Below are 57671 nucleotides of genomic sequence, written 5' to 3' on the forward strand. Positions count from 1 at the left end.
GCGCAATCACTTGTTTACCCTGCTGTTTCCAACGGGCACTAAAAAATCCCGTCCCACAGCCGGCATCCAATACCCGTATGCCTGTATTTTCAGCTTGTACCAGCGTCATCAGGTAGTCACCCGTTTGCTGTTGTAATTTTGCCACCGCGTCATATTTAGAAGCCGCACGACCAAAAGCACCGGCAATCGCGTGTTTATCAATGGCATTAACCGCCAACACCATGCAACGCCTCCAGTAATGTATCTATATCGTACCGTGTATGGTTTGCGGTCAGCGTAATGCGCAATCGCGCACTCGCCGTGGGAACCGTTGGCGGAAGGATCGCTTTGACCCACACTTTTTTTTGCCTGAGAACATCAGACAACGCGGTACAACGTGCATTGTCACCAATAATGAGTGGCTGAATGGCGGTTTCTGAATCCATCAAGACAAAAGGGAGATGCTGTGCTTCATGGCGGAAATAACGAATATTGTTTTGCAGCCGTTGGCGCAGTTCATTGCCTGCTCTGATTTGTCGGACAGCTTCGGAAAGGGCGATTGCCTGTGCCGGTGGCATTGCAGTACTGTAAATCAGATGTCTGGCGTATTGGAGCAAGTATTCTGCGGTTTGTTCATCACATAAAACCGCGGCGCCACTCAAGCCAAAGGCTTTACCAAAAGTGATGATCAAAATCTCCGGTTTCACATTTTGCATCCAGCAACTTCCTCGCCCTTCGTCACCGTGAATGCCAATGCCATGAGCATCATCCACCATCAGCCAGCCTGCCGCCGCTTTCGCTTGCTGAGCAATAGCGCCAAGGGGGGCACAATCCCCATCCATACTGAAAACACCTTCCGTCACCACCAGCGTTTTGCCGCCACCTGTTTTTGCCAAATGCCGTTGCAGTGATCCCATATTGTTGTGCCGAAACCGCCGATACTGTGCGGGAGAAAGCATGGCAGCCTCCAGCAACGAAGCATGACTCAGGCGATCAGCAATAATGCGATCTTCTTTTTCCATCAAAGCCGCAATCACCCCTTGATTAGCGGCATAACCCGAAATGAAGAGTAAGGCGCGGGAGTACCCCAGCCATTCTGCCAATTGTTGTTCCAGCACCTGATGCGCAACGGTATAGCCTGTAACATGGCCTGACGCGCCACTCCCCACCCCATGCTGTTCAGCCCCTTGCTGCCAGGCCGCAATGATCCGGGGATGCCGGCTTAATCCAAGATAATCGTTGCTGGAAAAATTCAGATATTGACCATCTGAAGTGAACAGTAACCGCCCATCCGATCCCTGATGGACTTGCCTATTCCGCCACAGCGAAGTGCCCCGACGTTCGGCCAAACGCCGTGAGAGAGAATCTGACCAGTTCATCATAGCGCCGCATTATAGAATTGTTCGTTATCAGTATGATGAATAATGGCTTCAGTCAGATGCTGCTGCTGTTGATTATCACCGAATGCCGTTTTTGTCTGTTGAGGATTGATGCCTAAACGACGGAAGAGTTGCAAATCTTGATCTTCATCCGGGTTGGGGGTCGTCAATAATTTGCAGCCGTAAAAAATGGAGTTGGCACCTGCCATAAAACACATGGCCTGAGTTTGTTCATTCATCTGTTCACGACCCGCAGATAAACGGACATACGATGTTGGCATCATGATCCGTGCGACCGCAATGGTACGGATAAAGTCAAAAGGATCGACATCTTCATTATCTTCCAATGGTGTTCCTTTGACTTTTACCAACATATTGATCGGCACACTTTCCGGCGGTTTAGGTAAATTGGCCAATTGCACCAATAATGCTGCCCGATCACGAATTTGCTCCCCCAAACCAATAATGCCCCCGGAACAGACTTTAATACCGGCATCCCGGACATTATCCAATGTATCCAATCTGTCCTGATAACTGCGTGTAGTGATAATGTTGCCGTAAAATTCTGGCGAAGTGTCTAAGTTATGGTTGTAATAGTCCAGACCCGCTTCAGCCAAACGTTGTGCCTGAGAGGGATTCAACATGCCCAGCGTCATGCAGGTTTCCATACCCAATGCTTTGACTTCACTGACCATTTTTTCCAGATACGGCATATCCCGTTCATGCGGGTTTTTCCAGGCGGCACCCATACAAAAACGGGTTGAACCCGCCTTTTTAGCTTTGCGGGCCGATTCAATGACGGTTTCCACTTCCATCAGCCGCTCTTTTTCCAGACCGGTTTTATAACGGGAACTTTGTGGGCAGTATTTGCAGTCTTCCGGGCAGGCGCCGGTCTTGATGGAAAGCAGGGTACTGACTTGTACTTGTTGTGGGTCAAAATGCTCACGATGTACCTGTTGAGCCTGAAATAATAATTCAAAAAAAGGCTTATCAAACAAGTGCTGTGCCTGTTTGATTGTCCATTGTTGACGCTCGCTCACAATCGTATCTCCCATGAGAAAAAACGTTGTCAGTTTAAATAATGCCGTTATCATGTCAACCAAAAGCAATCAAAAAAGGTTTACAACAAAATGATCATGACACCTTCCGATCTTGAATTTGACCAACGCCATATTTGGCATCCTTATACCTCAATGACCAATCCACTTCCCACTTATCCGGTCGTATCTGCCCGCGGCGTAGAACTGGTGTTATCAGACGGCCGAACATTAATTGATGGCATGTCCTCATGGTGGTCAGCTATCCACGGTTATCATCACCCCGTTCTTAATGAGGCGGCAAAGGCTCAGATCGATAAGATGTCACATGTTATGTTCGGCGGTATCACCCACTCTCCTGCGATTGAGCTGTGTAAACAATTAGTTGCGATGACCCCTGCGGCACTGGAATGTGTTTTTTTAGCTGATTCAGGATCGGTTGCCGTCGAAGTCGCCCTAAAAATGGCACTGCAATATTGGCAGGCTAAAGGGGAAAAACGCCATCGCTTCCTGACATTACGTCATGGTTATCATGGTGACACATTGGGTGCCATGTCTGTCTGCGATCCAGACAACGCCATGCATAACTTGTATACAGGCTACCTTCCCAATCACCTGTTTGCTGATGCACCACAATGTGCGTTTGGTGATGAGTGGCGACCGGAAGATATTGATTCTCTGCATCAGTTGTTACTGCAACACCATGATGAAATTGCCGCCGTGGTTTTAGAGCCGATTGTCCAGGGTGCGGGGGGAATGCGAATTTATCATGCTGAATATCTGCGCCGGGTTCGCCAACTTTGCGATGAATATCAAATTTTGTTGATAACAGACGAAATTGCGACCGGATTTGGACGAACCGGAAAATTGTTTGCCTGTGAGCACGCCCAGATCGAACCAGATATATTGTGCTTAGGCAAGGCATTAACGGGGGGATATATGACATTATCCGCAACGCTGACTACCCGTCATGTTGCTGAAACCATCAGCCAGGGAGAAGCGGGCTGTTTTATGCATGGCCCCACGTTTATGGGTAACCCGTTGGCGTGTGCCGTTGCCAGTGCCAACCTGAAACTGCTCTCTGATAGCCCGTGGCGGCAACGTATTCAAGCAATTGACGCTCAGTTAAGCACGGAGTTACTCCCGCTCAAGCGACATCATGCGGTCAACGATGTTCGGGTTTTAGGGGCAATCGGCGTTGTTGAAATGAAACAACCGGTTGATGTTGCTTCACTACAATCTCAGTTCGTTCAACGCGGTGTCTGGATCCGGCCATTTGGTCGCTTAATTTACTTAATGCCACCTTATATTATTCAACCAAAACCGTTATCAAGACTGACAAATGCCATTGCGGATGTCATAAAGTGAGGAACCCGATATTTTAGTGACAACAAAAAACACCGATAAAATAAATCACCGACCGCATCATGCAACATATGGCTGCCAGAGATAGAAATAGAACTATTAAATGTGGTGAGATCGATTACAAAGAGGTTATTTCCAGTCACATCAATAATGACGTGACTGGAAAATAACATGTTAATCTGATATCACCGTTATTATTACCGTATTAATATTGATATCTTTAAAAAAATTCAGAGGTTATTATATGTAATTAAAAGAACCAGCGCCTGAAAACTCAATAGGAATAAATGCATGAAACTCATGTTGATAGATTGAAGTTAAATCGCCTAAGTAAATATTCCCCTCAAATAAACGCAAAGTAATATTTTCTTCATTAATAAATAATTGTAGATTAAGCGGAACATTGACGACGGTTTGTATATTTTGCAATACCCCACCCAGGTAAATGTTTTCAAAATTGACTTGTGGCATATCGGGCCCTCCCTGAATATATCCGTTAAACATCACTTGTTGTCCATAATTTGGCTGAGGTCCAATTGTGGATAAACTGGATGTCACTTGAATAAAAGGATAACGACCATATTCCCGGTATGTATTAATGTTGAAGTAACCACTAACATATTCTGACATACCATATCCATAACCACACAATGAAATCATTTTGGGATGCTTTACAAATAAATGTGCTAATTCAGGCTTTTCTTTCGAAACAGTTTCATAGTGTGAGGTGATATTTTCATGCAGTTCATTAGATTTTTTAAATGCTTTTTGCATCTCTTCCTGACTTGGAGATGATAATTTTTTATTGTCCATCATTAATTCCTTGTTTATTTTTTGGGTTCATTGATTTTATTAAATCATTTTAACATCACATCATTACACAAGCGTGATCAATCACGTTGATAAAAATTACTTTTGTTTGTTGTTTAAACTAGGGATGATATTTTTTATGGAATCTATCACAAAAAACCGCGCATAGTGATATAAAATATTTATCGGTTGATGACTAATATTTATCAAAATAGCATTTTCAGATTAAAGAAACCGTTGCCGCACCAAAAATAGCGCGGCTCAGGTTTATAATGCCAAAATCGTCACCCACATCGGGCCTTTGCCAACCGGATAACGCGCCAGAAGGGTCAATACCCCCGAGTACTTATCAATGCGTGACACCGAAATGTGATCAGATTTCTGTCCCGACGCAATCAGGAAATGACCACTGCTATCAATCGCAAAACCACGAGGCTGAGTTTCTGTTGGATAATGCCCGACGAATGTCAGATGATAACCCTCTGCTGAAATACGAAAATGGCTAATCAGACTTTCGGAGCGTTCACTGGTATAAAGATGCCGCCCATCCGGGGTAATGTGAATATCTGCCGACCAACGAACGTTGGCAAAATCGTCGGGTAACGAATCAATGGATTGCACAATACGGTATTTTTCCCATTGACGCAGAACATCAACCGTTGAATCCAATTCATTAATGCAATAAATCGCCGGATTTTTCGGATGGAATGCCATATGGCGCGGGCCAGCACCTGCTGTTGTGGTGATTTCATCTGCCCGGCTTTCTGTCAGATATCCTTGCTTATCCAGATTAAAAATACGGATATGATCTTCTTTCAGGCAGGGGATCAGTAATTGATGATTTTCCCGATCAACATTCGCAGAATGTGGCGCTTGCAACCCTTCAACAATTTGGTGTGGCGCTTTGACAATGCCATTTTCATCAATCGGATGGACGCTTAAGTTATTGAAACTATAAGAAGCAGAAAATAAAAAACGCCCTGTTCTGTCAGTCGATAGATGCGTCGGACTGCCCGGCAATGGCGCAATCGCCCGCGGTTCAAGACGCCCATCTTCCCCAATGGCATAAGTCACGATACTGAATTGCGGACGGATCCCCACATATAAATGCTTGCCATCAGGGTGAACGACCATTGGCTGTACTTCACCCGGCACATTCACCGTCTGGAGAAGCAAAAGTTCCCCTGCCATATTGAGCGACCATACGTGAATTTGTCGGCTGTTTGGGCTGGCTGTATAAACCACCTGTTTCATGTTTTCTCCTTAATGCTTCATTGCCATTTCATTGATCTGTCAAGATTCTTATCTGCTAAACTGCTCACATGACGGTTTAACTCTCTCCGACTCATGTATATTATTCTGTTAATATCATAGACAACCCAGAGGCCAACTTATGTCATATCGCGTTATTGCACTGGATCTTGATGGAACATTGCTCGATCCACAAAAACGTATTTTACCGGAATCACTGGCTGCCCTCAGTGAAGCGCGCCAAGCAGGTATCAAGGTGTTAATTGTGACTGGACGCCATCATGTCGCCATCCATCCTTTCTATCAAGCACTCCAACTTAATACACCTGCCATTTGTTGCAATGGGACTTATTCCTATGATTATGCGGAAAAGAGAGTCCTGGAGTCCAATCCACTCTCAATTCAGGAAGCGTCTCAAGCGCTCTCTTATCTGCAAGATACGGAAATTCAAAATTTAATGTATGTGGACGACGCTATTTTATATCAATTTCCTCATACTGTAGTTCGGACTCTAGCATGGTCAGATTCCCTGCCAGAACACCAACGCCCTAATCTTCAGCAAACGGAAAATTTTCAAGATGCGATTCATGATGTGAATTTCATCTGGAAATTCGCCACCAGCTCACCCAATTTAGTTAAGCTACGTGAAATGAGTCAACAAATTGAAGAAAATGTGGGCCTTGAGTGTGAGTGGTCATGGTTTGATCAGGTCGATATAGCGAAAAAAGGCAACAGTAAAGGTATGCGCTTACGGCAATGGGTGGAATCGCAAGGCTTGAGTATGAACGATGTGATTGCTTTTGGTGATAATTATAACGATCTCAGTATGCTGGAAAGCGCCGGGCTGGGCGTTGCTATGGAAAATGGACCTGATGAGGTCAAAGCACGAGCTGATATTGTCACGCGGGATAATACCCAACCCGGCATCGCTGAAGTCCTGCGAAAATACGTACTGTAATTCGCTCAGGGATTAACGGGAGTCCATTACTGTACTCCCTCTATCACTACCGCTGATTGACCTTATTTCCGACGGCTATCATTTCCTGTGTGTTCATCAGTGACGATTCAACGAAATACTCTTTATCTGTGCATACAACCATTGCCCTGCCCGTAAATTAAGTTCTTCCCGCGCCCAGGGGGTCACTCTCGCCCACAGGCTATGTTCACCCAGCGCCAATTTGACGTCAACCTGACCCTCTTCTTCAAAAAACTCAATCACTTTGACTTGCAACGTATTGCGGATGCTACTGACTTTTGGCCGCTCCGGGACTAAGGAAACGTCTGATGCATCAATACGGATATGCAAATCCGTTCCCGGCATGGCGTCAATTTTTGGTAACCAAAGCGCCTTATCAGCTACTGCGACAGCGGTCATGTGATAACGATGATGATGTTCCATCACCGATACATTCAGTATGCTGCTCAGGTTCTCTTTTTGTAGCCACGGGCGCAGGGCACTGCTTGACCAGATATCTTCCAGGCATCCTGTTGCCCTGACTTTTCCCTGATCCATGACAATGACATGATCTGCCAAACGTAAAATTTCATCCAGGCTGTGACTGACATATAGGATCGGAATTTTGACGTTTTCGGACAACGTTTCGAGATAAGGTAACAACTCACGCTTACGGGGTAAATCTAACGATGCCAGGGGTTCATCCATCAGCAAAATCTCAGGGGCGGTCAATAATGCACGGCCAATCGCCACTCGCTGCTTCTCGCCACCCGATAATGTCATGGGAAAACGTGACAATAAATGTTCAATTCCCAGCAAACTGACAATACGGTCAAATTGCGCTTTCATCTCTGGTGCCATGCCGTATTGTAAGTTCCCTTTCACGCGATAATGCGGGAACAGGCGCGCATCCTGGAAAACATAACCAATCCGGCGCTTTTCCGGTGGCAGAAAGATATTTTGTTCTGTATCCACTAAGGGGGTGCCGTTGAAAACAATACGCCCTTTTTTCGGGCGGCTTAATCCCGCAATGGCGTTAATCAGTGACGTTTTTCCTGCCCCTGACAGCCCGAAGATGGCGGTAATACTTTCTGTTGGCAGAGTCGTCTCAACCTGCATGTGCAACGCCCCCAGATGCTGTTCAAAATCCAGTTCTAACATGCAGCCCCCAAACGTTTTTTCCCCCAACGTGTCAGCCATTCAGAAAGCATCAATGAAATCAGTGCCAGCGCAATTGCAATGAGGCATAAACGCGCTGCGGCGGTTTCAGCACCCGGCATTTCTATCAATGTATACATCGCAAGAGGAATCGTGCGAGTCTCCCCCGGAATATTCGAAACAAAGGTAATCGTTGCACCAAATTCCCCCAACGATCGGGCAAAGGCCAATACCGCCCCCACAATGATGCCAGGCAATGACAACGGTAAGGTAATGGTGAAAAAGACTTTCAGTGATCCCGCACCTAATGTACGGGCGGCCTGTTCCAGCCGACGATCGATACTCTCCAGAGACAACCGAATGGCTCTGACCATCAACGGAAACGCCACCACCGCCGAAGCCAACGCCGCGCCTGTCCAATTAAATGCAAAACTGACACCAAACCAGTCATAAAGAAATTCCCCTATGATCCCGCGGCGCCCCAGACTGATAAGTAACAGATATCCCACCACCACCGGCGGTAACACCAAGGGTAAATGAAGGATACTGTCGAGCAAGGATTTTCCAAAAAACTGACAACGAGCCAACATCCATGCCATTAAGATCCCGAATGGCAGACTGAATAACACAGCAATGCCTGAAATTTTTAAGCTCAGTAAGATTGCCTGCCATTCATATTCACTTAATATCTCCAAAAGATCAGTTCCTACAGTGGAGTAAAGCCGTAGCGTTTAAAAATTGCTGCGGCTTCCGGGGTTTTAAGATAATCATAAAAATCACGAACGGCCTGTTTTTCATGGCCTTTGATTATTGCAATCGGATATTCCACCGGTTTATGGCTTGCAGGTGGAAAAATGCCGACAATTTTCACTTTATTGCTGGCAACAGCATCAGAGCCATAGACAATGCCCAGCGGCGCTTCCGCCCGTTCTACCAGTGCCATACCGCTGCGCACGTTGTTAGCCCGTGCCATCAGGGGATTAACGCTATCCCAGGCCTTCAAATATTGCAGCGCTTCCCTGGCATAAATCCCTACCGGCACATGATCCGGATCGCCAACCGCCAAACGCCCTCCCGCCAGCAGGGATTGCCATTTTGTTTCTCGGTTAATATTAACTTCATTTAATTTGCTCTCTTTAGGGGCAATCAGGGCAAGCTGGTTACCCAATAAGATATGACGGGTATTGTCAGCAATGAATTGCTTATCCGCCGCGTAATTCATCCATTGCTGATCGGCAGAAATAAACATATCTGCTGGCGCACCTTGCACGATTTGACGTGCCAATGTCGAAGATGAAGCATAGACAGCAACAATATCGCCCTGTTTCTCTTTTTTGTATTGTGCTGCAATCTCATCCAGCGCGTTCGTTAATGAAGCAGCAGCAAACACAGTCACGTTATCTGTCGCCCAGAGGTTTCCGATAAACGCAAAAGAGGCCACAGCCCCGGTCAACAACCGATAAACGTTCTTTTTCATTTTACACTCACCCAAGATAATCACTATGGTGCGTTATATATAACAAGATATAACGTCAAATGAACACGTTATGCTAAGATTAATCGGCAAGTTGTGAGCCAGTTTTAGCTTTTATATTCATTTAATGTCAAAGTGGATTGATTTTATGGCTGCTAAGCGGCGTGATGCTGAAGGGATTTTTTCTGGCGAGGAAAAGAGACTCGCCAAATGGTGCTAGGGTTTGATACTCCCCTTCGTTTCATGTTTGGAAATACGGTTAAACACGCCCCCAAGCCCATAAATCAACGCCAAAATAGCCGCCATCGCGACGGGAACCATAATCAGTGCAAATCCCATACTTTTCAGCAATTCAAACATGCTAACCTCATCTCTTTGGGTAACGAACCAATTCACTGTGTCGTCTCTGAACCTGACATAACACAAACGTTAATACCGCTATTCTAGTCAATAAAAAAGTAACAGTAACCGACGAAACGTGCGATTCTTAGAACTCTGTTGTAAGAATCGCACAAATATTTGCCTGAAATGAGCCACTATGCAAGCCCAAATAGTATTAACATTAAAATTACAACAACGCTTGTTCGCTGATCCCCGGCGAATTGAGTTACTCAAGCAGATTAACATCACGGGTTCTATCAGTCAGGGGGCAAAACAGGCAAGGATCAGCTACAAAAGTGCCTGGGATGCCATCAATGACATGAATCAGCTCGCAGATGAGCTATTGGTGAAACGCGCTACCGGCGGGAAAGGAGGCGGGGGAGCCAGACTCACACCGTATGGCGAGCGCCTTCTGCAGCTTTATGATTTGCTAGAAAAAATTCAGCAAAAAGTGTTTGATGCTCTGAAAGATGACTCTCTGCCCTTAAACAGCCTGCTCGCGGCAATATCCCGCGTCTCGTTACAAACCAGTGCCCGCAATCAATTTTTTGGTACGATCACTGAACGTCACCACGAAGATATTCAACAGCAGATCCGTATTCTACTGGCAGATGGTAAAACATCACTCTGTGCGGCCTTGACGGAGCAAAGTGCCAATCGACTGAATTTAGAAAAAGGCAAAGAAGTTCTGGTGTTGATTAAAGCGCCGTGGATAACCTTAACTAAAGAGCCAATTTTTCCGGCTGCATTCGATAATGCGCTATCCGGCCATGTTCACCACATGGAAACAGGAACAGAATACAGTGAAATTATTTTGACCCTTGATGGCGGTGAATCGCTTTGCGTCACACTCTCCCATCAGGCATTCACGCGGTTGCAGCTCCAGCTTCACGATCCGGTCACCGCCCTTTTCAATGCCGATAAAGTGATTATTGCCACTCTGTGTTAAATTTCGCGCCCCTGTCAACCTCACTGTCAGGGGGATAGTGCGATGCTTTCAAATATGTTTAATCCTCAATGAATGACAAACAGAGACACATTGACATTGCACATTATTCCGCTTATTTCTGGTGATCTTTTCGTTGATGTTGCTTAAAAAAAGGAAGAAAAATGTCTGAATTGCAAATAACGCAAGGTCGTTTCCGTTTAAGTGACACCCGTACCCTATGGTTACCGTCACTGAACATTATTTCCGGGGAAAGCTGGGCCTTTGTTGGGGCAAATGGCAGTGGAAAATCTTCGTTAGCCTGCGCCTTGTCGGATAAACTCACTCAACTGACGGGTAAACGTCATTGCTCGTTTCATACCCCCATGCATCTGTCTTTCGAACAATTGCAAAAACTGATTGATGAAGAATGGCAACGCAACAATACCGATCTACTCAGTGAAGGAGAGGAGGATACAGGCAGCACAGCCGCAGAGATCATTCAATGGCACCATAAAGACAATGAATTGTGCCTTGAATTAAGCGAGTATTTTGGTATTAAGGATTTGCTTTCACGGCGATTCAAGTATCTCTCAACCGGGGAAATTCGCAAGGTGCTGTTATGTCAGGCATTAATGGCAGACCCTGATTTGCTTATTCTTGATGAACCTTTTGATGGGTTAGATACTTATGCCCGGCATCAACTGACCCTGTTATTGAGCGCTCTCGCAGCAAAAGACATCACTTTAGTGCTGGTTTTAACCCGATTCCACGAAATTCCTGATTTTGTTGAGCAGGTCGGCGTTTTGGCCGATTGCAGCCTGACGTTGGCCGGGAAAAAAGCATCAATTTTGGCAGAATCCCTTGTCGCGCAACTAGCCCACAGTGAAGCGCTGAAAAATATTCGCCTGCCTGAAACCGATGAATATCAGGCAGATGAGCAACTTCCGGCTGATCAACCATTAGTTTCGATGCGCAATGTGATTATTCAATACAATGACAAACCCATTTTGCATGGCTTGAACTGGCAAGTGAATCCTCATGAACACTGGCAAATTATTGGTGAAAATGGCGCTGGCAAATCAACACTGCTCAGTTTGATCACAGGCGATCATCCCCAAGGCTACTGCAATGAATTAATATTGTTTGGGCGTCAACGGGGCAGTGGGGAAACGATCTGGGACATCAAGCGCCACATAGGTTATGTCAGTCACCGTATTCATCTCGAGTATCGCGTCAGCACCAGCGTTAAAAATGTCATTCTTTCGGGTTTCTTCGATTCAATAGGGCTTTATCAGGCTGTTTCAGATCGGCAGCAGCAGTTAGCTGATGAATGGCTGAGCCTATTGGGGTTATCCGAATCAACCGCAACTGGCCCCTTTCATGATTTGTCATGGGGACAACAGCGACTTGTTCTGATTGCCCGCGCCTTAGTGAAACATCCCGCCTTATTGATTCTGGATGAACCTTTACAAGGGCTTGATCCGCTCAATCGCCAGTTAGTCCTGCGCTTCATTGACATCATGATTGCTCATGGTGATACGCAACTTCTGTTTGTTTCTCATCATCAAGAAGACGCACCACAATGCATTACTCATCGTTTACGATTTATTCCTGATCGTGATATTTATCGGTATGAAACCGAGATCACGTCGCCAGAATCGATATAATTCTTTGTTATAATTCAGTATGTTGCTGTAATCCCCCGCTTAACGGAGGGGGATCTTATGCTATCACACTACCCAACGGCTACCTCTCACCTCAGGCAATATTTTTTGCGGTTTTTTTAGGATTTTTTTGGCATTTTTAAACCATTATTATAAAATCCCCGCCCATTTTTTAGATTGTTCAATTAGTTTTTTAGATATTAAGGAATGATATGGCCTGGGCATTACTTGCTGCTTCATTGGCTCTTTTAGAGAGTCGCCAAAAAATTGCTTTTTTCATCGTATTCTTGGCGATTATTGCTGGAATCAACACAAATATACTGACCTACCCAGCGATAATCACACTGACTGTGATAACGCTATTAGGCGCGACATACAGTTACTGCCAAAAAAACCAAAACCAGGTCAGCCTCAGAATCATCATTGAATTATTATTGTTCACAAGCTGCATTTTTCTGTTTATACATTATCTTCCGGGATTTCATAACCTGAAGTATCTGGATAAAGTACAGACAGGTCCGCTCAGCGCACCTTATACAATGTATTTCAACTTTGATAAAGCACTGCTGCCATTCATCCTGATATTCTGTATGCCAACCTTGTTTAGCCGCAAACCGCAAATTGAGGCACCACCTCATGGGTGGGCATTATTGATTGCTGCCGTTCCAGCACTATTATGGCTTGCTACAGTATTGGGCGGATTATCCGTTGAACTCCATTTACCGAGTTGGTTTCCTGCTTTTATCGTGGCGAATCTTCTCTTTGTCTCATTAGCTGAAGAAGTGCTATTCCGTGGCTATATCCAACAAAAGTTAAGTCAGTGGATGAACCCTTATTTAGCCCTCATCGTGACTTCGCTGATCTCAGGATGTGCCCATTTTCTGGGTGGGTGGCTACTGATGATTTTCGCGACGCTGGCAGGATTAATTTATGGTTTGGCCTGGATGTGGAGTGGCCGTGTATGGGTAGCTGTTGCTTTCCATTTTTCACTCAATCTGATGCATCTGCTGTTTTTCACCTATCCCATAAAATTAGTTGCCATACACTAAACTGAATCCCCACTCGATCTGAATTGTTGCCCTCTATTATTGGGCTGCAATTCAGATCACACTAGAACATGTTAAATTTTCCTTAACAAAATCTGTCGATAGCGTAATCTATGCGTCTGATGTGGTTAGCTTGATATCCCGATCGGACTCGTTACCCACGGATACGGTATTTTGAGATGTTTGAAAATGGTTTTTCCATGAATCTCGCGAGAGTAAGGAAGATTTTTCTATATGATTTCCTTTATATACGGAATTTTGCTTGCTGGCAGTATGATTATGGCCATCGGTGCTCAAAATGTTCATGTTATAAAAAGCGGTTTGTCAGGGAGGAATGTTTTTTTTGTCTCCCTCACCTGTTTTTTTTGTGATTTTATTTTGATGTTTTCTGGTGTTTTTCTAGTTGGCTCACTGTCAGATATCAGTCACGGGTTAAACGTTACCGTCTGCGTTCTTTCCATTTTATTTTTGCTTTATTACGCCGCTAACTCATTTAAGAATGCGCTAAATCACGCTAACAAAGAAGGGATTGATTTTAGCTATAGTGGAAAAGCGGAACCGATATATAAATCAATATTGTCAACGTTAGCAGTGACACTATTAAATCCACACGTATACCTTGATACGGTTATTGTGGTGGGGGGTTATGCTTCCTCATTGCTCTTTTCAGAGAAAGTTTACTTTATCTGTGGCGCCTTACTTGCGTCCTTAACGTGGTTCTTTTCTTTGGGGTATTTTTCAATATACCTGAAAAAGATTTTTAATAGCCGGAAAACCTGGATTTTATTCGATGTGTTTGTTGGCATTTTTATGTTAATCATTGCACTGAATATCGTTATTTATTTAATTCGGGTATTAAATAGTTAGATTAATGATAAAAAAAAGTGAATCTGATGATGCTTGTGGCTACTTTCAGTAGCACTTCCATAATAACGCTCCACTTAATACACCATAGATTTATCGGGACAATGGTTAAAACAGCAGAGACGAGACTATTGTTTGCCGTTTTGGTCCATCGCGCCCTATAATGCCCGCAGCGATCTTTTCATGTTGTATTAAAAAGTACTGATAGGAGTTTAAGCTATGGCTGTCACTAAACTGGTTCTTGTAAGGCACGGAGAAAGTGAGTGGAACAAAGAAAACCGTTTTACTGGCTGGACTGATGTCGAATTGTCTGACAAAGGCCGCACTGAAGCACAACAAGCAGGCCAACTGCTGAAAGATGAAGGTTTCACTTTTGATTTCGCCTATACTTCCGTTTTAAAACGTGCCATCCACACTCTGTGGAATATTCTGGATCAAGTTGATCAGCAATGGCTGCCCGTGGAAAAAAGCTGGAAATTGAATGAGCGTCACTACGGTGCGCTGCAAGGGCTGGATAAAGCAGAAACCGCCGCAAAATACGGTGATGACCAAGTGAAATTGTGGCGTCGTGGCTTTGCGATTACACCACCTGATTTGACCAAAGATGACGAACGTTACCCAGGCCACGATCCTCGCTACGCGAATCTGACATCAGAAGAACTGCCGGTGACTGAAAGCCTTGCGACGACGATTGAACGTGTTATTCCGTATTGGGAAGACGTTATCAAGCCTCGCGTAGCAAAAGGCGAAAAAGTGATTATCGCTGCTCATGGTAACTCCCTGCGTGCATTGGTGAAGTATTTGGATAATATGAGCGAAGAAGCAATTCTTGAGCTGAATATTCCAACGGCTGTCCCACTGGTTTATGAGTTTGATGAAAACATGAAACCAATCAAACACTACTATCTCGGTAACGCAGATGAAATCGCCGCAAAAGCGGCGGCGGTTGCCAATCAAGGCAAAGCGAAGTAATCTCGCAAAAACGGGTTAAATAAAAAGCCGGATTCTGAACTGACCCCAGAAAGTTGGACATTTTAGTTAAACGGCGTGTAAGGCCTGATTTCGATATGCTATCGGAGTTAGGCCTTTTAATTTCACCTTGATCCGTTTTGTATTGTAATATTCAATGTATTCTTCTATTTTTTCAATCAGTTCATCCGCACTTTTAAAGTGCTGCTGGTGATACATTTCTGTTTTGAGTAAGGCAAAAAAGTTTTCTGCCATCGCATTATCCAAACAGTTCCCTTTCCTCGACATACTTTGTTTAATATCTTTATCAGCAAGTTGCTTTTGATAAGCCTTATGCCGATATTGCCAACCTTGATCACTGTGAATGAGTGGCTTAGCGTGAGCATCTAGCCCATCTAATGCCTCTTTTAGCATCTCTGTCACTAAAGGCAGACTCGCCTTTTTCGCCACGTTGTAAGCGATAACCTCTTGATTAAATAAGTCAATAATAGGTGATAGATAGACTTTTTGTTCATTCACTTTAAATTCCGTCACATCCGTTACCCATTTCTCATTAGGTTTTGTCGCGCGAAAATCTCTTGCCAACCAATTCGGTGCTGTTTTTCCAACTTCCCCACGATAAGAACGATATTTCTTCGGCCTTACCGTGGATTTTAGGTTTAATTGCCCCATTAATCGTTGTACTGTTTTATGATTGATTTTAAAGCCATTTTTTCTCAATGCTAAATGAATGCGGCGATAACCATAACGACCTTTATGCTCATGATAGATAGTTTTAATCATCTCTATTTCTTGTTCATAAGCACGCGTTTTTTTAAGCGCCTGGCATTGATAGTAAAACACGCTTCTTGCAAGATTAATGGCACAAAGTAAGTGCTTTAATGGATATTTCTTTTTAAGAGCTAAAACAATTAACGCTTTTTCTTTGCTCGTGGGCGTTTCTTCTGTTCCAGCTCTGCTAACTTTTTTAGGACCGCATTTTCTGCCCGCAAATAAGCTAATTCTTCTTTAAGTTCCTCAACTGTCATTTCGTCATCAGATTTCGGCGGGGTTTTAGGTCGGGATTTCATTGGGGGTCTTCCTCGCTGAGGACTTTCGAGTCCTTTGATACCGGTTTCATTATACTTATCAAGCCAGACTGATAAGGTACCTGGAGTCGTTAAATTGAGAACTGCACTAGTGTGAGTGAGGGACCAATCATGTGTCCACATTAATTTTAAAGCTTGGAGTTTTGTGACAGTACAAAGAGAGTGAGACGTTGGCAAAAAGGCGTTATCGCCATGAATGGCAACAACTTGAGCCCAGTATCGAATTTGTCGAGAAGAGATTGAATATTCCGCTGATAGCTTATCCGATGTGTTACCTGCCAGACATCGTTTAGCAATAATGATTTTTAGTTCACGACTATATTTAGACATAAAAAACCCCCAGTAATTAGTTGTCCAACTATTGGGGGTCACTTCATTCATTTCCGGCTTTTTATCATACGGTTGCGATAAGTTAGCTTCTGCGGTGCTTAACGGCCTGCGATAACTGACGCAATAATATTTCTGTATCTTCCCAACCAATACAGGCGTCTGTCACACTCTGACCGTAAACCAAAGGTGCATCACTTTCCAGATTTTGATTCCCTTCGACTAAATGGCTTTCAACCATCACGCCCATAATCGCTTTTTCGCCGCCTGCAATCTGACCACAGACATCCGTACCAACGTCCATTTGTCTTTTGAACTGCTTCGCACTATTGGCATGACTAAAATCAATCATCACGCGGGGGGCTAAGCCCGCTTTTACCAACCCTTCTTTAACTTCACTGACATGCCTGGCGCTGTAATTCGGCTCTCTGCCACCACGCAGAATGATGTGGCAATCACGGTTACCTGTTGTATTAACAATCGCTGAATGACCCCACTTCGTGACGGACAAGAAACAGTGTGATGAACTGGCTGAATTGATGGCATCAATAGCAACTTTAATGGTTCCGTCCGTCCCATTTTTGAAACCAACCGGACAAGACAGCCCTGATGCCAATTCACGATGAACCTGAGATTCTGTTGTACGTGCCCCTATCGCCCCCCAACTCATCAGATCAGCCAAATATTGGGGGGTAATCATATCCAGGAACTCGCCTGCTGCCGGCAACCCCATATTATTGATATCCAATAGCAGGTTACGGGCAGTCCGTAATCCTTGGTTGATATCAAAGCTACAATCCATGTTTGGATCGTTAATCATTCCTTTCCAACCAATGGTTGTACGCGGTTTTTCAAAATAAACCCGCATGACGATTTCCAAATCCGCTTTCAATTCTTCACGTAATGTATTCAAGCGGCTCGCATACTCTAAGGCGGCTTGTGGATCATGAATTGAACATGGGCCAATCACTACCAAAAGACGATCATCTTCACCAATTAAAATGTTGTGAATAGATTCACGAGCCTGACGAACAGTCACAATACTCTTTTCTGTCGCAGGAAATTTTTCGAGTAGTGCAACTGGTGGCAGTAATTCTGCTATTTTTCGTATTCTTATATCGTCATTTTGGTAATTCATTGTCCTTTCACCTAATGTTTTTACAGTCAGTTAAAATGATTTTGTGATCTCAATCTAACGGTTAGGCGTTGTACTGTAAATAATCTTTATGGGTAAAAGTCAGCGACTTTTTGTTCTAAAAAACGTGATTTAAGTTAAAAATGATGTTAATTCAAATAAATGGATGAATAAGGAGAAAAGACTTTACCGTAAAAATACCCAATAGCAGGCCATAGATAAGTGAATTACCGATGGCCGATGATCCATGTTAATTTACATTGGACTTTGCTTGTTCTTCTTCGTGATGTTTAGCGGCCTTAATCCATAAACGAGCCCCATTTAGCGCAATACCTGTCAGAATAATATATTGCAGCGACATCGCCAGGACACCTTGTTGATAATAAATCACTACGCTAATAACATCGATGATGACCCAAATCAGCCAGTTTTCTACATGCTTACGTGTCATCAGGATCATGGCTACGATGGATAATACTGTCATAACCGAATCCCAGAATGGGAAAGCATCTGGCTTTAGTTCCGGCATGGTGATATGCAAACCGATTCCCTGTAGAAGTAATACCACTGCTTTTGCCATATAACCAAACAGTTGATCGATATTAAATGTCATGATCAATATAGCCAAAATGGAAATCGCAGCAACAATCACCATCTGTTTAGGATTAAGCCAACGAATTTTAAGCGCTATCTGTTTTTGCTCATTCACCCGGCTCCATGCATACCAACCATAGATATTGGCGACGAAGAAAAAGAATTGCAAAATAAGGCTGGCGTAGAGTTGAATTTGAAAGAAGATGACGGCGAATAGTGAGACATTAATTAATCCAAATAGATAATTAATGTTTTTTTCCTGGCTGGCAAACCAGATACAGAGCAAACCGGATATCGTGCCTGTCGCTTCAACATATGAAAAGTTATAGCCTGTTCCCAATGGTATATTGACTAATATATTATTGATACTGAAAAAATCCATACTTTCTTATCCTTACCATCGTTAATGTTTAGCATATCGATACAATAAATGTGAAATACAAGATTAATTAGCTTTTTTTTCCATCATTGTTTAATTTGCTAAACAAGATAACGAATTTATCGGTAAAGTTCAATCACTCTTAATATTTGAAATAGCCTATACTTTCGGCAGTTTTCTGACTATAGAATAAAGAGTGCTAAGTCCAGTTATGCAGATGCTTCCTCTGGATTTATATGATTTACCAGGACAATACCAATAGCAGTCCAATATTCCGTTGTCTCCCCTTCTGACTTTTCTATTTTTTCTAAATCTCGATTTTCTCTACTCCTTAAATAGTCTTCCAGATCATTTATACTATCAAAACTAAATAAAGAAACACCATCAATAGATGATGTGTATTTATGATAAAAAGGTTTACCTTCTTCCGTCGGACCTATGTTATGTAATTGAACATAACGCTTTATAAGTTTATTTGATTCATTTACTTTTTTAACTTCTTCTGAAAATGATCCGAGCCACCATGTCTGAAAATCAGATCTACTCGTCCCTTTTTTTCGTTTATGAATCTTAACAAGAGTTATAGGTTCATTTCCCGAGGCAGCAGGTATGATGATATATTGTATTGCTAATAATGGTGCAATATCACGGAAGATAGCTTTATCTTCTGGGAGAATTTTATTAATAACTCTTTCATTTCCCAGTACTAATGATATATCAGACGCATCTTTAAAATTTAAATAGGCTACACCATCCCATGATGGACGTTGGTAGGGTTCAATATGACCTACAACAGTTGGCCACAGCTTACCATATTGATCTGCTGAGGCATGGTATGGTGGTGTATCTGTCTGTGTAGGTCCAGCTGGAAAGCGATGTAATTGATCATATCGGACAAGTTTATCTAAAATTTTGGCGTCATCATCGCTTTCCGGATGAATGAATCGAATTCCGTGTACTTTTCTCCAGTATTCCCCCCAATGTTCGAAATTTAAATTTGGATTTCCCTCTAAAGTATTCTCTTGAGGATTTATTGAAGGGTCATCAATAATATTTCCATTATTATCTAATGTATGTCCTTCTCCACGACTCCTTTCCGACAGTGGCGTATTGTCTGAACGGGAAAGAAAAGAAAATAATACTGTTAGTGGTTTTTCCGAGCCTGCATAAGACGGAATATAAGGAGGACGAAGTAAATGTTCTTCAATATAAAAATTAGACATGTCGATATGCTCCATGATTATGATGAAAGAGTGAAAATACTAAACCGAGTACACTCGATATAATGCAAAACATACAAATTCCGACCCACTCAAAATGAGCCCAAGCAAAACTTCCTGCTGCTGCCCCGACAGCCATACCACACATAGCCCCGGCCATAAGAAGGCCGTTAAGACGACTTCTAGCCTGCGGATCAATACTATTTATCATGTACTGATGAGATACAAGTGCAGCCATAACACCTAAATCAAAGACCATCGCTCCTATAGCTAAGATGATTAACGAACCAGATAATATCCACATGCCAAGAAAAGACAGTGCTACCAAGATACACCCAGTACGTATTGCTAATATTGGCCCCTTAGCATCTGCAAATTTTCCAAAAACTGTTGCGCCGATAGCTCCCGCCGCCCCTGCAATACCAAATGTTCCCGCGATAGTAGCCGTTTCATTATAAGGCGGGGCTGCAATGACCATTGCTAAAGTAGACCAAAATGCACCGAGTGTAGATGCGAGAAGTGCCTGAGTTATTATGGCTAACTTCAAGGAACGATGCTTACATAGCAGGCTCCATAAGCTTTTCATCAAGAAACTATATTGAGTACTCTTATTAACTGGCGGTAAATATGGAAGGCTATTGCGTGCTATTATTGCGACCATTAACATAAAAGCGGCCGCTATCAGTTGCATAGCTCTCCATCCCAAAGCATCCGAAATTACCCCACTCAATGTTCTTGATAACAGAATTCCGGTAAGTATACCGGTGGTGACGATACCGACTATATGACCTCTCGTGGTTTCTGGCGATAATTGAGCCGCTATAGGTACAAAGTCTTGTCCAACACTGCTTAATAAACCTATAGCAATACCAATAAAGCAAAGCATATACAAATTATTTGAATATCCAGCTAATACTAAAGTGAATGCAAGTAATAAGGACTTTATAAATATCATATTTCGTCTAGGCAGAATATCCCCGAGAGGAGCAAGGAATAACATTCCAGCTGCATAACCAATTTGAGTTAAAGTAGGTATTAAGCCGATTTGTTCAGATGGTGCACCAAATTCAACTTGGATAAGTTGTAATGCGGGTTGGAGATAGTAAACATTTGCTACACCGAGACCAGCACTTAACGCCAAAAAGAATAAAAGTTTTCTTTGCAGAACAACACCAGGTTGGTCATTCAAATTCATCATGTTATCTCTCATCAGTTATTCCCTGATTTGATATGTTTAAGCTCCATCTTATAGTAGAATTTTGTTTGTATATATAGTGTTTTTTTCATAATATAGTTGATTTAAATTCGTCAATAAGAGAGGGGACGATGGCACCAAATGATCCTTTCCGTTACATAATCGTTTTCTTGTATGTCACTGAGGCTGGAAGCTTTACCCTGGCCGCGGAACGGTTAGGTATGTCGAAATCGGGGGTTGCGAAAAGCATCGCCCGATTAGAAAATAGTTTAGGTGTGCGTTTGTTTAACCGAACGACTAGGCGTTTAAGTTTAACTGATGAAGGTAAAGCATATAGTCAAGGATGTTCACGGATATTGTCCGACATTCAAGATATGCAGGCGGAGATATCCACTCGTAAAATAACACCATCGGGTAGGCTACGTGTTGATTTACCCGTGGTATTCGGAAAGCGTTGGGTTTTACCAATACTTTTCAAGGTGATGAATGACTATCCAACATTAGAATTAGATATTAGTTTAAATGATCGCCGTGTTGACCTTATTGATGATGGCATTGATTTGGCAATAAGAATTGGAGCACTAGACGAAAGTGCAACACTCGTAGCAAAATCATTAGGGATACAAAAGGCTGTTGTTTGTGCAAGCCCTTCCTACTTAAAAAAATATGGATCTCCTAATATTATAGATGACCTGCATAATCATCTATGTATTAATTTTGGGAATAATAATCAAAACCTTCCTTGGAAATTCTTTGATAAAAATAATAAAAAACACAATATTAAAGTTCCCGGAGTTATTAGTTTAAACAACAGTGAGGCGATCTTAGATGCTGCTTTAAATGGATATGGGATAGCTATGCTAGCTGACTGGTTGGTTTACAACCAATTGCAATCAGGTCAATTAATTAAGTTATTGCCTGATATAAAAACGCAGGGTTTTCCAATTCATGCTATTTGGCCAAAAAACAAATTATTGTCATCAAAGGTTAGAGTTGTAATAGATGCCTTGTCTGATAGCTTCATTCCTTTAGCCCCGTGGGAGGTAACCGATAATGAATAAACGAGAAACGAATATTTGTACTAACGCTATTTCCTTATGGGAGAAGTTTTTCGTATATACAAACACACCACGGCAAGCTGTTGGGCCGGACATTGCTTTTTTACGCCGGTCTTGAATGTCTGATATGGCAATTGACGTAGAACGCTGTGTGCCCTACAGCTATACGCCAAAGAACGGTCATAGTACACCATGCTTTAAAGTTTTGTTCCGACAGACGAAAAAAAACCGTATCCTTTTAACAGTGATACGGTTTTCTTACTTCCCCCGGACGTTATCGAACGTCCCGGTATTGAAAGCTGGTGGGTCGTGCAGGATTCGAACCTGCGACCAATTGATTAAAAGTCAACTGCTCTACCGACTGAGCTAACGACCCATCTGAGGTATGTCTAATTTTGAAGATTTTGATGGTGGGTCGTGCAGGATTCGAACCTGCGACCAATTGATTAAAAGTCAACTGCTCTACCGACTGAGCTAACGACCCATCTGAATCTGTTTGGCAGTTCTCCCTGCCAACGGCGGCTTATATTACTGATTTCTCGGCACAGTGCAACGTTTATTTTAAAAAAACCGTCTGAATGCCTATTAATTCCCCAAAAGACCGATATCTGACCTTTCGGGGATAATAATTACATCCCGGAAAGCTTTTTCTCAGCCATTTTTGCCGCATTAGTACCAGGGTATTGCTTAACTACCTGCTGATAAACCGCTTTCGCTTTACTCTTTTGGCCTTTTTCCTGCATGATTACACCGACTTTATACAGGGAATCACTGCTTTTTTGCGATTTGGGATAATCTTTTACAACAGTGGCGAAATAATAAGCTGCCTCGTCTTTCTTGCCTTTATTGTAGTTCAACTGCCCTAACCAATAATTAGCATTTGATAAATACTTAGACTTAGGGTGCGTTTTGACAAAATTTTGAAATGCCGTAATCGCTTTATCATATTCTTTGGTATTGATAGCCAAAGAAACGGCAGCATCGTAATCACCCTTTTCGCTTCCCGTACTCTGAGGGGCGGCAGATGGCTGAGCTTGAGCCAAAGCTGCTGCATTCTGAGTGTCTGAACCTGAGCTTTCTGCACTCGATGGGTTAGTGATTTTATCTAGCTGCAAATAAAGATCTTTTTGGCGTTCAATAATCTGATTTAATTGATACTGGTTCTCCTGAATTTGACCACGGAGCATATCGATATCACGTTGAGAATCAGAAAGTTGTTGCTGGAGTTGAGTTAACAATTGACTGTGAGCGTCAGAAACACGCTCTAATTGGGAGAGGCGCTCATCGGTGGAGCCTGAGCCGACATTACTGATTGGCGCTCGGGCAGTAGCGGCCCAAGGAGCCGCTACGCCAACCAATAACGACAGACCCAACACATAACGTCTGAAGTTACTGTTCATGCATTACTCTTAGTATACGACTACAGCACGACGATTTTTCGCGTACGCTGCTTCGTCATGGCCAAGTACAGCCGGTTTTTCTTTACCGTAAGACACGATAGCGAGCTGATCCGCAGAAACGCCTTTACCTTGCAGGTACATTTTCACTGCGTTTGCACGACGCTCACCCAGAGCGATGTTGTACTCTGGCGTACCACGCTCATCTGCGTGGCCTTCGATAGTCACTTTAACCGATGGATTAGCACGCAGGAATGCAGCGTGTGCATCCAGCATCTGAGCAAACTCGCTGTTAATATCATACTTATCGAAACCAAAGTATACGATATTGTTGTTCTGTAGCTCTTGCATCTGCTGACGTGCTAATTCTTCAGCAGACAGACCTGTTGATTTAGACGAATTATCAACAGTGCTTACGCCAGACTGATCATTATTACCACCTTTGTTAGAACTACACGCGGCTACCGCCATGATTGGTAAAGCTAACATCAGCCCTTTTAGCACTTTGTTCAGTTGCATCTCTTTGATCCTTTTATAGTTTGCCATACGTATTATTATGCATCACAGATACGGCGACCAGGCAGGGGATTTTACCTGCCCATTGGTAGCCGGAAGACGCGCTTTGAAACGCCCATCAGTCGAAACTAGCTGCAATACAGTTCCCCACCCTTGAGTGGAGCTATAAATCACCATAGTGCCATTAGGTGCGATACTCGGCGTTTCATCCAGAAACGTATCCGTCAAAATTTGGACAGATCCCGTTGCCAGATCCTGTTTAGCGATGTGCTGCTTGCCATTTGCCGAGCTCACCATCACGATAAAACTACCGTCAGGGCTAACATCTGCATCTTGGTTCTGTGATCCTTCCCAAGTTAAGCGTTGTGGAGCACCGCCATTAATATCGATTTTGTACAATTGCGGACGACCACCCTGATCGGAGGTATAGACCAATGTCTGGCTATCCGGCATCCAGCTTGGCTCAGTATTATTACTGCGGCCATCAGTAACCTGATGGATTTGACCGGAAGCTAAATCCATCACGTAAAGATTCAAACTACCTGTTTTAGATAGTGCAAACGCAAGTTTAGTCCCATCGGGAGAAAACGCAGGTGCTCCGTTATGACGCGGAAACGAAGCAACATGACGCACCTCACCTGTCGTCAGCGTTTGAATAATCAACGAAGAACGACCACCCTCAAATGTCACGTAGGCAAGTTTAGAAGCATCTGGCGACCATGCTGGTGACATCAGTGGTTCAGGTGAGCTATGTACCCGGGTTTGGTTATAGCCATCATAATCGGATACATACAGTTCATATGGAGATTTACTCTCCTGATTGTTTTTCACGACAACATAAGCAATACGGGTACAAAATGCGCCTTTAATCCCAGTCAGTTTTTCGAAAACCTGATCACTGATGGTATGTGCGGCAAAGCGCAACCATTTTTGCTCGATGGTGAACTGATTTTGTTCCAGTACAGTCCCGGGGGCTCCCGCAACATCAACAAGCTGATAAGAAACAAGAAATTTACCATCCGCACTAGGCTGAATATGACCGATAACCACCGAGTCGATTCCAAGTGCAGACCACGCACCCGATGTCACTTCTGAAGCCGCCGTAGGTTGTTGTGGCATCCGATTTGGATCAATTGGATTGAATTTACCGCTGTTTCTTAAGTCCGCAGCAATAATTGAACTTATATTTTCAGGCGCTTCTCCTGCGCCAGACCATTTAAAAGGAACAATTCCAATAGGACGAGCAGAATCAACACCTTGAGTAATTTCAATCCGAACTTCTGCATGCGCAAGCGCCGCCCACATCATCAGAAAACCCAATATTATTCTAAACTTCTGTTTAAATATTTGTGCAAAAACTTGCTTCATCATTTCTCCCTTATCGCGCTCTTTGAATATGCACGCAATAATCCGCCGGATTCTAACAAACACCAACAAACAAAACTAGATACCTAAATAAAATCTAATAATTTTGTTTGTATTGATAAATAACTCGAAGATTTACCTAAAAAATAACGCTTTTATACCAAATATTTACTTTAACTGCGGCTTAAAGTCTAGTGTGAAACTCTTGAAATGTTCATAAATCTCTTTGCTTGGTGGCGGCATTTTTTTCGCCAGATTAGCCGCAGAAACCGCAGCTCTACATAACGCCGGATCACCTTTTCCTGTTTGGATATCAATCAGTAACCCGTCTGGCGCCAGCTTTATCGCTAATTCACAGTTACGCCCGACGTACAAACCTGAATCATAGAATCGACTTTCTATTGCTGCCTGAACTTTTCCCATATAATCGTTAATGTCTTTTTGAGAAATGCCACTGGTCTTAGCGCCACCTTTTCCGGCCGCCGCTGCCCCTCCCTGCTGTTTAGGGGCATTCGAGGTCAATCCACCTAACAAATCATCAACGGCTTGCGCCTGCCTGGCTGCTTCCGTTTTAGCCTTCGCTTCTGCTTTCGCTTTGGCTTCTGCTTCCACCTTAGCCTTTGCTTCTGCTTTCGCTTTGGCCGCAGCTTGACGTTTTACCGCTTCTTCAGCCTCTTTCTTTGCCTGAGCTTCCGCTTTCAGGCGAGCTTCAGCCTGCTCTTTCAAGATCTTTTCTTTTTCTGCCTGTGCTATTGCAGCCGCTTCTTCCGCCTGTTTTTGTTCTTCACGGGCTTTAGCCGCAGCCGCATCAGCCTGCCTTTGCTCTTCAAGCGCTTTCGCCGTTGCCGCCTCAGACTCTTTTTTCCGTGCTTCAGCGGACTGTTGCGCTTGAATTCGCGCTTCTTCAGTCGCTTTCAGGCGTTCCTGTTCTTCCGCTTGCTTGGCACGCAGTTCAGCCGCCTGCTGTTCAGCCTTTTTCTTCCGCTGTTGTTCCGCTAACCTTGCATTGGCCTGTTGCTGTTGCTGCTGATTGTATTGCTGAACAACTGCATTTGGATCAACCATCACAGCATCAATAACAGTACCGTCCAGTCCACCACCCCCCATTTCCGTTTTTTGCGCCGAAGGACCCCAAATCAGAAAACCAATCAGGATAATGTGCAAAATCACCGAAATAATAATGGCGCGATTCAACCTATTGTTTTGCTCGCTTGTCTTTCCCACGCTCGATATCCAGAAACTTTAAGTAACATCCGCATCAGGCTTAGATAGGCTGAGTCATTAAACCCACCGATTTTACGCCCGCCTGACGAAGCATATTCAACGCCTTGATAATTTCATCATAAGGAACTTCCTTAGAGCCACCAATCAGGAAAATTGTTTTCGGATTCTCTTTCATGACAGCTTGAGCTTCGGCAACAATTTGTTGTTCAGGTAACAACTCCAATCGTGCCTGATTAACAACCATGTTGTATTGCCCTACCCCGGAAACTTCCACAATCACAGGTGGATTATCAGTGCTGGAAACATTTTTTGAGTCTACCGACTCAGGTAAATCGACTTCTACGCTTTGCGTGATAATCGGTGCGGTTGCCATGAAAATAAGCAACAATACCAGCAACACGTCCAGCAAGGGGACGATATTGATCTCAGATTTTAGCTCACGTCTGCGACTACGAGTACGTGCCATTCGCTGATTTTCCCCGACGGTTTACGACTTATTTGTGTTGGAAGCAAAAGCCTGACGGTGCAAAATAGCCAGGAATTCTTCCACAAAATTATCGTAACCTTGTTCTAGTTTATTCACACGCTGGTTCAGGCGGTTATAAGCCATTACTGCTGGAATAGCGGCAAACAGACCAATAGCTGTTGCAATCAAGGCTTCAGCGATACCAGGAGCAACCATTTGCAAAGTCGCTTGTTTAACGGAGTCCAACGCAATAAATGCATGCATGATCCCCCATACCGTACCAAACAAACCAATATAAGGGCTAATGGAACCCACTGTTCCCAAAAACGGAATATGATTTTCCAATGTTTCCATCTCACGATTGAGTGAGATACGCATAGCACGCGATGTGCCTGTGATAACAGCTTCTGGCGCATGATTATTTGCCTGGTGTAAACGGGCAAATTCTTTAAACCCAGAATGAAATATTTGCTCAGTACCACTTAATGAATCACGACGTGACTGACTTTCTTTATACAGACGCGACAACTCAATACCAGACCAAAACTTATCTTCAAATGCTTCTGCTTCACGGCTTGCAGCATTAAGAATTTTAGTTCTTTGGATAATGATGGCCCAAGAGGCGATAGAGAAGCCGATCAGAATCAACATGATCAACTGCACTAAAAAACCAGCCTTAAGGAATAAACTAAGGATATTCATGTCAGTCACTGCTTAAACTCCGCGACAATAGACTTTGGAAGCGCAATAGGCTTCATTTGAGATGAATTCACGCAGACCACTAAACATTCTGCGCTACTGACAGTTACGCCATTGCAATCAATAATTCGTTGAATAAATGTCAAAGAAGCGCCACGAATTTTCGTTATCTCGCTTTCAACAACCAACTGATCATCCAATCGCGCTGGTTTCCGATAGTCAATCGTCATGCGACTAACCACAAAGCCCACTTGCTGATCTAACATATACTGTTGGTGAAAGCCTTTTTCACGCAGCATCTCTGTACGAGCTCTTTCATAAAAGAATAAATATCGCGCGTGATAAACCACACCACTAGCATCTGTGTCTTCATAGTAAACACGGATAGGCCAACGGAATAACATCTTACTCATATAATCCTAATTAGGCGAATCGACGCTGTCACTATACTTAAGAGAATAGCGCTTTGGAATGACCTGTTAGTAAAAAAATTCTATAGGCCGATGGCCTATAGAATTATCATTAGTTTACTGAAAGAAATGATATAAGCCAAAGAGAAGAATAAAAAATGCAGGTAACGGATGAAAAAACAATCGCCAAATAAACCGATTAGGCTGAAAACCAACCCCAAAAGTGACACCAGAACAAACGGCCCAGATCAATAAGATTCCTTGCCAGATAGGGAGTGAACTGGTATTAGCCGCAAAACGGGCAGGCATCCAAAACACACAGGCAGCGAGTGTTAAAGCCATAATGAGGATAAGCGCCCTCACCGGGCGCTTATCCATCAGTTGATAGCATTTATCAGCTAACATTATTTTTTGTCGCTCTCAGTCGCGGTTTTTGATTCACTATGCTCAAGTGCCAAAGCCGCAATGACAGCGAAGCTACACGCTAAAAGTGTGCCGAGAATCCAAGCAAAATACCACATGCCTATGCTCCTTAGTACAGTGAATGTTTGTTATTTTCAATGTAGTTCTTATCCAAACGCCCGAACATTTTGTAATAACACCAGATGGTATAAGACAATACAAGCGGCACAAAGATAACGGCAACAACAAACATAACTTGCAACGTCCACTGACTGGATGTCGCATCCCACATAGTCAGACTGACATTCGGATCAAGACTTGATGGCATGACAAACGGGAACATCGCAATCCCCGAAGTCAAAATAATGCAAGCCACGGTCAATGATGAAAACAGGAATGCCCAGACCCCTTTATCCATCCAGGTCGCTAATATCGTCAACAGCGGAAGCAGGACGCCCAACACCGGTATGGCCCACAATGCCGGGTAATGATTGAAGTTGGTCAGCCATGCACCGGCTTGTTGAACGACTTCTTTATGTAACGGGTTAGATGCCGCATTAACATCCAGTCCACCCGTTACAACATAGCCGTCAATGCCATAAATCAACCATACCCCTGCTAACAGAAAGGCCACTGCCGTTATCGCTGCACAGACATGAGTCGCAGTACGGGAACGAAGATGCAATTCACCTGATGTCCGCATTTGCAAGTAAGTTGCGCCTTGGGTCACGATCATCATCAAACTAATTACCCCTGCCAATAATCCATAAGGATTTAGCAGCCCAAAAAACGAACCTTCATAGGAAACGCGCAAGTAAGAATCCACAGCCAGCGGGACGCCTTGCAGTAAATTACCAAATGCCACCCCGATAACCAGTGCTGGCACGAAGCTACCAATAACCAGCCCCCAATCCCACATATTCCGCCATTTGCTGTTTTCCAGTTTTGAACGGTAATCAAAACCAACCGGACGGAAAAATAAGGCGGCCAATACCAACATCATTGCCACATAAAAACCAGAAAAGGCGGCAGCGTAAACCATTGGCCATGCAGCAAACAGCGCACCACCCGCGGTAATTAACCAAACTTGGTTACCATCCCAGTGCGGAGCAACTGAGTTAATCATGATGCGGCGTTCAGTATCGTTTTTGCCAATGATTCGTAACAGGATACCGACGCCCATATCGAAACCATCAGTCACGGTGAAGCCGATGAGTAACACACCGATCAGCAGCCACCATATAAATCGTAATACGTCATAATCAAGCATAAGTGGACTCCTGCTTACTCAATATTATTTGCTGAAGAAGCTGTTTTTTGTTCAAAATGATAGCGTCCAGTCTTGAGGCTACTTGGGCCAAGGCGGGCAAATTTGAACATCAAGAACATCTCTGCGATCAAGAATAACGTGTACAGACCACAAATCAGCACCATTGAGAAAATCAGATCGCCTACACTACGTGTTGATGCCGCAACAGCCGTTGGTAGCACCTCACCAATCGCCCACGGTTGACGACCGTATTCGGCAACAAACCAACCAGACTCAATGGCAATCCACGGCAACGGAATACTGAACAAGGCAGCACGCAACAACCATTTATGTTGGCCGATACGGTTACGAAGAACGCTCAGGAACGATAAACCGATCACCAGCAGCATCAGAAAGCCCGCAGCAACCATGATGCGGAAGGCAAAATAGAGTGGCGCGACACGGGGAATAGAATCTTTCGTCGCCGCTTTAATTTGTGCTTCTGTCGCATCGGTAACATTTTGGGTATAACGCTTCACGAGCATACCATAACCAAGGTCTTTCTTGTTTTCGTTGAATGTACTGCGAACACTTGGATCAGTATTACCTGAACGCAGTTCTTCCAGTAATTCATAAGCCTTGATACCGTTACGGATACGCTGCTCATGCTGCCCCATTAAATCACGTAGACCAACAACCGGTGTATCGGTGGAACGGGTAGCAATCAAACCCAAAACGTAAGGAATCTGGATGGAATATTTATTTTCCATTTTATCCTGATCAGGAATACCAATCAGTGTGAATGAGGCTGGAGGCGGCTGAGTTTCCCACTCGGCTTCAATTGCCGCCAGTTTAGTTTTCTGCACGTCCCCCATTTCATACCCAGATTCATCACCCAGCACAATAACGGAGAGTACCGCAGCCATACCAAAACTGGCCGCAATCGCAAACGAACGTTTGGCAAATGCGACATCACGCCCTTTAAGCAGATAGTAAGCGCTGATACCCAAGACAAAAATGGCGCCTGTCACATAACCGGCGGCCACAGTGTGAACAAATTTCACCTGAGCAACGGGGTTAAGCACCAGTTCACTAAAGCTTACCATTTCCATGCGCATGGTTTCGAAGTTAAAATCAGACGCAATCGGGTTTTGCATCCAACCATTCGCAATCAATATCCACAATGCGGAAAAGTTAGAGCCTAATCCCACCAGCCAAGTCACTGCCAAATGTTGTTTCTTAGTCAGTCGATCCCAGCCGAAGAAAAACAGCCCGACGAAAGTGGATTCGAGGAAGAATGCCATCAGACCTTCGATGGCCAGAGGCGCACCAAAAATATCACCAACATAATGTGAGAAATATGACCAGTTGGTTCCGAACTGGAACTCCATGGTCAAGCCCGTTGCGACACCCAGAGCAAAGTTAATACCAAACAACTTACCCCAGAATTTTGTCATATCTTTATAGATTTGTTTGCCAGAAAGGACATATACCGTTTCCATGATCGCAAGCAAAAACGCCATACCAAGCGTTAATGGTACAAACAGAAAGTGGTACATCGCAGTTAAGGCAAACTGTAATCGTGACAGTTCGACAATATCAAACATCTTGACTCCTTGCTCCTAGCAGGAAGACACCGACTTGCGGCAACCCGACTTCGTAAAACGAAAGCCTCGTAACTACCAGCAATAAATGCCTCAAACACAACAATGAATTATTAACAATAATCAAAAGCTCACAGATACCATAATAATATCACGCCTATATTCACATACAATAAAGCGATTTTACGTGATTCAGCTTTGAATTCCCAAATATAGGTCAATATCACCCTACATTTTCAGGTTCGTATTTATATACTAGATCAATTTAATCAAGTTTAGCGAATACAATCTAGAGTAATAAATTGATTTTAGTCAATTTTTTCCTTGTTTTGTTAAGCTTTACATCTATTATTTCATTATGGTTTCTTGGGTGTTAATAATTTGTTATTTGTGATGAGTTTTAATTTATTTTTTGCTGTAAAAAGCATTAGAAAATTAACCTTTCATTTTCATTCTTTAAAAAATATATTTTTTAAATAGTGCTATTTTAATTAAGAAAATAAATAGATTTCTCAAAATTCCAGTTAAATTAAATTAAAAAGCAAAACATCTTATAAGTAGACTAACCTACTGTTAATATTATAAATAAAAAATAAAAGACGACCCTAAGGCCGCCTTTTTCTATCAAAATCGTTTATTTTGGTTTCTTTATGACAGTAGCGCTTTTACAGCATCACCAATGTCAGCCAGACTACGAACCGTCTTCACACCCGCAGCTTCCAGTGCAGCAAATTTCTCATCGGCTGTACCTTTACCACCCGCGATAATCGCTCCGGCATGTCCCATACGCTTGCCTTTAGGTGCTGTCACACCGGCAATATAAGCGACAACAGGTTTAGTCACATACTCTTTGATATATGCCGCCGCTTCTTCTTCCGCGGTACCCCCAATTTCACCAATCATGACAATCGCTTCTGTCTGTGGATCTTCTTGGAACAGTTTCAGAATATCAATGAAGTTTGAACCCGGGATCGGGTCACCGCCGATACCCACACAGGTAGATTGCCCTAAACCGGCATCTGTCGTCTGTTTAACTGCTTCATAAGTCAACGTACCTGAGCGGGAGACAATCCCCACTTTACCTGCTTTGTGAATGTGGCCAGGCATGATGCCAATCTTACATTCATCAGGTGTAATCACCCCAGGGCAGTTAGGGCCAATCATACGAACACCCGCTTGATCGAGTTTGACTTTCACTGTCAACATATCGAGGGTTGGGATGCCTTCTGTAATGGTGATGATCAGTTTAATGCCCGCCTCAATCGCTTCCAGAATGGAATCTTTACAGAAAGGCGCTGGAACATAGATAACCGACGCAGTTGCGCCTGTCGCTTCAACCGCTTCACGCACAGTATTAAATACAGGAAGCCCCAAATGCTCCGTTCCCCCTTTACCCGGTGTGACACCACCGACCATTTGAGTACCATAAGCAATGGCTTGTTCAGAGTGAAAAGTCCCCTGGCTGCCCGTGAAACCCTGACAAATTACTTTGGTGTTTTTATCGATTAAAATAGACATTATTGATTCCCCGCTGCGGCGACTGCCTGTTTAGCTGCATCTGTCAAACTGGTTGCGGCAATGATGTTCAAGCCGCTGTCAGCCAGTTTTTTCGCGCCCAATTCAGCATTATTGCCCTCCAGACGCACCACGACCGGGACGTTAACGCCAACTTCTTCCACCGCACCAATAATGCCGTCAGCAATCAAGTCACAACGGACAATACCACCAAAGATATTGACCAAGACAGCTTTCACATTTTCATCCGACAAGATGATTTTAAATGCTTCCGTAACACGTTCTTTGGTTGCCCCTCCCCCCACATCAAGGAAGTTGGCTGGTGCACCTCCGTGCAGTTTAACAATGTCCATCGTACCCATCGCCAAACCTGCGCCATTCACCATACAACCAATATTGCCATCCAACGCAACATAGTTCAGTTCCCATTGTGCAGCCTGAGCTTCACGTGGATCTTCTTGTGAAGGGTCGTGCATTTCACGCAATTCAGCCTGACGGAACATCGCATTGCCATCAGCGCCCAGCTTTCCATCCAAACAAACCAAATCACCATTCGTTGTGATCACCAGCGGGTTGATTTCGACCAATGCCAAATCACGTTCTAAGAACAAGTTGGCTAATCCCAGGAAAATCTTGGTGAATTGACCAACTTGTTTACCCGTTAAACCGAGTTTAAATGCCAATTCACGGCCTTGATACGGCATAGGGCCAGACAGTGGATCGATAATGGCTTTATGAATCAATTCGGGCGTTTCTTCCGCCACTTTTTCTATTTCGACGCCACCTTCAGTAGAGGCCATGAACACTACACGACGTGTACCGCGGTCAACAACAGCACCGAGATACAGCTCCTTGGCAATATCAGTTGCACCTTCAACCAAAATCTGATGGACAGGTTGTCCCTGTACATCTGTCTGGTAAGTCACCAGTCGTTTCCCTAGCCATTGTTCAGCAAAAGCACGGATATCTTCCTTGCTGTTGACGACTTTCACGCCTCCAGCCTTACCGCGGCCGCCTGCATGAACCTGACATTTAACGACCCAAGGGCCTGAACCAATCTTGGATGCTGCTTCTTCTGCTTCGCGCGGTGTGGTACAAGCATAGCCCGTAGGTGCGGGTAAACCATACCGTGCAAAAAGTTGTTTTGCCTGATACTCGTGTAAATTCATGATGTTCTATCCATAATTTAATCTAAGGAAGGTAAATTACCTTCTATATTGTTGCTCTGGATATGACCAGCTCAACGAGCTGGCCTGCATATACATTTTTACATCAACGTCGTACTACTTCAGACTTGGCAGAGTTCATCCCCTGCCCGAGAGTGATGCTATACATCCAGCAACAAACGTGTTGGATCTTCCAGCATTTCTTTGATGGTCACCAGGAAGCCGACTGATTCACGACCGTCAATCAAACGATGGTCATAAGACAGCGCCAAATACATCATCGGAAGGATCTCAACCTGACCATTTACCGCCATTGGACGATCTTTAATGGCATGCATTCCCAGGATCGCACTTTGTGGCGGATTAATAATAGGCGTGGACATCAGAGAGCCGAAAACACCGCCATTGGTAATGGTGAAATTACCGCCAGTGAGTTCTTCGACGGTCAGTTTACCGTCACGGCCTTTGATAGCCAGCTCTTTGATATTTTTCTCAATATCAGCCATACCCAGAGCATCTGCATCACGCAATACTGGCGTAACCAGACCACGTGGTGTAGAGACGGCAATACTGATATCAAAGTAATTGTGGTAAACCACATCGGTGCCATCAATCGACGCATTAACTTCTGGATAACGTTTCAATGCTTCAACAACGGCTTTCACATAGAAGGACATGAAACCCAAACGTACACCGTGACGTTTTTCAAATGCATCACCGTACTGTTTACGCAATTCCTGAATAGGCTTCATGTTGACTTCATTGAACGTTGTCAGCATTGCCGTATTGTTTTTCGCTTCCAGCAGGCGTTCTGCGACCCGTTTGCGCAGACGGGTCATTGGGACACGTTTTTCACTGCGATGTGGCAGTAAAGAGGGTTGTTCAACAGAGATGGCTGGCTTATCACTCTCTTTTTTATTCGCAGCGATATATTTTTCTACGTCTTCACGAACAAGGCGGCCACCAACACCGCTGCCTTTAATGGCCGCAGGATCTAAATCGTGCTCTGCGATCAAACGGCGAACGGCGGGACTCAAGGCATCATTATTTTCTTCTTCCAAAGACGCGGTTTGACGCTGTGCCGGCGTCGCTTCTGTTTTCTCTTTTACTTCAGCAGGAATCCCCGTACTGTCACCCAAACGGATACGACCCAGCAGTTGTCTGCCCAGTACAGTGGCACCTTCTTCTTCCAAAATAGATTCCAAAATACCGGATTCACTCGCTGGCACTTCCAGAACCACTTTATCGGTTTCAATGTCAACCAGCACTTCATCACGCACTATGGTGTCACCGGGTTTTTTATGCCATGTTGCAACGGTGGCATCCGCAACAGATTCAGGAAGGTCTGGAACCAGAATTTCTACGCTACTCATTTTCTATCCTTATTTATTCAACGTTCAGTGCGTCATCAACCAGTGCTTGCTGTTGCTGCTGGTGAACAGACGTATATCCCACAGCCGGGGAAGCAGATGCTGGACGACCTGCATAACGTAAAGAAGCCCCAAATGGGATCGCTTCACGGAAATTATGTTGACTACAATACCAAGCGCCTTGGTTCAGTGGCTCTTCCTGACACCAGACGAAATCATGAACATGGGCATATTGTTCAAGCTGAGCCTGGACGTGCTGGCGTGGGAATGGATACAGTTGTTCAATACGCACGATTGCCACATTGGTCTGTTTATTCTTACGACGCTGTTCCAGCAGATCGTAATAAACTTTACCGGAACACAGTACAACGCGTTTAACCCCTTTGGGCGCTAAAGTGTCAATTTCACCAATCACTGGCTCAAATTTACCCTTTGCCAATTCTTCCAGGCTAGAGACCGCCAATGGATGACGCAGCAACGATTTAGGTGACATAACGATAAGTGGACGGCGCATCCCACGCAGAGACTGACGACGCAACATGTGATAAACCTGAGCGGGTGTCGATGGCACACAAACCTGCATATTTTGTTCAGCACACAGTTGCAGGTAGCGTTCCAGACGTGCCGATGAGTGCTCCGGCCCCTGCCCTTCATAACCATGTGGCAATAGCATAACCAGGCCACACATCCGACCCCATTTCTGTTCGCCGGAACTGATGAATTGGTCAATCACAACCTGAGCTACGTTGGCAAAGTCACCAAATTGTGCTTCCCAAATTGTCAGGGCACGCGGTTCAGTGGTTGCATAACCGTATTCAAATGCCAGTACAGCTTCTTCAGACAGTACCGAGTCCCATACGTTAAATACGCCTTGAGCATTGTGAATATTGGCCAAAGGAACATAGACAGATGCATTAGTCTGGTTATGAATAACGGCATGACGGTGGAAGAATGTACCACGACCCGCATCTTCACCAGAAAGGCGCACCGGAATCCCTTCATCAACCAACGTCGCGTAAGCCAGTGTTTCCGCAGCACCCCAGTCAAGCAATTTATTGCCATTGGCCATTTCTGCACGGTCGCCGTAGATTTTCGCAACCCGTGAGTGCATTTCCACTTCGGCAGGAATCGTACTAATGCGTTTACCAAGATCTTGCAGACGTTTCATATCCACTTTATGCGGATAATCTTCATCCCATTCGTGGTTCAGGTAAGGTTCCCACGTGAATGAATGCATCCCCATTGGACGCCATTCATCAACAACACATTCCCCCTGATCCAGTGCATCGCGGTACACGTTCACCATCTCAGTCACATCATTAGCAGCCAGCAAGCCTTCTGCGACCAGCTTATCTGCATAAATTTTACGGGCAGTTGGCTGTTTTTTAATTTTCTGGTACATCAAAGGCTGAGTTGCGCTTGGCTCATCCGCCTCGTTGTGACCATGACGACGGTAGCACACCAGATCAATCATGACGTCACTTTTGAAGGTATTACGGTAATCCAGTGCCAGACGAGTGACGAATGTCACTGCTTCCGGATCATCCGCGTTAACGTGGAAAATCGGCGCCTGAACCATTTTCACAATATCAGTACAGTATTGTGTTGAACGCGCATCTTTCGGGTTAGACGTGGTGAAACCAATTTGGTTGTTCACTACGATACGAACGGTTCCCCCCACTTCATAACCGCGAGCCTGAGACATGTTCAATGTTTCCTGCACAATCCCCTGCCCTATTACTGCGGCATCTCCGTGGATGGTAACAGGCAGAACCATGTTACTACGTCCTTCATCAAGACGATCACGGCGGGCACGTACAGAACCGATCACAACAGGGCTGACAATCTCAAGGTGAGATGGGTTAAAGGCCAGCGCCAAATGGACTAAACCGCCTTCAGTTTCAAAATCAGAAGAAAAACCCTGATGGTATTTTACGTCACCTGTTCCCAGGTGCTCTTTGTGCTTGCCAGCAAATTCGTCAAACAGATCAGCCGGTTTTTTACCCAAGAGATTGACCAGCACATTGAGGCGGCCACGGTGTGCCATTCCTAACACCACTTCACGGGTATCTTGTTTACCTGCGTGTCGGATCAACTCTTTTAACATCGGGATAAGGGCATCGCCACCTTCGAGGGAGAAACGTTTCGCTCCTGGAAACTTAGCCCCCAAATAGCGCTCCAGACCTTCTGCTGATGTTAATTCTTTCAGAAAACGGCGCTTTTCTTCCGCATTAAACTGCGAACTCACTGTCACCGATTCCAGTCGTTGCTGAATCCAACGCTTTTCTTCTGTATTGGTGATATGCATATATTCCGCACCAATCGAACCGCAATAAATGCGTTTCAGCGCGTCATACAGCTCCGCCAATTTCATTGTCTCTTTACCAATGGCAAAAGAGCCCACATTAAACGTCTCTTCAAAATCCGCTTTGGTTAAATTGTGGAAAGCAGGATCGAGATCAGGGACAGGTTCCTGTTTCCATAACCCCAATGGATCAAGATTTGCATGTTGGTGTCCGCGGAAGCGGAATGCATTGATGAGCTGCAAAACTTTGACTTGTTTTGCATCCATTGCTGGATCGCTAACTGAAGTGTGATAACGCGTGGCATCCTTTGCCAGACGACGGAAGTAATCGCGTGTCTGTGAGTGAAGTTGTTCCCCGCTAAATCCTATTTCCGGTAATTGTTGGAAAATTTCTCTCCAACTTGCATCAACAGAATTAGGGTCGGTTATATAGTCTTCATAGATTTGCTCTATGTAAGACTGGTTTGCACCAGCCAGAAAGCTTGAGTCCAACCAGTCCTTCATTGCGCCGTTCTGCATTGTGATCCCTTAAGCTTTGAAAGCTTTAGTTTTCGCCGTGGTTAACAAATACCGCTTAATTTGCGGTGTTGATAAAAGGTTCATTTGGACGTGCTTAATGCATGTTCTTTTTCGGGGTTTCCTTCCCTTTCAAGGAACCTTTAAAAACTGAATGTCAGTTTTTAAAGGTTCCTTTATTTGAAAATAGGTTTCATCTCTTTAGCAGTAGGCAATTTATCATTTTTTATTCTTTATGCCCTCCACCGATTTGATATTTATTCCAAAATTGTGGAGGGCAACATAATATGCATTATTTACACACTATTTATGTGTTATTTATGCACTCACTTTTTCTTTATTATACACATAATTACTCTGTGTTAATTAGAACGCCTATTTACTAGGCGCTATGTTTCAACAGCATCGATTTAATATGACCAATCGCTTTTGTCGGATTCAGCCCTTTAGGACATACACTGACGCAATTCATGATGCCATGACAACGGAAAACGCTGAATGCATCATTCAGATTATCCAGACGTGAAGCGGTTTCAGTATCACGGCTGTCAATCAGGAAACGATATGCAGCTAAGAGACCCGCTGGACCAATGAATTTGTCTGGATTCCACCAAAATGAAGGACAGGATGTGGAACAACACGCACATAAGATACATTCATACAATCCGTCCAACTTTGCCCGTTGTTCTGGCGATTGCAGATGCTCACGTGCGGGTGGGTTTTTATTATCATTAATCAGATAAGGACGGATTTTCTCATATTGCGCATAGAATTGCCCCATATCCACAACCAAATCCCGAATCACGGGCAAACCCGGCAATGGACGAATAACAATTTTCTTATTGCCACGACGCAACGCCGAAACCGGCATAACACACGCCAAGCCGTTTTTACCATTCATATTCATGCCATCAGAGCCACAAACACCTTCACGGCAAGAACGACGGAATGCCAGGGTTGGGTCCTGCTCTTTTAGCTGGATGAGCGCATCCAGCAACATCATATCGCGCCCTTCTTGCGCTTCCAGTGTGTAGTCCTGCATACGGGGGGCGTCATCTACATCTGGATTATAACGATAAATCGAAAATTCAAGTTTCATCATCTATTTCTCCGCAACCGGAACATCAGCAACGCAATTAGTAAGAACGCACTTTCGGCGGGAAAGCTTCACGCAGCGTGGGCTGCATATTCACTTCACGGCGAGTCATGCTCTCAGTTTGCGGTAAATACAGGCTATGGCACAGCCAGTTAGCGTCATCACGTTCTGGATAGTCAAAACGGCTGTGAGCACCACGACTTTCTGTGCGGAAATTCGCAGCAACCGCAGTCGAATAAGCGGTTTCCATCAGGTTATCCAATTCCAGACATTCAACGCGCTGGGTATTGAACTCTGACGAAGTATCATCCAGACGCGCATTTTTCAGACGTTCGCGGATAACTTTCAGCTCTTCCAACCCGCTTGCCATCGCATCACCTTCACGGAATACCGAGAAATTATGCTGCATACAAGCTTGCAAAGCTTTGCGGATTTCAACCGGATCTTCACCTGAACGAGTACTATTCCAACGGTTCAGACGTTGCAGTGATTCATCAACATCAGATTCACCGGCATCACGGCTAGTTCCTTGTTCCATCAAGCACTCTTTCAAATGCAGACCCGCGGAACGGCCAAAGACGACCAGATCCAACAACGAGTTCCCGCCCAAGCGGTTTGCACCGTGAACAGAGACACAAGCAATTTCACCAACCGCAAACAGACCCGGAATCACAACATCTTCACCTTTGTCATTGACGGTCAGTGCCTGACCGGTGATTTTCGTTGGGATACCGCCCATCATATAGTGGCAAGTCGGAATAACAGGGATTGGCTCTTTCACTGGATCCACGTGAGCAAAAGTACGGGATAATTCAAGAATACCCGGCAGACGAGATTCCAATACGTCTTTACCCAGATGATCCAGTTTCAATTTAACGTGAGGACCCCACGGGCCTTCGCAACCACGGCCTTCACGGATCTCAATCATCATAGAACGTGCGACCACATCACGGCCGGCAAGATCTTTCGCATTGGGAGCATAACGCTCCATAAAACGTTCACCGTCTTTATTCAGCAAATAGCCACCTTCACCCCGACAGCCTTCTGTCACCAGCACACCCGCACCCGCAATGCCGGTTGGGTGGAACTGCCACATTTCCATATCCTGCACCGGAACACCCGCACGCAATGCCATACCGACACCATCGCCCGTATTAATATGCGCATTTGTTGTGGATTGGAAAATTCGACCAGCTCCCCCCGTGGCTAAAATCGTTGCTTTAGCTTTAAAATAAACGACTTCACCCGTTTCGATACAAATGGCGGTACAACCAACAATCGCACCATCCTGATTCTTCACCAGATCCAACGAATACCACTCAGAGAAGATGGTTGTGTGGTTCTTCAAATTCTGCTGATACAGCGTGTGTAATAGCGCATGACCGGTTCGGTCAGCCGCAGCGGCGGTACGAGCGGCTTGCTCACCACCAAAATTTCTGGATTGCCCACCAAATGGACGCTGATAAATACGACCATTATCCAGACGAGAGAACGGCAGCCCCATATGTTCCAATTCTAAAATGGCTTCCGGGCCAGTCTTACACATATATTCGATGGCATCCTGATCACCGATATAATCAGAACCTTTCACCGTGTCATACATGTGCCATTCCCAGTTATCGTCATGGCTATTGCCTAGCGCAACCGTGATGCCACCTTGTGCTGAAACAGTATGGGAACGCGTCGGGAACACCTTGGAAATCAAGGCACAAGATAATCCCATTTGTGAAATTTGCAGTGCAGCACGCATACCTGCGCCACCCGCACCAATAACAACAGCGTCAAACTCTCTTATTGGCAGTTTCATTTATGCTCCCCACACAACGATTGTTCCGTAAATCAAATAAGTTAACAGCGCTACAATCACCACCAGTTGCAGAACCAGACGCAGCGCAAGTGGTTTGACATAATCCGTCAGTACTTGCCACATGCCAATCCAGGCGTGAACCAGAATGGAAAACAGAGCCAATACTGTGAAGACTTTCGTGAGGGATGAAGAAAAGAAACCACGCCAGACTTCATAAGTCATATCTGACGTTGTTGCGACAAAACCAACGAGATAGAGAACGTACAATACAATAATAATTGCAGATGCCCGCAGTAGCAGCCAATCCTGAATCCCCGTACGACCCAATGCGGATGCGTTGCTTACCATATTAATACCCCAGCCAGAATAGACAGAATAACCGCGATGATTATTGCTACTTTGGCAGATGCACTACCGGTAGCGAGATTTTCTTCCAAGAAACCAAAATCCATTAACACATGGCGTATGCCACCACAGATGTGGTAAGCCAGCGCCGTCAATATCCCCCACAGGATAAATTTGGCGAAAAAGCCCGTCATGATTTCAGATGCTTGTAGGAAGCCCTCCTGTGAAGACAGCGAAATACCCAGCAACCACAGCAGGATACCCACTGCGATAAAGGTGATGACGCCTGAGATACGGTGCAAGATCGATGCTATCGCGGAGACGGGTTGGTTAATCGTCCGCAGATCAAGGTTGACAGGTCTTTGTTTTTTCACAATTTTGCCCACAAAGCTTTTTTTTATTTTCCATCCTCCGGTCCTGGGCGGGAATCAGACAGCGCTCTAAGAGGATACAAAGACACAACATGATTAACTTAACAATCCCGACTGTTTATCAAAAGTTGTGATTTGGTTACGCTGGGTGCTCCTACTTCAGGGTAATCCGGAGACCTCCCGGAAGTATAATTACTTCACATAGTTATTACAATTCCCACACAATATGATTAATAACATTTAGCCTGAACAGTGAGAAAGATCACGGTTCAAAAACTTATCATAAAAATGATTATGTTGTTTGACAAAGATTAAACATTTATCTTACATATATGTCGTTATATATTATTTACCGTCATTTTGTGATGAAAAATTAATCTTAACGAAAAATAAAAGTTATGAAAAAGTATTCCGTAAAGCACAAAATGATAACATTTTGTGTAAATAATATTTTAAACATAACTTTCAAAAACTTTCTAACAACCTAAAAACCATTGTCATCCGTAATAAGATTTCAGCATAAAATGTGACATCAGCTTGATTCTAAATTCTTTCCGGTCACACGATACTTTCGGCACAGTTGAAATCGCGTCCATCGGGTTGTTAGGAGTTACAAAAATAAGCGCTAAGGAGATGTAAATGGCTGATAAAAAGGCTACGTTGAACATAAATGGTTCAGCTGCTATCGAACTAGACGTACTAACGCCGACTCTCGGGTCTGAAGTGATTGACGTTCGTACCCTCGGCTCAAAAGGCTTCTATACCTACGATCCAGGCTTTACTTCCACTGCCTCCTGCGAGTCGAAAATCACCTATATTGATGGCGATGAAGGCATTTTACTACACCGTGGTTTTCCTATCGCTCAGCTAGCAACGGAATCAACCTATCTGGAAGTCTGCTATATCCTGTTATACGGTGAACCACCCACTCCCGAAGAATACGCCAAATTCAAAACGACGGTGACTCGTCATACCATGATCCACGAACAGATCACACGTCTGTTCCACGGTTTCCGCCGTGACTCCCATCCAATGGCCGTACTGTGTGGTGTGACAGGGGCATTAGCGGCCTTCTACCATGACGCATTAGATGTCCATAATCCTCGCCACCGTGAAATCACAGCGTATCGTTTACTGTCTAAAATGCCCACTGTTGCGGCAATGTGTTACAAATATTCTCTTGGCCAACCTTTTGTTTATCCTCGTAATGATCTGTCCTATGCCGCCAATTTCCTGCATATGATGTTCTCAACACCTTGTGAAGAATATGAGGTGAATCCGATCTTAGAACGTGCGATGGATCGTATCTTCATTCTGCATGCCGATCATGAGCAGAATGCGTCCACATCAACAGTACGGACTGCGGGTTCTTCGGGAGCTAACCCATTTGCCTGTATCGCCGCTGGCATCGCATCTTTGTGGGGACCTGCACACGGGGGCGCCAACGAAGCCTGTCTGCGAATGCTGGAAGAAATTCAAACGGTTGAACACATCCCTGAATTTATCGCGCGTGCCAAAGATAAAAATGATTCTTTCCGCCTGATGGGCTTTGGTCACCGCGTTTACAAAAACTACGATCCTCGCGCGACAGTGATGCGTGAAACCTGCCATGAAGTCCTCAATGAACTTGGCTTAAATGACAGCCTGCTCGAAGTGGCAATGGAATTAGAACGCATTGCCCTGAATGACCCCTACTTCATTGAGAAAAAACTGTATCCAAACGTTGATTTCTATTCTGGCATTATCTTGAAAGCCATGGGGATCCCATCGTCGATGTTCACGGTCATTTTCGCCATTGCCCGCACGATTGGCTGGATTGCACACTGGAATGAAATGCATGATGAAGGCTTGAAGATCGCTCGCCCACGTCAGCTTTACACGGGCCACGATAAACGCGACTTTCAGAGCCAGTTAAAAAAATAAGCCCGCCACGTCAACATTACGATTGACATGCTTTTGAATAGGGTATTTCGGCACCTCGCATATCAACATTTACGCTGATATTAGGGGTGTCATTGTTGATATATTCCCTCGGCGGTCGCCCCATCGCTTTACGGAAAAACGTGACAAACGCGCTGTCATTGCTAAAGCCGAGTTCCTGTGCAACATAGGATAAGGTTTTATTCTGTACCAATAGCTCTACCGCCTTTACCAATCGCCATTGTTGTCGCCACTGCTGATAATTCATGCCGGTTTCACGCTGAAACAGCCGAGTAATCGTTTTTTCACTGGCACCGACATCAGCGGCGAGTCTATGCAATGGTGGGGGCAATTGTTCAAATGACAAACGGGCTAAACGCCGATCAAACGGCAACGGCAATAAAGTCACCTCTCTACGCGCGTCACGAATTTCATCAAAAAATACAGCCAGTAAATTCGCCCCCTTTCCCTGATACCAGTCGACATCAAAAGAAGAGGTTGCGATACGTTCTAAAAGTACCTGTAACAGTGACGTTGCTTCCAATACTTCACTTTGTGTCGAAAAGAATGCCGTTTCAGACGGAAGCAAATAATGCGTATTTAAATAATCAATATCAAAATAAATAGATCGGTAACCAACCGAGCCACGCATTTCAGCCCGATGCCGTGTTCCGGGAGGGATCCATGCCACTCTGGTGGGTGGCAGAATAGAAATCTGATTTGCCAAGGTGATCTTGATACAGCCCTGTTGGGTAAATAACAATTGCCCCCTCTTATGCTGATGAAAACCAGAGTCATGGTGTCCCATCTCCGCTGCAATCCCTGCCACAGGCACATCCAAACGATCAGGATCAAAATGATCACTTTGCTGTAACCACGCCACGTTATTTCTCCTGGCCAAATGTCTGATTAAGTAAATAAATTGTCTTTATTATCATAAAAAGACAGAAACCGGAATGCTAACCTGTCTAGCCATAATTCACTTATCCGCATAAAGAAAAAATCATGCAAACTAAACCCTCACTTTGGCTCGCGATTGCCTTGATGATGTTTCCGCACATTGTAGAAACCTTCTATAGCCCTGCATTAACCAATATTGCCGACGGATTTTCCGTTAGCCCAGCACAAGCTGCTCAAACACTGTCACTCTATTTTTTTGCATTTGCTCTGGGTGTTGTCGTATGGGGTCGCATGTGTGATGTGATTGGCAGACGCCCGACGATACTGACTGGCCTGTCACTCTACGGTTTCGCTTCCCTGCTGGCACTGTTGACCGAACAATTCTGGTTATTGCTCGTTGCCAGAATGCTGTCTGCTTTCGGTGCCGCCGTTGGCTCGGTCGGGGCACAAACCATGATACGTGATACTTACCGCGGAGAAGCGTTAGCACGCGTGTTTTCCATCATGGGGATTGCCTTAGCGGCCAGCCCTGCTATCGGTATGCTGAGCGGCTCCGCATTGAACTATTTTGCGGGCTATAAAGCCGTTTTTGCTGGATTGACTATTCTGGCCGCTCTCCTGACCTGTTGGTCTAGTGTTCGATTACCCGAAACCCGACCTGATGACGTGACCAGCGTGCCGGTGCTCAGCACAGCAATCAGGATGCTTAAAGATGTTTCAATTTGGCGAAATGCCTTCTTAATTGCCTTTTTCAATCTCTGTCTGTTCAGTTACTACCAATTAGCGCCCTTTCGCTTTGAACAACTGGGATTGTCACAGGAGGTATTCGGTTATACTGGTTTATTATTGACTCTCGGTGTTGGACTCGGTTCTTTATTAAACACCTACCTCTTAAAGCAACAATGGATGCCTGCCCGGCTCGTTTTGCTCGCCTCGTGGATCAGTTTATTGAGTGGGATCGGTGTCTACCTGCTCGAAAATCACTGGCTCTTTATTGTTCCCGTATTAGGCACCGTCATCGCTTACGGACTGGCGATTCCCAATATTCTGGCTTCCGTATTAGCCCACTATTCAGATCGACTGGGGACTGCCGGCGCTTTACTCGGCTTGTTTTACTATTTACTACTGGGGCTGGGCTTAGCCATCGCAGGCTGGAGTCAGGTATTGGGCCATATACTGATTTGTTGTGGAGGCAGCATGGTGATTTTGTCTTTTTTCCAAAGCAAGGGGAGATAATTTTCAATATTTGTGTGAAATCTCACAAAACATAAAACGACTTAAGACGCTCGAACTGGAACTCTCCCACGTCGTCTGCACCAAATTGCACATGGATGAATTCATCAAAAACCGCACAGGCGTATCGGGTGAACGCGAAAGTCTGTGGCAAAAAAAGGGACTGATTACTATTAACAACATGCGTTTTCCGGGACTGGGCAAACAGTATCAGATGCGCGAACTGATCGAGAAATATCTTGCCGACGGTTACACCGAACACCCCACGATGTACTTCCACCGCAACGATAAGCAGCCGGAAAAATGGAAGGCGCTCATCACCGACCTCGATCAACAGTACCCGGAAGTAGCCATTGGGTTAGGCGGCAGCTCCAAATCGACCCGCGCCGAGGCCATCAATATCACCGGCTACAAGAAGTACAAGGAAGCACTGAACGAAAACCGCATGCCTATCGAGGAGAGCCGCGCTTTCTCACCGCACCAGCGCGAAGTCAACGCCTTCAAAATGGCACTATCCACCCTGATCCCCGTGGACGACAAAGTGTTCAAGCCGCGTTTTGACGGCAACAGCTTGTTTGATAATCCGATCATTAATTGCACGCTGGAAAAATTGGTGGAAAAAGCGTTGGTGACAGTCTCCGGCGATAAGGTCACGCTGACGCCCATCGGCATCACGCTGGTCGAAGCCATCATTAACACTCAATTTTCAAGCATGTCGACATAAGGGGTTGAACAGGATACAAAAATCAACAGCCTCCGATTGCTAAAGCGGAAATCAAATCAGGAGGCCATCGAGATTAACGCAAGATTAAGCCGGATTAGGAATATCGATAAAAGTCACATCCAGGCCATGATGGTTTGCCAGCCATTCACCGAGCGCTTTGATTCCATCGCGTTCAGTGGCATGATGCCCTGCCGCAAAAAAATGCATTCCTGTTTCACGGGCAATATGGATGGTTTTTTCTGATACTTCTCCCGTGACAAACGCATCAACACCAAATTCAGCCGCCTGTTCAATAAGACTTTGACCGCCACCGGTACACCATGCCAGTGTACGAATTTCTTGTGGCGCATTGTCGCCACAATGCAATACGTTTCTCCCCAGATTTTTTTCCAGGCGTTCAGTCAATTCTGCTGGCGTAATCGGCTGTTCAAACACGCCATGAGGCAGAAAAGGCTCAACCTGACCGATCACTTTCACACCCATCTGACGGGCTAACTGCACATTATTCCCCAAAACAGGATGAGCATCTAACGGCAGATGATAACCATACAGGTTGATATCATGATAGAGCAGTGTTTGTAGACGGCGACGCTTAATGCCTCGGATAACCGGCGATTCATTCTTCCAAAAATACCCATGATGAACGATGACAGCATCCGCTTCAAGACGAACCGCCTCATCCAATAATGCCTGACACGCGGTGACACCAGTAATGACCCGCTGAACATGGGAACGCCCTTCTACCTGTAATCCATTGGGGGCATAATCCTGAAATTCCCGGACACTCAATTCCGTGTTAATGACATGCTCCAATTTAATATTGTTCATCATCTTCCCCTTGCCATTTTATTTTTTCTTCACCATACAATACATGCCTGCCATTGACGACGTCAATTTGCCCGCATTAACGGGCAAGGTGTTAAAATTTGGGACTGCAATAGGTTACATCAGGCATGTTCACTCAGGCAGGAAAACCAGAAACGGGGGGCCGACAGACAGAGAAAATGATTAAGCGCCATCAATACCCTTTAGCGGGTTCGGGTTCCTAAAGCGATTTCAGAACATTCCAGCCACACTGGCTTATCACTGGTTTTGACCCATATTTTATGCAGGTAGCTATAAAAACGCGCCCGATCGCGACGAAACAGCATGACAGGGAGCGCAACGACACCCAATGATATAGCGCCAGTACGCCGCAAGAGAATCTGGTACCAAGAATATTCACGATATACAGACACGGATCCCCTCCTCATGGGCTTACTCTGTAAGATGTGCAAAATTTTATCTAATAAAATGAAAAATTACCACTCATCAGACCACTATTTTAGTCGTCTATGTCACTTTTTCCCCGCATTACGTAATTTAATTACAAAATTACACTTAAACAGAAACAAAACAAACAAATTGAAAACAAAAAATTAACTCAATATTGTTTGCTACACTTATTCTCAGTGATGTTCTGTCGATAAATTCAGCTAATTATTGAGACTTTTTTTCATTTTCAGACTTGCGATTCATCACGTCTTTATCTGGCCATTCCGATGCGGTAACGGGTTATTGATTAAAGAAATGAACAAGGAGATACACCATGAATATATCCCTGATCCTTGGCATTTTTTTAGTGGCGTTATTACTGGGTTATCTGGTATATGCATTAATGAATGCGGAGGATTTTTAAATGGCAGCATCAGCGTTCTTACTGATTGCCAGTTTCCTGTTCATCCTGTTTCTATTGAGTAAGCCGCTTAGCAAACTCATTGCCAGACTTGTCACCGGCGAATTACCTTACTGGCTGACAAAAGCGGAACGCATCCTGTGGCGTAGCTGTGGCCAGCAAAAGCCGGGCCATGATGTCAGAGAAATGAACTGGTGGCAGTATGCGCTGGCGATCTTCTCATTTAATCTCGCCGGATTATTGTTCCTGTTTATCCTATTAATCAGTCAGGGGTATTTGCCGCTGAATCCGCAACATTTTGCCGGGATGAAATGGGATCTGGCACTGAATACCGCGATCAGCTTTATCACCAATACCAATTGGCAAGCATATGGTGGAGAAAATACGCTCAGTTACCTGAGCCAAATGGCTGGATTAACGGTACAGAATTTTCTGTCTGCGGCAACCGGAATTGCGGTGGCTTTTGCCTTAATGCGGGCGTTTTCCCGTCAAAGCGCGGCAACCGTGGGGAATGCATGGATCGACATCAGCCGCATTACCTTATATCTTTTACTTCCGCTGGCGATCATCGTCGCGTTATTCTTTGTCAGTCAAGGTGTTATCCAAAACTTGTCACCCTATGTGCTGACTCATTCTCTTGAAGGACAACCACAATGGATCCCTATGGGGCCAGTCGCGTCTCAAGAGGCGATAAAACTGTTGGGCACCAATGGTGGTGGCTTTTTTGGGGCAAACTCAGCCCATCCATTTGAAAACCCGACGTCACTCAGTAACTTTGTACAAGTTCTGGCGATTTTCTTGATCCCCAGTGCATTATGTTTCGCATTCGGTCAGGTCGTTGGCGACCGTCGTCAAGGATACGCCTTACTTGGCGCCATCAGCCTGGTTTTTATTGTTGCTGTCAGCGTCGTCATATCTGCCGAAAGCGCAGGTAATCCTCACCTCCTCCAGTCCGGTATCAGTCATCCTTTCAATATGGAAGGAAAGGAAGCCCGCTTTGGTATCCTCGGCTCAGCTCTCTACGGTGTAGTGACGACCGCCGCGTCTTGTGGTGCCGTCAATGCTATGCATGATTCTTTTACCCCATTGGGTGGCATGATCCCACTTTGGTTGATGCAAATTGGTGAAGTCATATTCGGCGGGGTCGGCTCCGGCCTTTACGGTATCTTACTGTTCGTTCTGCTTGCGGTATTTATTGCCGGTCTGATGATTGGCCGGACACCAGAATACTTAGGCAAAAAAATTGATGTGTACGACATGAAAATGGTCGCACTGGCCATTTTAGTCACCCCTTCACTGGTGTTATTAGGAACCGCGCTGGCGATTTCAACCGATGCCGGTCGCAGCGCGATGACCAATCCCGGTGCCCACGGCTTCACTGAAGTGCTTTATGCGTTTTCATCTACAGCCAACAACAACGGCAGTGCGTTTGCCGGACTCAATGCCAACACGATGTTTTATAACCTGCTATTAGGAATCACCATGTTGCTTGGGCGCTTTGGTGTCATTCTGCCGGTTCTTGCCATCGCCGGTTCTATGGTCAACAAAAAACGCCAGCCTCTTAGCAGTGGCACTTTACCAACCCATAGTGTCCTTTTTATTGGATTATTCATTCTGGTCATTTTACTGATTGGTGCTCTCACGTTTATCCCGGCGCTGGCGCTTGGCCCGATCGCAGAACACCTACAACTTTGGCTGTGAGATAATTGGCCGTGAGATAAGACATGAAAAATAAACAACACGTATTATTTGAATCGACTTTAATTCGCCATGCATTTATCGATTCACTGAAAAAATGTCATCCGGCTCAGCAATGGCGCAATCCGGTGATGTTCGTTGTTTATGTCGGGAGTTGCCTGACAACACTATTTTGGATTGGCCTATTCGCTGGACAATTCCCCGGCAACACGACATTTACCGGTGCGATTGCCGTCTGGTTATGGTTTACCGTACTGTTTGCCAACTTTGCAGAAGCGCTGGCAGAGGGGCGTAGCAAAGCGCAAGCCTCCAGCCTGAAAAACGTCAAAAAAACCAGTTGGGCGATCAAACTGGCTTCTGCCAATCCTGAAGCGACCAAAGAAAAAGTCCTGTCTGACGCGTTGCGCAAAGGCGATATTGTGCTGGTCACGGCAGGTGACATTATTCCCTGTGACGGGGACGTTATTGAGGGAGGTGCTTCCGTTGATGAAAGCGCGATAACCGGCGAATCTGCCCCGGTTATCCGCGAATCGGGCGGGGATTTTTCCTCTGTGACTGGCGGTACTCGCGTTTTATCCGATTGGTTAATCGTAAAATGTAGCGTCAATCCGGGAGAAACGTTTTTAGACAGAATGATTTCAATGGTTGAAGGCGCGAAGCGACGTAAAACCCCCAATGAAATTGCCCTCACTATTTTACTCACCGCCTTGACCCTGATTTTCTTGCTGGTCTGTGTCAGCCTGCTCCCTTTTTCCTTGTTCAGTGTCCAGGCCAATCAATCCGGTGCCCCTATTACGCTCACGGTATTAATTGCCTTACTGGTTTGTCTGATCCCCACCACTATTGGCGGACTACTGTCCGCCATTGGCGTGGCAGGGATGAGTCGTATGCTGGAAGCCAATGTCATTGCCACCAGCGGGCGGGCGATCGAAGCCGCCGGCGATGTGGATGTCCTGCTACTCGATAAAACCGGCACGATCACACTCGGCAACCGTCAGGCATCGCAATTTCTACCCGCGCCGGGCGTGACAGAACGACAGCTGGCTGATGCCGCCCAACTTTCTTCGCTTGCCGATGAAACGCCGGAAGGACGCAGCATCGTGATCCTGGCAAAACAACGTTTCAATATGCGTGAGCGTGATCTTCGAGCATTAAAAGCCACATTCGTTCCTTTCTCTGCCATCACACGCATGAGTGGCGTCAACATTGGCGATCGCACAATCCGCAAAGGGGCGGTTGATACGATTCGTCGCTATATTGAAGCTAACCACAGCCATTTTCCTGATGAGATTGACCAATTAGTACAGCAAGTCGCGCACAAAGGCGGAACACCGCTGGTTGTAGTTGAAAAACAGCGCGTCCTGGGCGTTGTTGCCTTGAAAGATATTGTGAAAGGCGGCATTAAGGAACGCTTCAGTGAAATGCGTAAAATGGGCATCAAGACCGTGATGATCACAGGGGATAATCACCTGACGGCCGCTGCCATTGCCGCCGAAGCGGGCGTTGATGACTTTCTGGCAGAAGCCACCCCGGAAGCAAAACTCGCCCTGATCCGCCAATATCAGGCCGAAGGGCGTTTGGTTGCCATGACCGGCGATGGCACAAATGATGCCCCCGCGCTGGCACAAGCCGATGTTGCTGTGGCCATGAATTCAGGGACACAGGCAGCAAAAGAGGCGGGAAATATGGTTGACTTGGATTCTAATCCCACCAAGTTGATTGAAGTTGTCCATATCGGCAAGCAGATGTTAATGACCCGTGGCGCGTTGACGACGTTTAGCATCGCAAATGATATTGCGAAATATTTTGCCATCATTCCGGCGGCCTTTTCAGTGACCTATCCACAACTCAATACCTTGAATATCATGCGGCTTTACTCCCCGGAATCGGCGGTACTGTCTGCGGTGATCTTCAATGCGCTCATCATCATTTTTCTGCTGCCCCTGGCGTTAAAAGGCGTGAGTTATCGCCCAATGAACGCCTTGTCACTTTTACGCCGAAATCTATGGATATATGGTCTTGGGGGATTATTTGTGCCGTTTGTCGGTATCAAGCTCATTGACATGTTGCTCACGGCCTTCATTTTTTAATTGACGATGGTAATAACCTGTCTTTCAACCATTCGACCGTCAAATCAAGGTGATGAACAATGATCTGGTTACGTTCTTCCTTAGTTTTACTGATATTTCTGAGCATCGTCACTGGCTTGGCCTATCCATTACTGGTGACCGGCATCGCGGAATTTCTCTTTCCTCACCAAGCCAGAGGTTCCCTGATAGAACACAATGGTCAACTCGTTGGTGCTGAATTAATCGGACAAGTTTTTACCAGCCCCCGCTATTTTCACGGGCGCCCTTCCATGACGGCCGAAAAACCATACAATCCCTTGTCATCCGGGGGGAGTAATCTCGCGCTGACCAACCCGGCGCTGAACAGCAAAATACAGCAACGCATTAACCAGGTCAGCTTATTTAATCCCCACTCAACCGCTCCGATCCCCGTGGATCTCATTATGGCATCCGGTAGCGGACTCGATCCCCATATCTCACCAGAAGCGGCTGAATTTCAGCTACACCGGGTTGCGGCAGCCCGCCACATTCCCCCTGAAATCATTCATGAACTCATTCAACAACATATTCAATACCCGCGGCTGAAATATCTGGGGCCACCCATCGTCAATGTACTGAAACTGAATCTGGCATTGGATAATCTGAACCCAACAGGCAGATAAGATATGGCGCAACATGAACCACAACGCCCCGATCCTGATGAATTATTGACACTGGCAAACGCAAAACCCCGCGGCAAGCTCAAAATCTTTTTTGGGGCTTGTGCCGGCGTCGGCAAAACTTATGCCATGTTGCAAGAAGCCCAACGCCTGCTGGCACAAGGATTAGATGTGATTGTTGGCGTGGTTGAAACCCATGAGCGACAAGAAACCGCAGCGCTGCTAAAAGGCTTACCTCAATTGCCCGCCAAATATGTCCACCACCATAAGCGCAGAATAGCAACATTTGATATTGATGCTGCCCTTGCCCGCCATCCAGCCATTATTCTGATGGATGAACTGGCTTTCAGTAACCCCAAAGGCTGCCGCCATCCGAAGCGTTGGCAGGATGTAGAAGAATTACTAGAGACCGGCATTGATGTACTGACCACCATCAATGTGCAACATTTGGAAAGTTTAAATGATATTGTCGGCGGCATTACCGGTGTCCGTGTGCGGGAAACAATACCCGACCACATTTTTGATCAGGCTGATGATGTTGTGCTGGTGGATCTCCCGCCAGACGATCTGCGCCAACGGCTCAATGATGGCAAAGTGTATATTTCAGGTCAGGCTGAGCGGGCTATTGAACATTTTTTTCGGAAAGGAAATCTGATTGCGCTGCGTGAGTTGGCGTTGCGTCGCACTGCCGATCGTGTCGATGAACAAATGCGTGCTTTTCGTGATACACACGGAAGGGAACCCGTATGGCATACGCGAGAGAATTTATTGCTGTGTATTGGTGACAATGCGGGAAATGAAAAACTGATTCGGAAAGCGGCTCGTTTAGCCGCAAAACTCAATTGTGTCTGGCACGCCGTTTACGTTGAAACCCCCAAATTGCACCGGCTGCCAGAAAGCAAGCGACACGCTATCTTACAATCCTTAAAACTGGCCCAAGATCTCGGGGCCGAAACAGCCACGCTTTCCGATCCCCATCAAGAAAAGGCCATCTTACGTTATGCCAGAGAGCACAATTTGGGCAAGATCCTGATTGGTCGTTATTACGGCTCACAGCCAAATATCTTGGGTTTTAAATGGCATCGCGATTTTTCAGAGCGACTGGGAAAACTCGGCCCTGATTTAGATTTGATTATTGTTGCGCTGGAAGATAAAAAACGCGGCGACAAAGAACTCAAAGATAACCGAACCTCCCATGATAAGTGGTTTGTTCCGGTTCAGGGTTTTTTAGTCGCCGTGGTACTTTGTGTCCTCATTACTTTTTTTTCCTGGGCATTTTTAGTCACCCTTGATCAAGCCAATCTGGTCACACTCTACCTGCTTGGTGTTGTCATGATTGCCCTGTTTTATGGACGTTGGCCATCCGTCTTTGCCGCGTTCATTAATGTCATCAGTTTCGATTTATTCTTTGTCCAGCCACACTGGTCACTGGCAGTCAAAGATATGCAATATTTGCTCACATTGACTGTCATGCTGATTGTCGGAGCCGTTGTTGGTAACCTCACCGCAGGAATACGCTATCAGGCCAGAATAGCCCGCTACCGCGAACAGCGAACACGGCACCTGTATGAAATCACGCGTGAACTGAGCAAGGCATTGAGCGAAGAGGATATCGCCCGTATCAGCTATCACTTTCTCTCCAATAGCTTTCAGGCAAAAACAGGGTTATTGCTGCCCGATTGCCACCATCATTTATACCAAATAAGCGCTCACAATGGGGGGCAGATGCGAATTGATGAAGCGATCGCCAAATGGTGCTTTGATAAAAAACAGCCCGCCGGCGCAGGGACAGATACATTACCGGGCGTCCCTTATCAATTACTGCCTATCGCCACACCGGCTCAGGTTTTTGCCGTTCTTGCCATTGAATCCCCTAACCTACGCCAATTACTGGTGCCTGAGCAACAACGGTTATTACACATCTTCACGGGACTGATTGCCAATGCACTGGAACGCTTACATCTTGCCCGCAAAGCCGAATCCGCCAAACTCGACGCTGAGCGGGAGCAACTGCATCATTCATTGCTGGTCGCGCTGTCTCACGATTTACGTACCCCATTAACCGTATTATTTGACCAGTCTAAAGTGCTGATGAGGGATCTCGCGGGCGGAAACTCGCCTTATACTCAACAGGTTAACCAAATTCACCAACAAATCCTCAGTACATCTCGACTGGTTAATAACCTGCTGGATATGGCGCGGCTTCAATCAGGCGAAATTCAGCTCAATCTGGAATGGCACTCACTGGAAGATATTGTCGATAATGCCTTTCGCTCGCTGGCATATGCCCTCAATCACTACACCGTCGCACTTTCCTTACCTAACGATTTATTACTGTATTGTGATGCCACCTTACTGGAACGTGTTTTTATCAACTTGTTGGAAAATGCCATTAAATACACCCATGAAAAAACGCCCCTGGGCATACTCGCCACAATAGAGAAAGTCACCAGTCAACAACTACATGTTGAAGTCTGGGATGCCGGAACAGGCATTCCGCCGGGGCAAGAAAAACATATTTTTGAACCATTTTCATATGCCAACCAAGCATCGCCGATACGCGGTATCGGATCAGGTTTGGCGATCTGCCGTTCTATTATTGAAATTCACGGTGGAAAAATATGGACGGCTAACAATAAAAAAGGGGGAGCCAGTTTTCATTTTCTTCTCCCCCTGGCAGCTCCCAAAAACTGAACGGGTGGGCTGATCCCCGCCTGAAGCACCAGGCGAGTTGCGTTATTTCCTGCGAACCGGCAAACCTGATCCACGAATTCCTGCTTGCGGCAGAACCAATACGGCTGCCGACCATGCCGGCATTGTGATTTCACTCTGTTCTGAGATCCGTACTCCCGCAGCCAGAGACGCTTCGCCCAATTCACGTTGAATATCATTTAACATCAATCCCTTGACGTTAAGATCTTTCACCGTCACCGACCAGGGTGCAGCATTAATCACAACGACCAGACCATCAAACCGCCGATCAAGATCACCTGACGTCATATTGCCATCATCAATCGTCATGACCAGTAAACCCATTTGCTGATGTGGGCCGACATTAACAAAATCCACTCGCTGCCTGACCGCAGCCCCGTGACCCAACGTCATTAAGGGTGAGAATTGACGTAGCCGCAATAACTCCTGATAAAACGCCACCATCGGTAATAATTCATTTTTACCCGGTTTTTTCACCTGATTTTTCACACGATGAATCAGTGGATAATTATCACCATCATCCGCTCGTCCGGGCAGCCCCACATCATAATTATTGTCCTGATAGTCATAGCTGACACGGTTAAACCAATCGCCGGCGTCATAAGAGTCACGGGTAAAAGATTTTGAACGCAATAATTCTGAACCCTGTTGATCAAACGCCAGCCCTTGTCCGAGGAAAACGGTAGCAAGCGAGATTGCCTGCATACGAACCCGTGTCCACAAATCGGCCTCATGAGCCGCTTTATAGCTAATAATATCCCACAAGGTTTGGTTATCGTGTTTAGAGACATAATTCAGCGCCTCAGTCGGATCGGACGCATAACCCGCCGCTACGCCTTTATAGTCCATTTCACGTCCTGTTTTCACGGCGCCGTCTTTATCGATCATGACAAAATCAGCCAGATTGCCAGCCATGCCCAGACGAACCAAATCCCATAAATGGCGAACGTTATCGGCATCTGGCCCGGCAATTTCATTCGGTAACACTTCAGCACCATTACCGACCCCCTGATGGCGGCGAATACTGTCAGCAACATCAAATGGCCCACCGCCACGCACAGCATCACGCAACCGATCAGAAAAAGTCCCTATCCCCGTTCCTTTCAGGTTGATTTGAGAAGCAGTTTCGAATCGATCATCTTGATCCGAATTCCAGCCCTCACCGAAAAAGTACACCGATGGGTTAATAACCCGCACTTTTTCCAGCGCCGATATCATTTGTGCTTTGGGGTGATAGCCCATTAAATCAAACCGGAACGCATCTATCTTATAATCGTTAACCCACGTCACCAGAGAATCTTCTATCAGTTTGGCAAACATACGACGTTCAGGTGCCGTGTCGGAACAACAGGTATGATTTTCAACCTTGCCCGTGATTTCATCCAAACGGTGGTAATACCAGGGCACAATCTTATCCAACACTGATGTATTGGCTGTCGGACCTGCCGCATCGGTATGGTTGTAGACAACATCCATGATCACATTCATGCCTAATTGCTGTTTGATCGCCTGTATCATGGTACGAAACTCTTTTATACGCCCAACACCTTCAGGCTCCGTCGCGTAAGACCCCTCCGGTACTGAATAGTGAAACGGATCATAACCCCAGTTATAGGAATCCGTTTTTGCCACCATCGCATTCAATTCTTGCACCTGCGGATGATTGATATTGTCATCACGTTGCAGCTGCTGCAAAACCTCCCGTACGGTCAATGAACGATGACAATAATCAGCAAAACGACTGTTTTTCACCCTTGGATTTATTTGGCACAGACGGCTAAAAGGGTGTTCAAGATCCGCAACCTGATGACGAAATTCATTGATAGACGCGATATCAAACACCGGCAGCAATTCCAGATGCGTCATTCCCGCCTCACTCAGCGCCTTAAGATGCCTGAACATGTCGCTGTTCTTGTCAGTCAGCGCCAGGTATTTACCCCGCCAGGCAGCGGGGATTGTTTTATCTGCGGCGGAAAGATCACGAATATGCGCTTCATAGATG

The 57671-nt window shown here is 45.2% G+C and carries 54 protein-coding genes and 2 tRNA genes (2 of these 56 running past the window's edge); 16 read left to right on the top strand and 40 right to left on the bottom strand.

Translation table 11 applies throughout. The features are described 5' to 3' along the window. The 3 genes in view from bioC to bioB are tightly spaced (each overlapping or abutting the next) and all read right to left on the bottom strand, a layout consistent with a single transcriptional unit that may run on beyond the window. Window positions 1-223: the 5' portion of a malonyl-ACP O-methyltransferase BioC gene (gene bioC, locus XPG1_RS10405; protein WP_045959023.1), read on the bottom strand. It extends 551 nt beyond the left edge of the window; 223 of the gene's 774 nt are visible here — the first part of the coding sequence; the start codon lies at window positions 221-223; the stop codon falls past the left edge of the window. Further along, window positions 207-1358, bottom strand: coding sequence for an 8-amino-7-oxononanoate synthase (gene bioF, locus XPG1_RS10410; RefSeq protein ID WP_045960667.1), 1152 nt, complete (start codon window positions 1356-1358; stop codon window positions 207-209). Before bioF ends, bioC begins: the two co-directional genes overlap by 17 nt. Further along, window positions 1358-2398: a biotin synthase BioB gene (gene bioB / locus XPG1_RS10415; protein ID WP_045960668.1), complete on the bottom strand. Its 1041-nt coding sequence runs from the start codon at window positions 2396-2398 to the stop codon at window positions 1358-1360. The genes bioF and bioB overlap by 1 nt, the downstream gene beginning before the upstream one ends. 96 nt (window positions 2399-2494) lie before the next feature. Between bioB and bioA the strand changes: the two genes are divergently transcribed. Beyond that, window positions 2495-3763 carry an adenosylmethionine--8-amino-7-oxononanoate transaminase gene (gene bioA / locus XPG1_RS10420; protein ID WP_045960669.1) on the top strand — a complete coding sequence of 423 codons (1269 nt, stop codon included), beginning with the start codon at window positions 2495-2497 and terminating at the stop codon, window positions 3761-3763. Window positions 3764-4000: 237 nt separating this feature from the next. On the opposite strand, the gene XPG1_RS10425 is transcribed toward bioA, so the two are convergent. After that, complete coding sequence (locus tag XPG1_RS10425; RefSeq protein WP_231852996.1) at window positions 4001-4576, bottom strand: hypothetical protein; 576 nt, start codon at window positions 4574-4576, stop codon at window positions 4001-4003. Between the two features lie 261 nt (window positions 4577-4837). Next, entirely contained in the window at window positions 4838-5824 is a 987-nt protein-coding gene (pgl, locus tag XPG1_RS10430) for a 6-phosphogluconolactonase (RefSeq protein WP_045959025.1), read from the bottom strand. Window positions 5825-5963: 139 nt separating this feature from the next. On the opposite strand from pgl, the gene XPG1_RS10435 reads away from it, so the two are divergent. Further along, entirely contained in the window at window positions 5964-6779 is an 816-nt protein-coding gene (locus XPG1_RS10435; protein ID WP_045959026.1) for a pyridoxal phosphatase, read from the top strand. A gap of 96 nt (window positions 6780-6875) precedes the next feature. On the opposite strand, the gene modC is transcribed toward XPG1_RS10435, so the two are convergent. The 4 genes from modC to XPG1_RS17610 form a co-directional block, all read right to left on the bottom strand. Then, on the bottom strand, window positions 6876-7937 hold the full coding sequence (modC, locus tag XPG1_RS10440; RefSeq protein WP_045959027.1) for a molybdenum ABC transporter ATP-binding protein ModC: 1062 nt from the start codon (window positions 7935-7937) through the stop codon (window positions 6876-6878). Continuing rightward, the gene (modB, locus tag XPG1_RS10445; RefSeq protein ID WP_045960671.1) at window positions 7931-8623 is read right to left on the bottom strand and encodes a molybdate ABC transporter permease subunit; all 693 of its coding nucleotides are present in this window, start codon (window positions 8621-8623) and stop codon (window positions 7931-7933) included. Before modB ends, modC begins: the two co-directional genes overlap by 7 nt. A 17-nt stretch (window positions 8624-8640) precedes the next feature. Continuing rightward, window positions 8641-9411 (bottom strand): molybdate ABC transporter substrate-binding protein, encoded by a 771-nt coding sequence (gene modA / locus XPG1_RS10450; protein WP_045959028.1) that lies wholly within the window; start codon window positions 9409-9411, stop codon window positions 8641-8643. Window positions 9412-9624: 213 nt separating this feature from the next. Beyond that, a complete protein-coding gene (locus XPG1_RS17610; protein WP_045959029.1) occupies window positions 9625-9768 on the bottom strand; it encodes an AcrZ family multidrug efflux pump-associated protein in 144 nt (47 codons plus the stop codon). A gap of 178 nt (window positions 9769-9946) precedes the next feature. Between XPG1_RS17610 and modE the strand changes: the two genes are divergently transcribed. The 5 genes from modE (at window position 9947) to gpmA (ending at window position 15263) form a co-directional block, all read left to right on the top strand. Continuing rightward, the gene (modE, locus tag XPG1_RS10460; RefSeq protein ID WP_045959030.1) at window positions 9947-10738 is read left to right on the top strand and encodes a molybdenum-dependent transcriptional regulator; all 792 of its coding nucleotides are present in this window, start codon (window positions 9947-9949) and stop codon (window positions 10736-10738) included. 161 nt (window positions 10739-10899) lie between these two features. Then, entirely contained in the window at window positions 10900-12384 is a 1485-nt protein-coding gene (gene modF, locus XPG1_RS10465; RefSeq protein ID WP_045959031.1) for a molybdate ABC transporter ATP-binding protein ModF, read from the top strand. Window positions 12385-12593: 209 nt separating this feature from the next. Next, window positions 12594-13430: a CPBP family intramembrane glutamic endopeptidase gene (locus XPG1_RS10470; protein WP_045959032.1), complete on the top strand. Its 837-nt coding sequence runs from the start codon at window positions 12594-12596 to the stop codon at window positions 13428-13430. A 231-nt stretch (window positions 13431-13661) separates the two neighbouring features. Beyond that, window positions 13662-14294: a LysE/ArgO family amino acid transporter gene (locus XPG1_RS10475; protein WP_197541101.1), complete on the top strand. Its 633-nt coding sequence runs from the start codon at window positions 13662-13664 to the stop codon at window positions 14292-14294. A gap of 216 nt (window positions 14295-14510) precedes the next feature. Beyond that, complete coding sequence (gpmA, locus tag XPG1_RS10480; protein ID WP_045959033.1) at window positions 14511-15263, top strand: 2,3-diphosphoglycerate-dependent phosphoglycerate mutase; 753 nt, start codon at window positions 14511-14513, stop codon at window positions 15261-15263. 66 nt (window positions 15264-15329) lie between these two features. On the opposite strand, the gene XPG1_RS10485 is transcribed toward gpmA, so the two are convergent. The 6 genes from XPG1_RS10485 to XPG1_RS10510 all read right to left on the bottom strand — a co-directional run bounded on the left by XPG1_RS10485 (window position 15330) and on the right by XPG1_RS10510 (window position 21201). Further along, a complete protein-coding gene (locus XPG1_RS10485) occupies window positions 15330-16262 on the bottom strand; it encodes an IS3 family transposase (RefSeq protein WP_157879560.1) in 933 nt (310 codons plus the stop codon). Further along, window positions 16172-16678, bottom strand: coding sequence for a helix-turn-helix domain-containing protein (locus tag XPG1_RS10490; protein WP_045959034.1), 507 nt, complete (start codon window positions 16676-16678; stop codon window positions 16172-16174). Before XPG1_RS10490 ends, XPG1_RS10485 begins: the two co-directional genes overlap by 91 nt. Window positions 16679-16760: 82 nt before the next feature. Next, window positions 16761-17813 (bottom strand): 3-deoxy-7-phosphoheptulonate synthase AroG, encoded by a 1053-nt coding sequence (gene aroG / locus XPG1_RS10495; RefSeq protein WP_045959035.1) that lies wholly within the window; start codon window positions 17811-17813, stop codon window positions 16761-16763. A gap of 247 nt (window positions 17814-18060) precedes the next feature. Then, on the bottom strand, window positions 18061-18786 hold the full coding sequence (gene pnuC / locus XPG1_RS10500; protein ID WP_045959036.1) for a nicotinamide riboside transporter PnuC: 726 nt from the start codon (window positions 18784-18786) through the stop codon (window positions 18061-18063). A gap of 206 nt (window positions 18787-18992) precedes the next feature. Next, window positions 18993-20006 (bottom strand): hypothetical protein, encoded by a 1014-nt coding sequence (locus XPG1_RS10505; RefSeq protein ID WP_045959037.1) that lies wholly within the window; start codon window positions 20004-20006, stop codon window positions 18993-18995. After that, complete coding sequence (locus XPG1_RS10510; RefSeq protein WP_071825406.1) at window positions 19999-21201, bottom strand: MFS transporter; 1203 nt, start codon at window positions 21199-21201, stop codon at window positions 19999-20001. Before XPG1_RS10510 ends, XPG1_RS10505 begins: the two co-directional genes overlap by 8 nt. A gap of 128 nt (window positions 21202-21329) precedes the next feature. Between XPG1_RS10510 and XPG1_RS10515 the strand changes: the two genes are divergently transcribed. Then, the gene (locus tag XPG1_RS10515) at window positions 21330-22259 is read left to right on the top strand and encodes a LysR family transcriptional regulator (RefSeq protein ID WP_045959039.1); all 930 of its coding nucleotides are present in this window, start codon (window positions 21330-21332) and stop codon (window positions 22257-22259) included. A 297-nt stretch (window positions 22260-22556) separates the two neighbouring features. Here the strand turns inward: XPG1_RS10515 and XPG1_RS10520 are convergent. From XPG1_RS10520 to sdhC, 21 genes are all read right to left on the bottom strand, one after another. After that, window positions 22557-22632, bottom strand: a tRNA-Lys gene (locus tag XPG1_RS10520). A gap of 32 nt (window positions 22633-22664) precedes the next feature. After that, window positions 22665-22740, bottom strand: a tRNA-Lys gene (locus XPG1_RS10525). Window positions 22741-22885: 145 nt separating this feature from the next. Next, window positions 22886-23656 (bottom strand): cell division protein CpoB, encoded by a 771-nt coding sequence (gene cpoB / locus XPG1_RS10530; RefSeq protein WP_045959040.1) that lies wholly within the window; start codon window positions 23654-23656, stop codon window positions 22886-22888. A gap of 9 nt (window positions 23657-23665) precedes the next feature. Then, a complete protein-coding gene (pal, locus tag XPG1_RS10535; RefSeq protein WP_045959041.1) occupies window positions 23666-24172 on the bottom strand; it encodes a peptidoglycan-associated lipoprotein Pal in 507 nt (168 codons plus the stop codon). Between the two features lie 42 nt (window positions 24173-24214). Then, window positions 24215-25537: a Tol-Pal system beta propeller repeat protein TolB gene (gene tolB, locus XPG1_RS10540; RefSeq protein WP_045959042.1), complete on the bottom strand. Its 1323-nt coding sequence runs from the start codon at window positions 25535-25537 to the stop codon at window positions 24215-24217. A 165-nt stretch (window positions 25538-25702) separates the two neighbouring features. After that, complete coding sequence (gene tolA, locus XPG1_RS10545) at window positions 25703-26758, bottom strand: cell envelope integrity protein TolA (RefSeq protein ID WP_045959043.1); 1056 nt, start codon at window positions 26756-26758, stop codon at window positions 25703-25705. A gap of 40 nt (window positions 26759-26798) precedes the next feature. Next, window positions 26799-27224: a colicin uptake protein TolR gene (gene tolR, locus XPG1_RS10550; protein ID WP_045959044.1), complete on the bottom strand. Its 426-nt coding sequence runs from the start codon at window positions 27222-27224 to the stop codon at window positions 26799-26801. A gap of 21 nt (window positions 27225-27245) precedes the next feature. Further along, entirely contained in the window at window positions 27246-27935 is a 690-nt protein-coding gene (gene tolQ, locus XPG1_RS10555) for a Tol-Pal system protein TolQ (protein ID WP_045959045.1), read from the bottom strand. After that, window positions 27932-28336, bottom strand: a complete 405-nt coding sequence (gene ybgC / locus XPG1_RS10560) for a tol-pal system-associated acyl-CoA thioesterase (protein ID WP_045959046.1) — start codon at window positions 28334-28336, stop codon at window positions 27932-27934. The genes tolQ and ybgC overlap by 4 nt, the downstream gene beginning before the upstream one ends. Before the next feature lie 114 nt (window positions 28337-28450). Continuing rightward, complete coding sequence (gene ybgE, locus XPG1_RS10565) at window positions 28451-28738, bottom strand: cyd operon protein YbgE (RefSeq protein WP_045959047.1); 288 nt, start codon at window positions 28736-28738, stop codon at window positions 28451-28453. Then, window positions 28738-28854 carry a cytochrome bd-I oxidase subunit CydX gene (cydX, locus tag XPG1_RS17615; protein ID WP_071825371.1) on the bottom strand — a complete coding sequence of 39 codons (117 nt, stop codon included), beginning with the start codon at window positions 28852-28854 and terminating at the stop codon, window positions 28738-28740. The genes ybgE and cydX overlap by 1 nt, the downstream gene beginning before the upstream one ends. An 11-nt stretch (window positions 28855-28865) precedes the next feature. After that, complete coding sequence (cydB, locus tag XPG1_RS10570; protein ID WP_045959048.1) at window positions 28866-30005, bottom strand: cytochrome d ubiquinol oxidase subunit II; 1140 nt, start codon at window positions 30003-30005, stop codon at window positions 28866-28868. A 14-nt stretch (window positions 30006-30019) separates the two neighbouring features. Continuing rightward, the gene (gene cydA, locus XPG1_RS10575; protein ID WP_045959049.1) at window positions 30020-31591 is read right to left on the bottom strand and encodes a cytochrome ubiquinol oxidase subunit I; all 1572 of its coding nucleotides are present in this window, start codon (window positions 31589-31591) and stop codon (window positions 30020-30022) included. A gap of 645 nt (window positions 31592-32236) precedes the next feature. After that, window positions 32237-33106: a succinate--CoA ligase subunit alpha gene (sucD, locus tag XPG1_RS10580; RefSeq protein ID WP_045959050.1), complete on the bottom strand. Its 870-nt coding sequence runs from the start codon at window positions 33104-33106 to the stop codon at window positions 32237-32239. Further along, window positions 33106-34272 (bottom strand): ADP-forming succinate--CoA ligase subunit beta, encoded by a 1167-nt coding sequence (gene sucC, locus XPG1_RS10585; protein ID WP_045959051.1) that lies wholly within the window; start codon window positions 34270-34272, stop codon window positions 33106-33108. Before sucC ends, sucD begins: the two co-directional genes overlap by 1 nt. A 158-nt stretch (window positions 34273-34430) precedes the next feature. Further along, entirely contained in the window at window positions 34431-35642 is a 1212-nt protein-coding gene (odhB, locus tag XPG1_RS10590) for a 2-oxoglutarate dehydrogenase complex dihydrolipoyllysine-residue succinyltransferase (protein ID WP_045959052.1), read from the bottom strand. Window positions 35643-35655: 13 nt separating this feature from the next. Beyond that, window positions 35656-38463 (bottom strand): 2-oxoglutarate dehydrogenase E1 component, encoded by a 2808-nt coding sequence (gene sucA, locus XPG1_RS10595; RefSeq protein ID WP_045959053.1) that lies wholly within the window; start codon window positions 38461-38463, stop codon window positions 35656-35658. A gap of 379 nt (window positions 38464-38842) precedes the next feature. Beyond that, a complete protein-coding gene (locus XPG1_RS10600) occupies window positions 38843-39559 on the bottom strand; it encodes a succinate dehydrogenase iron-sulfur subunit (protein ID WP_045960675.1) in 717 nt (238 codons plus the stop codon). Window positions 39560-39596: 37 nt separating this feature from the next. Further along, entirely contained in the window at window positions 39597-41363 is a 1767-nt protein-coding gene (sdhA, locus tag XPG1_RS10605) for a succinate dehydrogenase flavoprotein subunit (RefSeq protein ID WP_045959054.1), read from the bottom strand. After that, entirely contained in the window at window positions 41364-41711 is a 348-nt protein-coding gene (gene sdhD, locus XPG1_RS10610; protein WP_045959055.1) for a succinate dehydrogenase membrane anchor subunit, read from the bottom strand. Next, the gene (gene sdhC / locus XPG1_RS10615) at window positions 41705-42094 is read right to left on the bottom strand and encodes a succinate dehydrogenase cytochrome b556 subunit (protein ID WP_045959056.1); all 390 of its coding nucleotides are present in this window, start codon (window positions 42092-42094) and stop codon (window positions 41705-41707) included. Before sdhC ends, sdhD begins: the two co-directional genes overlap by 7 nt. A 624-nt stretch (window positions 42095-42718) precedes the next feature. Here sdhC and XPG1_RS10620 point away from each other — a divergent pair. Then, window positions 42719-44002, top strand: a complete 1284-nt coding sequence (locus XPG1_RS10620; protein ID WP_045959057.1) for a citrate synthase — start codon at window positions 42719-42721, stop codon at window positions 44000-44002. Between the two features lie 16 nt (window positions 44003-44018). Here the strand turns inward: XPG1_RS10620 and XPG1_RS10625 are convergent, their stop codons facing one another. Further along, on the bottom strand, window positions 44019-44882 hold the full coding sequence (locus XPG1_RS10625) for an AraC family transcriptional regulator (RefSeq protein ID WP_045959058.1): 864 nt from the start codon (window positions 44880-44882) through the stop codon (window positions 44019-44021). A 122-nt stretch (window positions 44883-45004) separates the two neighbouring features. Between XPG1_RS10625 and XPG1_RS10630 the strand changes: the two genes are divergently transcribed. Together XPG1_RS10630 and XPG1_RS10635 are read left to right on the top strand one after the other, a co-directional pair. Then, window positions 45005-46135 (top strand): MFS transporter, encoded by a 1131-nt coding sequence (locus XPG1_RS10630; RefSeq protein ID WP_045959059.1) that lies wholly within the window; start codon window positions 45005-45007, stop codon window positions 46133-46135. Window positions 46136-46226: 91 nt separating this feature from the next. Further along, window positions 46227-46856 (top strand): hypothetical protein, encoded by a 630-nt coding sequence (locus XPG1_RS10635; protein ID WP_231852997.1) that lies wholly within the window; start codon window positions 46227-46229, stop codon window positions 46854-46856. A gap of 84 nt (window positions 46857-46940) precedes the next feature. Here the strand turns inward: XPG1_RS10635 and XPG1_RS10640 are convergent, their stop codons facing one another. Together XPG1_RS10640 and XPG1_RS10645 are read right to left on the bottom strand one after the other, a co-directional pair. Continuing rightward, complete coding sequence (locus XPG1_RS10640) at window positions 46941-47684, bottom strand: type 2 GTP cyclohydrolase I (RefSeq protein WP_045959060.1); 744 nt, start codon at window positions 47682-47684, stop codon at window positions 46941-46943. Window positions 47685-47884: 200 nt separating this feature from the next. Then, complete coding sequence (locus XPG1_RS10645) at window positions 47885-48094, bottom strand: YbfA family protein (protein ID WP_045959061.1); 210 nt, start codon at window positions 48092-48094, stop codon at window positions 47885-47887. A 350-nt stretch (window positions 48095-48444) separates the two neighbouring features. Between XPG1_RS10645 and kdpF the strand changes: the two genes are divergently transcribed. From kdpF to kdpD, 5 genes are read left to right on the top strand one after another with little or no spacing between them, the layout of a single operon-like run. Next, entirely contained in the window at window positions 48445-48534 is a 90-nt protein-coding gene (gene kdpF / locus XPG1_RS17620; protein WP_071825372.1) for a K(+)-transporting ATPase subunit F, read from the top strand. Beyond that, window positions 48535-50232, top strand: a complete 1698-nt coding sequence (gene kdpA, locus XPG1_RS10650; protein WP_045959062.1) for a potassium-transporting ATPase subunit KdpA — start codon at window positions 48535-48537, stop codon at window positions 50230-50232. A gap of 23 nt (window positions 50233-50255) precedes the next feature. Then, a complete protein-coding gene (gene kdpB, locus XPG1_RS10655) occupies window positions 50256-52319 on the top strand; it encodes a potassium-transporting ATPase subunit KdpB (protein WP_045959063.1) in 2064 nt (687 codons plus the stop codon). A 59-nt stretch (window positions 52320-52378) separates the two neighbouring features. Next, window positions 52379-52960 (top strand): potassium-transporting ATPase subunit KdpC, encoded by a 582-nt coding sequence (kdpC, locus tag XPG1_RS10660; protein ID WP_045959064.1) that lies wholly within the window; start codon window positions 52379-52381, stop codon window positions 52958-52960. A gap of 3 nt (window positions 52961-52963) precedes the next feature. Continuing rightward, window positions 52964-55651 (top strand): two-component system sensor histidine kinase KdpD, encoded by a 2688-nt coding sequence (kdpD, locus tag XPG1_RS10665; RefSeq protein ID WP_045959065.1) that lies wholly within the window; start codon window positions 52964-52966, stop codon window positions 55649-55651. A 42-nt stretch (window positions 55652-55693) separates the two neighbouring features. Here the strand turns inward: kdpD and pulA are convergent, their stop codons facing one another. Beyond that, window positions 55694-57671 carry the 3' portion of a pullulanase-type alpha-1,6-glucosidase gene (gene pulA, locus XPG1_RS10670; protein ID WP_045959066.1) on the bottom strand. The gene runs 836 nt beyond the window's last position, so 1978 of the gene's 2814 nt are visible here — the last part of the coding sequence; its start codon lies beyond the right edge, outside the window — the gene reads right to left on this strand; it ends in the stop codon at window positions 55694-55696.

Source organism: Xenorhabdus poinarii G6, from assembly GCF_000968175.1.
In the GTDB taxonomy this organism is placed as follows: domain Bacteria; phylum Pseudomonadota; class Gammaproteobacteria; order Enterobacterales; family Enterobacteriaceae; genus Xenorhabdus; species Xenorhabdus poinarii.

Excerpts from the sequence above, each read along its gene's own strand:
- XPG1_RS10510 (WP_071825406.1), bottom strand. The coding sequence starts at position 21,201 with ATGATGAATTTGAATGACCAACCTGGTGTTGTTCTGCAAAGAAAACTT.
- sucD (WP_045959050.1), bottom strand. The coding sequence starts at position 33,106 with ATGTCTATTTTAATCGATAAAAACACCAAAGTAATTTGTCAGGGTTTC.
- XPG1_RS10475 (WP_197541101.1), top strand. The coding sequence starts at position 13,662 with ATGATTTCCTTTATATACGGAATTTTGCTTGCTGGCAGTATGATTATG.
- kdpC (WP_045959064.1), top strand. The coding sequence starts at position 52,379 with ATGATCTGGTTACGTTCTTCCTTAGTTTTACTGATATTTCTGAGCATC.
- kdpB (WP_045959063.1), top strand. The coding sequence starts at position 50,256 with ATGAAAAATAAACAACACGTATTATTTGAATCGACTTTAATTCGCCAT.
- pnuC (WP_045959036.1), bottom strand. The coding sequence starts at position 18,786 with ATGGATTTTTTCAGTATCAATAATATATTAGTCAATATACCATTGGGA.
- ybgC (WP_045959046.1), bottom strand. The coding sequence starts at position 28,336 with ATGAGTAAGATGTTATTCCGTTGGCCTATCCGTGTTTACTATGAAGAC.
- pgl (WP_045959025.1), bottom strand. The coding sequence starts at position 5,824 with ATGAAACAGGTGGTTTATACAGCCAGCCCAAACAGCCGACAAATTCAC.
- cydB (WP_045959048.1), bottom strand. The coding sequence starts at position 30,005 with ATGCTTGATTATGACGTATTACGATTTATATGGTGGCTGCTGATCGGT.
- cydX (WP_071825371.1), bottom strand. The coding sequence starts at position 28,854 with ATGTGGTATTTTGCTTGGATTCTCGGCACACTTTTAGCGTGTAGCTTC.
- XPG1_RS10640 (WP_045959060.1), bottom strand. The coding sequence starts at position 47,684 with ATGAACAATATTAAATTGGAGCATGTCATTAACACGGAATTGAGTGTC.
- modC (WP_045959027.1), bottom strand. The coding sequence starts at position 7,937 with ATGTTAGAACTGGATTTTGAACAGCATCTGGGGGCGTTGCACATGCAG.
- sucA (WP_045959053.1), bottom strand. The coding sequence starts at position 38,463 with ATGCAGAACGGCGCAATGAAGGACTGGTTGGACTCAAGCTTTCTGGCT.
- XPG1_RS10515 (WP_045959039.1), top strand. The coding sequence starts at position 21,330 with ATGGCACCAAATGATCCTTTCCGTTACATAATCGTTTTCTTGTATGTC.
- gpmA (WP_045959033.1), top strand. The coding sequence starts at position 14,511 with ATGGCTGTCACTAAACTGGTTCTTGTAAGGCACGGAGAAAGTGAGTGG.
- XPG1_RS10630 (WP_045959059.1), top strand. The coding sequence starts at position 45,005 with ATGCAAACTAAACCCTCACTTTGGCTCGCGATTGCCTTGATGATGTTT.
- XPG1_RS10435 (WP_045959026.1), top strand. The coding sequence starts at position 5,964 with ATGTCATATCGCGTTATTGCACTGGATCTTGATGGAACATTGCTCGAT.
- ybgE (WP_045959047.1), bottom strand. The coding sequence starts at position 28,738 with ATGTTAGCTGATAAATGCTATCAACTGATGGATAAGCGCCCGGTGAGG.
- XPG1_RS10635 (WP_231852997.1), top strand. The coding sequence starts at position 46,227 with ATGGATGAATTCATCAAAAACCGCACAGGCGTATCGGGTGAACGCGAA.
- cydA (WP_045959049.1), bottom strand. The coding sequence starts at position 31,591 with ATGTTTGATATTGTCGAACTGTCACGATTACAGTTTGCCTTAACTGCG.
- tolR (WP_045959044.1), bottom strand. The coding sequence starts at position 27,224 with ATGGCACGTACTCGTAGTCGCAGACGTGAGCTAAAATCTGAGATCAAT.
- XPG1_RS10505 (WP_045959037.1), bottom strand. The coding sequence starts at position 20,006 with ATGTCTAATTTTTATATTGAAGAACATTTACTTCGTCCTCCTTATATT.
- modE (WP_045959030.1), top strand. The coding sequence starts at position 9,947 with ATGCAAGCCCAAATAGTATTAACATTAAAATTACAACAACGCTTGTTC.
- sdhD (WP_045959055.1), bottom strand. The coding sequence starts at position 41,711 with ATGGTAAGCAACGCATCCGCATTGGGTCGTACGGGGATTCAGGATTGG.
- modA (WP_045959028.1), bottom strand. The coding sequence starts at position 9,411 with ATGAAAAAGAACGTTTATCGGTTGTTGACCGGGGCTGTGGCCTCTTTT.
- XPG1_RS10600 (WP_045960675.1), bottom strand. The coding sequence starts at position 39,559 with ATGAAACTTGAATTTTCGATTTATCGTTATAATCCAGATGTAGATGAC.
- XPG1_RS10470 (WP_045959032.1), top strand. The coding sequence starts at position 12,594 with ATGGCCTGGGCATTACTTGCTGCTTCATTGGCTCTTTTAGAGAGTCGC.
- odhB (WP_045959052.1), bottom strand. The coding sequence starts at position 35,642 with ATGAGTAGCGTAGAAATTCTGGTTCCAGACCTTCCTGAATCTGTTGCG.
- modF (WP_045959031.1), top strand. The coding sequence starts at position 10,900 with ATGTCTGAATTGCAAATAACGCAAGGTCGTTTCCGTTTAAGTGACACC.
- kdpF (WP_071825372.1), top strand. The coding sequence starts at position 48,445 with ATGAATATATCCCTGATCCTTGGCATTTTTTTAGTGGCGTTATTACTG.
- aroG (WP_045959035.1), bottom strand. The coding sequence starts at position 17,813 with ATGAATTACCAAAATGACGATATAAGAATACGAAAAATAGCAGAATTA.
- XPG1_RS17610 (WP_045959029.1), bottom strand. The coding sequence starts at position 9,768 with ATGTTTGAATTGCTGAAAAGTATGGGATTTGCACTGATTATGGTTCCC.
- kdpD (WP_045959065.1), top strand. The coding sequence starts at position 52,964 with ATGGCGCAACATGAACCACAACGCCCCGATCCTGATGAATTATTGACA.
- pal (WP_045959041.1), bottom strand. The coding sequence starts at position 24,172 with ATGCAACTGAACAAAGTGCTAAAAGGGCTGATGTTAGCTTTACCAATC.
- tolB (WP_045959042.1), bottom strand. The coding sequence starts at position 25,537 with ATGAAGCAAGTTTTTGCACAAATATTTAAACAGAAGTTTAGAATAATA.
- XPG1_RS10620 (WP_045959057.1), top strand. The coding sequence starts at position 42,719 with ATGGCTGATAAAAAGGCTACGTTGAACATAAATGGTTCAGCTGCTATC.
- bioA (WP_045960669.1), top strand. The coding sequence starts at position 2,495 with ATGACACCTTCCGATCTTGAATTTGACCAACGCCATATTTGGCATCCT.
- bioF (WP_045960667.1), bottom strand. The coding sequence starts at position 1,358 with ATGAACTGGTCAGATTCTCTCTCACGGCGTTTGGCCGAACGTCGGGGC.
- kdpA (WP_045959062.1), top strand. The coding sequence starts at position 48,535 with ATGGCAGCATCAGCGTTCTTACTGATTGCCAGTTTCCTGTTCATCCTG.
- XPG1_RS10425 (WP_231852996.1), bottom strand. The coding sequence starts at position 4,576 with ATGATGGACAATAAAAAATTATCATCTCCAAGTCAGGAAGAGATGCAA.
- sucC (WP_045959051.1), bottom strand. The coding sequence starts at position 34,272 with ATGAATTTACACGAGTATCAGGCAAAACAACTTTTTGCACGGTATGGT.
- sdhA (WP_045959054.1), bottom strand. The coding sequence starts at position 41,363 with ATGAAACTGCCAATAAGAGAGTTTGACGCTGTTGTTATTGGTGCGGGT.
- cpoB (WP_045959040.1), bottom strand. The coding sequence starts at position 23,656 with ATGAACAGTAACTTCAGACGTTATGTGTTGGGTCTGTCGTTATTGGTT.
- XPG1_RS10490 (WP_045959034.1), bottom strand. The coding sequence starts at position 16,678 with ATGTCTAAATATAGTCGTGAACTAAAAATCATTATTGCTAAACGATGT.